Raw genomic sequence first — 55,434 nt, forward strand, 5'->3', positions numbered from 1 at the left:
TCGTACGGGATCTTCCGGGCGACCCCGACGGCGGCCGCGGGTCCCGGCAGGTACAGGGCGCGGTGTATTCCAGAGTCGATCCCGCTCCGGTGACTGCGCCACGCACCGTGGCTTGGTCACGCGAGATGGCGGAGACGCTTGGCTTCACCCCGGCGGACATTGCCAGTCCCTTTTTTGCGCAGGTCTTCGGTGGAAACGGTGTTTTGGAGGGCATGCAGCCGTGGGCATCCAACTACGGCGGCCATCAATTCGGGGTGTGGGCCGGGCAGCTGGGCGATGGACGCGCCATTTCGCTGGGCGAAGTGCTCACGCCGCAGGGCAAGCGCTGGGAGCTACAACTAAAAGGGGCCGGTACGACGCCATATTCGCGCGGTGCGGACGGTAGGGCCGTCTTGCGCTCGTCGGTCCGTGAATTCCTTTGCAGCGAAGCCATGCACCACCTGGGTGTTCCGACCACGCGCGCGCTCAGTCTCGTCGTGACGGGCGACAGCGTGGAGCGCGATATGTTTTACGACGGACATCCCCAGGACGAACCGGGCGCGATTGTCTGCCGCGTCGCACCATCCTTTATCCGGTTCGGCCACTTCGAATTACCGGCATCCCGCGGGGAGATTGCCCTACTGCAGCAGCTCGTCGATTTCACAATCAAGCGCGATTTCCCGGATCTAAGCGGATCCGATGAAACGCGTTATGCCGACTGGTTCGCCGACGTTTGCGCACGCACCGCGCGCATGGTCGCGCACTGGATGCGCGTAGGTTTTGTGCACGGTGTGATGAATACCGACAACATGTCGATTCTCGGCCTCACCATCGATTACGGCCCTTATGGCTGGATCGACGATTTCGATCTGGACTGGACGCCCAATACCACGGACGCGATGCGCCGCCGTTACCGTTTCGGCCAACAGCCGAATGTTGCGTGGTGGAATCTCAGCCGTCTTGCCGCGGCCATCTCGCCGTTGTTCGGGGACGTCGCTCCGCTGCAGGCGGGGCTGGATCGTTACGCTGCGGAATACGTGTTGCAGGACAAGCGCAACGTCGCGGCCAAGCTCGGTTTGGCTGAATGCCGCGACGATGATCTATCCCGCATGGAACGACTGCATCAATGGATGCAAGCAAGCGAAGTGGATATGACGCTGTTCTTCCGTGCGTTGAGCGATATCGATCTTCATGCGCCAAGCATTGAACCGTTGCAGCACGCGTTTTATGACGATGCAAGGCGGGCCGCTGGTGAAGTGTATCTACGCAACTGGCTGGACGATTACGCCAATCGATTGCGCGAGGACGCACTAACGCCGGAGCAGCGCAAGCAGCGCATGCACGGCGCCAATCCTCTCTACGTATTGCGCAATTACCTCGCGCAGGAAGCGATCGATCGCGCTACGGAAGGTGACTACGAAGGCATCAACACCTTGCTCGAGGTGTTGCGTCATCCCTACGACGAACAGCCCGGCCGCGAGCACTACGCGCAAAAGCGGCCTGAGTGGGCGAAGTCGCGCGCGGGTTGTTCGATGCTTTCCTGCAGCTCTTAAATCGTCGCGTAAAAACGATTGCGCCCCGGTGCCTGAGGGCATCGGGGCGCAGCGTAAGCATTTACCGGTCCGAAGTCAGTTGCCGTTGTTATTGTTGTTTCCGTTGTTGCCCTGTGGATTCGGACGAGGCGCAGGCCGTGTGTTCTGCGGGGGCCGGTTGTTATTGCCACCCTGCGGAGGCGGCCGATTGCCGCCACCACCCGGAGGCTGCGGCCGGTTGCCACCACCTGGCGGTTGCGGGCGATTGCCGTTGCCCGGGGGCTGCGGCCGGTTGCCGCCACCTGGCGGTTGAGGGCGATTGCCGCCGCCCGGAGGCTGGGGGCGATTGCCACCACCTGGCGGCTGTGGGCGGTTTCCACCCGGCGGTTGCGGCCGGTTTCCACCGCCCGGCGGTTGTGGGCGATTACCACCTGGCGGCGGCGGTCTGCCACCCGGCGGACGCACGGGCGGACGCGGTGGCCGCGGCGGCGGACGAATCGGAATCGGCCGCGAGTACCAGCGCTGCCGATCGCGATAGAACGGCCGGTTGGCGTAATAGTTTCCCCAGTAAGTGCCAATCACGAACGACACAATCGGAATGCCGATCTGCGCGCCGTAGTCGGCCACATACACAGGTTGACTGTTATACATATATTGGATGTACGTTCCCGCCACCCATCCGCGATTCGGACCGACAATCACGTCGCACCACTGCCATCCCGCCGTGCAGCCTTGGATGGAAATAGGCGCACCCACGGGGATCACCTGGATGACGGGATATTGGGAATCCGGACCGGCACGCAGATTGACGTTGCCGGTGACATAACCGTCCGCGGCAAACGCCATGGCAGGGAACAGCACTAACAGGGCGGTCACGAGCGACCATAGCGTTCGCTTCATCGAGCAATCCTCCAAGCGTTACAGCGGTGGTGGACGTACGACGTTAATGCCCGCGCATCATGGCTCAATTCCCGAAAGAATGCATCGCACTCCGTTCGGGATGGCGGTCAGTGCACTTCCATCAGCTCGATATCGAATATCAGCGCGCTGTTGGGCGGAATATCGCCGCCCGCGCCGCGGCGTCCGTAACCGAGACTGGAGGGAATGATCACCTCGCGCTTGCCGCCGACGCGCATACCCTTGACCCCTTTATCCATGCCGGGCACGACCTGATCGGCGCCAATGGTAAAAGTCAGCGGATGCCCACTGTCGTATGAACTATCGAACTTCGCACCGTGGTGATCCGGGGCCTTCGCGTCGTAGAGCCAACCGGTGTAGTTGATCTCGACTTCCGAGTCATCGCGCGCTGTATCGCCCGTGCCTACTTTCTGGTCCGTAATCGTGAGCTTGGCGACGTCGTCGGCCTGCGCAGTACGCAGTCCGAAACCGCCTAGGACCAGAGTGGCCGCAACCAGAAAGACCAACCGACGAGCCATGTACAACCCCCAGAAATCGAATGAATAACGCGACGTTAGCGCATTGTTTTATGCCGTGCAGCTGTTTGGCTTCGGCACTGTGATGTGGTATCACTTACCCCATGATCATCGCCTCCCACCGCTATTACTTCTGGTTTTATGGCTATCCGAAGCCGGCGGCGGAGCATGGTGCGCGATCGTAACTAACCAGATCACCCACTTTCCTCGAAAAAGCCGCCAGCCAACCTGGCGGCTTTTTTGTTGGTCGCCGGTTACGTCCAAAGGAGTTTCCCATGACCAGCCTCACCGACGATTTACGCATACGTGAAATAAAAGAGCTCGCCAGTCCCGCCGATGTCATGCGGGATTGCCAGCCGCATCCCCTGGCGCTGAGCACAGTCGCTGCGTCGCGCAGCGCGTTGCATCGCATTTTGAAGGGTGAAGACGATCGCCTCGCCGTCGTCATTGGTCCGTGCTCGATTCACGACACCGACGCCGCGATGGAATACGCCCGCCGTCTCGTCGCCGAGCGCGAGAGACACGCCGACGCATTGGAAATCGTCATGCGCGTGTACTTCGAAAAGCCGCGCACCACGGTGGGCTGGAAAGGTTTGATCAACGACCCGGATCTCGATGAGAGTTATCACATCGACAAAGGGCTGCATCTGGCGCGCCGGTTGCTGTGCGACATCAACGCGCTTGGTCTGCCGGCCGGTTGCGAATTTCTAGATCTCATCACGCCGCAATACATCGCCGATCTCGTAGCGTGGGGCGCGATCGGTGCACGCACGACTGAGAGTCAATCGCACCGCGAACTGGCGTCAGGTTTGTCATGCCCCGTCGGTTTCAAGAACGGAACGGATGGCAATATCAAGATTGCGGTAGATGCTGTGCTTGCTGCCGCGCAACCGCATCATTTCATGGCCGTCACCAAGAGCGGCCGCACCGCCATTGCCAGTACGCACGGCAATGAGGATTGCCACGTGATCCTGCGCGGCGGCAAATTGCCGAACTACGATGCCGCCAACGTTGCCGCTGCATGCAGCGCGTTGGCCAAGGCCGGCGTGGCGGAGCGCTTGATGATCGACGCCAGCCACGCCAACAGCGGCAAGCAACCGGACAACCAGCCGCGCGTCGTCGCCGACATTGCCGCGCAACTCGAAGCTGGCGATACGCGGATACAGGGCGTGATGGTGGAAAGCCACTTGGTCGCGGGACGGCAGGATCTCGTCCCGGGATGCGAACTCACGTACGGTCAGAGCATCACCGACGGCTGCATCGGCTGGGAAGCCTCGGTGCAGGTGCTGGATCGCTTGGCCGAGGCCGTGCGCCGCCGTCGTAAAAACCTTGCAGCGCAGGCAGCCGCCTGAGTCAACCGAGGGTGTCGAAGCGAAGGGCTCTGCGGGCGACGGCGATGCGTTCTATGCTTGTGCTTGGCGACGAGCGGAAACGCACCATGACAGTGAACATCCAGCACCTGGCTTCGGCACACCGTTTTGAAACAACGGTGGAAGGCTTCACCTGCGAGCTCGATTACACCTTGCAGGGGCAGGTGATGACTATTATCCACACCGGTGTGCCGCCTGAAGTGGGCGGCCGTGGTATTGCCGGAGAGCTGGTGCGCGCCGCCTATGAGCAGGCGCGGCGAGAGGGTTGGAAAGTGGTGCCGGCTTGCAGTTATGCACGCGTGTGGAGCGAGCGTCATCCCGAATACGCGGATCTGCGTGCATGAATGCGTCCAGCGACGGAAAGATGCCGGCGCGATCGGCGCGTCGACGGTGGGCACCTATCCGTTTTGTGCGCGCTCGTCCCTGGTTGGCGATTTCCACGGTCGTCTTTCTGACGGTATTTGTCGTGCTGATACTGTCGCGCGTGAAACCTGCCTCGGCGCTTCTGCTCAGCTTCGATGTCGGTGTGTTGCTCTATCTCACCATGTTGGCGCGCATGTTCAATCGCGTCACGGCGGAACACATGTGCCGGCAAGCGTCGGGTCAGGATACCGGGCGTCGCAGCACACTCTGGATTGCTGTTGCGCTTTCGGTGGTCGTGCTGGTGGCACTATCCACCGAACTGCATGCCGCCAAGGGCGGCGGCGCGAAGGCCATGGGCATGGCCGCGCTCAGCATCGTGCTGTCTTGGCTTTTCATGAACACGATGTATGCCTTGCACTACGCACACGGCTACTACGGCGATTTCGGCAAGCAACACGAAGGCCTGGATTTTCCGGGCACGAAGCAGCCCGATTACTGGGATTTTGTGTATTTCGCCTTCGTGATCGGCATGTGCTTTCAGGTGTCCGACGTGCAGATCACCAGTCACACGCTGCGGCGAACGGCATTGCTGCATAGCGTGGTGGCGTTCTTCTTCAATGTGTTCATTATTGCCATCAGCGTGAATATCGCTGCGGGGCTTGCGTAGTCGAAAGTCTTTCATCCCGGCGCAAGCCACGATGAAAGTATGCCGACTTAGTCGCGAAAGTTGTCGAACTGAAGCGGAAGTTCGACCTCGGCTTTACGCAATACGGCCATCGCCAGTTGCAGGTCATCGCGTTTCTTTCCGGTCACGCGCAGTTTGTCGCCATTGATCTGCGCTTCCACCTTCAACTTGGCTTCTTTCAAGGTCGCTACCAGCTTCTTGGCGACGGGCTGTTCGATGCCTTGTTTCACGGTGATCTTCTGCCGTGCGCCGGCCAGGTTCACTTCCGGATCGGCCACGTCCAGCGCGCGGCCATCAATTTTCCGCGATGCCAGGCGGCTGCGCAGAATGTCCATCATCTGCTGCAGCTGAAACTCGCTGGGGGCGATTTGCGTGATGACGAATTTGTCGAGCTCGAACTTGGCGTCGGTGCCCTTGAAATCGAAGCGGGTGGCGAGCTCGCGATTGGCCTGATCGACCGCGTTGGTCAATTCGTGCTTGTCGACCTCGGAGATGACATCGAAGGAAGGCATGGCCAGTGTCCTTTGCTGGGGTAGGCGATAAGTGTAAGGCATGCATCTGTTGGATAATGCATGGATGTGCAGTCCGGCGGCGAAGAGGCGGTGATCGCGTGAAAGTGGATGTCCTGGTCATCGGCGCCGGTGCAGCGGGCTTGATGTGCGCCATCACGGCCGGGCAGCGCGGGCGCAGCGTATTGGTGCTCGATCATGCCAACAAGCCCGGCAAAAAGATCCTGATGTCCGGCGGCGGCCGTTGCAATTTCACCAATCTCGGCGTTACGCCAGCCCAATACGTCTCGGGAAATCCGCACTTCGCCAAGTCGGCGCTGGCGCGTTACACGCCGTCCGATTTCATCGCCTTGGTGGAAAAGCATCGCATCGCCTACCACGAAAAAGAACTTGGACAACTGTTCTGCGAGGAATCATCGAAATTAATTCTGCGCATGTTGCTGGATGAATGCGCGGCGGTGCATGTGCGCGTCGAAGTCGACTGCGGCGTGCAAAAAGTACGCAAGAACGAAGAAGGTTTCAGTGTGCTGACAGCCCGGGGCGAAGTGCATGCCGATTCACTGGTCGTTGCCAGCGGTGGCTTGTCGATTCCCAGCATGGGCGCGAGCGGATTCGGTTATGAACTCGCGCGGCAGTTCGGCCACAACATACTGGCGACACGCGCGGGGTTGGTGCCGCTGACGTTGAGCGGCAAGCATCAAGAACATTATGCAGATCTCGCCGGTGTTGCATTGCCGGTTGCCGAAGCGCGCGTAGGTAAGCGAAGTTTTCGCGCAGGTTTGTTGTTTACGCATCGCGGAATAAGCGGGCCGTGCATTCTGCAGATATCGTCTTACTGGCAGCCGGGCGACGACCTGCGCGTGAATCTTTCGCCTCAGCAATCCATTGGCGATTGGCTGGTCGATCAGCGCGCCGCACGACCAGCAGCGGAATTTCGCAATGTACTGGGCGATTTGCTTCCGAAGCGTCTCGCGCAACGTCTTAGCGAGTTGCGGTTCGCCAGCCGCCCCATGCGTCAGTATCGCGATGCGGAGCTGCGTGACATCGGCGATCAGCTGCACGACTGGCCCATCGTCGCCAGCGGTACGGAAGGCTATCGCACCGCAGAGGTGACACTGGGCGGCGTGGATACCGACGGCCTTTCATCGGCCACCATGCAATCCAAGATCGTGCCTGGTCTTTATTTCATTGGCGAAGTGGTCGATGTCACCGGCTGGCTGGGCGGCTACAACTTTCAGTGGGCGTGGGCATCCGGTCATGCCGCAGGCGAGGTTGTCTAGACGTTTCGCGGCGGCTGAACATCTGTCGTGCTGAAGTGCACGCTTGCGGTGTGGAGATGTGATCATGAAAGTAGGTTTTATCGGGCTTGGCGCGATGGGCAGTGCGATGGCCAGCAATCTTGTTGCGGCTGGGCATCAGGTCACCGTCTGGAATAGATCGCAGGCCGCGTCGGAAAAGCTGGCGTCGCTGGGCGCCAAGGTGGCGAGTACGCCCGATCGCGCTGTACAGGGTGAAGTCGTTCACAGCATGCTGTCGAACGATCAGGCCGTGCGTGAACTATTTCTCGACGGCGGTTTGCTCGGCGCCATGGACCCGGGCACCGTGCATGTCAATCACGCCACGATTTCCATCGCGCTCGCACGGCAGCTTGCCGAAGAACACGCCAAGCACGGACTGAGCTACGTGGCAGCGCCAGTGTTTGGCCGGCCTGACGTGGCTGCAGCGGGGAAGCTCAATATCCTCGTTGCCGGACAGGCGAGTGCGATCGAAAAAGCCCGGCCGTTACTTGAGCTGATGGCCGGAAAAATCTGGCCGATGGGCGAATTGCCCGAGCGCGCCAACGTGGTGAAGCTTGCGGGTAACTTCATGATCGTCACCGCTATCGAAAGCATGGCCGAGGCATCGACGCTTGCCAAGGCGTACGGCGTCAGTACGCACGACTTTCTTGAGCTGATGACAAGCACCTTGTTTGCGTCGCCTGTTTATCAGGTTTACGGTAAGTCGATCGCAGAGCAGCGCTTTCAACCGCCGGGCTTCGCACTGCCTTTGGGATTGAAAGACGTGATGCTGGCGCAGGATGCCGGCCACGCTGCGAAGGTGCCCATGCCGCTGGCTGGTGTCTTGCGCGACAGCTTGCTGGAAGCTTTGGCGGATGGCGCCGAATCGATGGATTTGTCGGCGCTTGCGCGGGTGTCGGAACGTCGCGCCAATCTGGATAAACGCAAAAAGGACGGCTAGAAAAGTTTAGCCGCTAAACGCCGTTCCACTGCAGCGTGCCATCGATAACGGTGTTGGTTCGCCCGCCAATCCAGATGTTGCCATCGCTGATGCGCGCGATCAGCAGCGCATCGTGACCCATTTCGCGTCCCTGGCTTACCGAATAACCCTGCGCAAGAGAACCGTTGGGTTCGGCATGGGCGAGGTAAGCAGCGATCAATCCATTGGCTGCACCCGATGCGGGATCTTCGACGATACCCACACCCGAGGGAAATGCGCGCACGACGAGCTGATAGTCTGGATGTTTGCTGCGCGCGAACGCACATAAGCCCATGCTGCCGCTCGCTACGGCGAGCGCGCCAATCGCACTATGGTCTGGCTTCCAGGTGCGCAGGCTTGCTTCATCCACGCATTCGGCCAACCACCAGCGGCGACCGCCATCGACCAGCGCGGGCGGCAACGTACCAAGGCTGATGCCGTTGAGCGTCGGCGCCAGTAGCGGATGCGCATGCAAGCCTGTTTTCACCACGCGTGCGGCGGGCGATTGCAATAACAGCGTTCGTTGCGCACCACTGCCTTCCACACGTATCGGTAGTACGCCGGCACCGCATTCCTGCCAAAGCAGATCGTCTTTCGGCGTAGCCAGCCCGCATTCGAGCACCGCGTGCGCACTACCTACGCTGGGATGGCCTGCAAAGGCGATCTCTTTCTGCGGCGTAAAGATGCGTACGCGGTAACTGGCTTTGGGGTCGTCGGGTGGAAGAAGGAAGGTGGTTTCCACCAGATCCGTCCAGCGCGCGTAGCGCTGCATCTGCGCGTCGCTCCAACCCGCGGCATCCGTGACCACGCCAAGGTGATTGCCACCGCCGGGACTGGCGGCGAAGACATCCAGGTGCATATAGCGAACAGGGTTCATGGGGTAGAGACGTGCGGGCGAGGCGTGATCGTGCATTCTAGCCGTCGACAACTTGGCCCGTGAACGTCAAGATGGCGGAATTCCAAAACATTGTCGGAATCGTCATATGCTGTTTACGCTCCTTATCCTGGCCGTCACGAGCATTGTCTCGTTCGTGGCTTTCAGCAACCGAAGCCTGATCGATGATCTGATCCTCTGGCCGCCGGCTATCGAGCGGAAAAAACAGTATTGGCGCCTGATTACCTACGGACTGATTCACGCCGATTTCTCGCACCTGCTTTTCAACATGATCACGCTGTTTTTCTTCGGCCGAGTCATGGAGCCGCGCATCAATGAATCGCTGGGCGAGTTCGGCTTCGTGTTGTTTTACGTCGGCGGCCTGATCATTTCGATTCTGCCCACGTATCTGAAAAATCGGCACAACTCTACCTATCGCAGCCTGGGGGCTTCGGGCGCGGTGTCTGCCGTGCTGTTCGCATTCATTCTGTATGCGCCCTGGGCCAGGATCTACGTGTACTTTTTGCCTGTGCCGGCCATCATTTATGCGGTGCTTTATGTGGGCTATTCGGTCTACATGGACCATCAAGGGCGCGGCAATATCAATCACAGTGCGCATCTGTGGGGTGCAGCGTACGGCGTGGTGTTTACCGTCGTGGTGAATCCAGGTGTGCTGTCGACTTTCCTGGAGCAGCTGTCGCAGCCGGGCATGTGATTTTCGGCACTTGCTCATTGCGTATACATCTTGAAGATGAGACTGTGATCTTACTCATTACCGCCGGAGTACCCACGCATGGCAACGACCCGCAAGTTTGCCGCGAAGAAGTCCGCGGCCCGCAAGGCATCCAAACGCGCCAGCTCAACTGGAAAGAAGACGGCCCGTAAGTCAGCAGCGGCTAAAAAGACCGTAAAAAAAGTAGCGGCCAGCAAGAAGGCCGCGAAGAAAACAGCACGCAAGGCGGCAAAAAAGGTCACCTGGAAAGCCGTAAAAAAGGTCGTAAAAAAGACTCCGGCCAGCAAGGCCGTAAAGAAGACGGCGAAAAAAGCTCCCGCCCGCAAATCCGCTTCCCCCGCACCCAAGACAAAGAGTGCGGTGAAGAAATCGCCCGCAAAGAAGGCACTCGCGAAGAAAGTAGCGGCGCCCAAACCAGCCGCGGTCGAGAAGAAGGTAGTCAGCCAGCCGGCGGCTCCTGCCGTCGCGAAGCCAGCCGCTGTGGCGCCGGCAAAACCGGTCGCGCCCAAAAAGGCGAAGCCCAGCAAGCCCAAAGAATCCGTTTCAACTGCCTCCACGACGGCTGAGAGTCACAATCACATCAGTCCCGAAGAAGCGGTTGCGCACATTCAGGCATTGCTCAAAGCCAAGCAGGATCGCGTCAAGCAGGGACCAACGTGGCCGGGAGCCACGTCAGTGCCTCAGGGCGAAAATGGCGATCTGCATGGCAATGCCGGCAAGCCATCTGCGGAAGCCGTGCATAACCACGTCGCGCATGCGCGTGGCGATCAAGGCAAGAACGGCAAAAGCTGATCGAATTTTCGTTTTGCGTTTGATATTTCGACCCAGAGCCGGCCTGAAAAGCCGGCTCTGTTGCTTTTTTGCTCAGGGCTGATTCAACGGTGCAGGATTAACGTACTAATCAGCATCAGTCGGACGGAGCCCGCGCTATGAAAACCTCAATCACCAAACGCCTGCTTGCAGCCCTTGCTTTGGTTCTGCTTACGGGTGCGCTTTCCGGTTGTTACGTCGCCCCGGGCTATAGCTACGTACAAGGCAACGGTTATGGAGGCGATGTCTATTACGGCAGCGCTCCCGCGGCCGGCTATTACAGTTACTACCCCGGCTACGGCTATTACCCCTACGGATATGGATACGGTTGGGGCTGCTGTTACGGGCCGACCGTTGTAGGCGGCTGGTGGGGTGGTGGTTATTACGGGGGCAGATATTACGGGCGGGGTTACTACGGCCGCGGATATTACGGTGGCCATGGTGGATGGTCTGGCCACGCTGCATCGCACGGGTCGTACGGTGGCGGACATTCCGGCGGCGGTGGCTATCATCACTGACCGGAGTTAAGTCTTCCGCCAGAATGCGGGGATGACGTTTCGAACCCGCATTTTCATTTCCGGCACCCGACTGATTATCTACATCGTGGTGGCTGTCGTGCTCGGTGCCTGCGCCGATCTTCGTTACTACGCCCATGTGACGCACGGCGAAAGTGCGTTGCTGTTGCAGCGGCGTTCCGTCAGCAAGGTTATTGCCGACCCGGCGACTGATCCGAAACTTGCCGCGCGTTTGAAGCTTTCGCAGGAGGCGCGGCAATTCGCATCGCAGAAGCTCGATCTGCCGGATAACCGCAGCTACACCTACTACGTGCAGCTCAATCGACCCTATGTGGTGTGGAACGTCTTTGCGACGCCACGTTTCTCCGTAGATGCCGTGCCCCAATGTTTCCCCATTGCCGGTTGCGTCGCCTATCGTGGATGGTTCGATGAGCAGAAGGCGAAGGAAAGCGCCGAAAAGCTGAAAGCCGGCGGCTACGACGTCTATATTGGCGGCGTACCTGCGTATTCCACCCTGGGCTGGTTCTCGGATCCCATCATCAGCAGCATGATGCGTTGGAATAACGACGAACTCATTGGCACGATCTTTCACGAGCTGGCTCACCAGCTTATCTACGTCAAAGACGACACACCGTTCAACGAAAGCTACGCCATGTTCGTGGAAGACGAAGGTGTGCGCGAATGGCATCGTTCGCGTGGTGAAGCCGTGGCGGATGATCACGATCAAGTCATGGATGACGGCTTCACCCAGCTGGTGCTCGATCTGCGCGAACGCTTGAAAAAGCTCTACAAAAGCGGTGTGGACCAGGAAGCGATGGCCGCTGGTAAACAGCGCGAGATTGAAGACTTTCGCACGCGCTACGCCGCGTGGCGCGATAAAAACTACCCGAACGATCACCGCTATGACACCTGGGTCGCTCGACCGATCAACAATGCGACCCTTCTGCCTTTCGGCTTGTACGATCAATGGACGCAGTCGTTCGCGGCGCTGTTCAAGCAAGCTGATGGTCGATGGCCGGATTTCTATGCACGGGTGCGCGAGCTGGCGAAGCAGCCAAAAGCCGAGCGCGAGGACAGCTTGCGTGCAATGATGAAATCGCAGGAACCGTCGACGACTACGGCAGCGGATTAATGAGCAACCTTGTGCTGCGCCATGTCATGTAGGTACGCGATCACGGCATCCAGATCGTCATCCGAAAGGGATTCCTGCGTCGGGAAACCCAACATTTTCCCTTCAGGCCAACGCCGCAGTGACTGCGGATTGCGGATGAATTCGCGCAATAGGGCATCGCTCAGATAATCCGTCGGATTGTGCGGAATGTTGAGATCGGGTCCCATCCGCGCATCGCCTTGGCCATTGAGCGTGTGGCAAGCAAAGCACGTGCGCTGAAACACGGCATAACCACGTCGAATCTCACTGTCTGCCGGTACGGACGCCGCTGGTGCGGTGGCCGGGAAGCGCGCCGCAGCATCCTGAGTGCGTTGAATGCGTACGAGTTGATAGGGCCATTGCTCCGTCCCGATGCCCGCGGCTGCAGGGCGTGTCCACACGACGTAGAAGGGGCCCGCATAGCCCTTGTTGTCGGGCAACGCCGGCCACGGTTGTTTGGGATCTTCAATGGCAAGCCATGCCTCGGCACCTTGCTGGTTGAGCAGGGTGGTCGCGGGAATGGTGGCGGAGAAACCGTCGCTCGCGACGAATTGCAGCTGATCGCCCGGCTGCAATCCATCAAGCAGCGCGCGCAATGGCACCGCGCGATAATGCATGGTGCGGCGAAACGCCACGTCGATCGGAATGGTTACGTTTTGTAAATCCGGACGCGCCAGCAACTGCGCCGTTGTCACGGTGCGCGTGCCGTGTCCGGTGTCGATCATCAAATCGGCAGCATGCAAAGGTAATGCAAGCATTAAGACGACAAGACAAAGACTACGCAGATGCATGGCGATTCCCTGTAGTAGCAAGCACTTGGATATGCGGAAATACAAACCGTATGGTTGCCGCGTAGTGTAGCTATCGATTAGCTGAACGAAACCGAATGCGGTCTTGAACTTCATTCGCGGCGGCCACACTAAGTAGACGAATCGCCGTGAGGCGACAACCTAGATGGTTCAGAGCATCGAGCCATCAAGGGGCCGGTTCCTATTTACCCTCCCCCCGGAACGCGACCTAACAAACCCCGACAGTTATTCCCCTGGCTGTCGGGGTTTTCATTTGTCTGCTGTTCACGGCAGCAATTTACGCATGATAATGCGCAGGCATCGCACCATAGTGGGGTGCACCTCTCCCCCGACATGGAAGTGATCCATGATCGTCAGCTCGCTGCTCGACACCGATCTCTACAAGTTCTCGATGATGCAGGTGGTATTGCATCAATACCCTGGCGCACACGCCGAGTACCGGTTCAAATGCCGCAACCCCGGCGTGAATCTGGTCCCCTACATCGACGAAATCCGCGAGGAGTTGCACGCGCTATGCAGCCTGCGATTCACCGAGGATGAACTCAGCTACCTGCGCCAATGGCGTTTCATCAAAAGCGACTTTGTCGACTTCCTCGGGTTGTTTCAACTCAACGCCAAATACATCGACATTGCACCATCGCCGGAGGACAACGGCGAGATCGAGATACGCATTGTCGGCCCGTGGTTGCACACCATCTTGTACGAAGTGCCGCTGCTGGCCATCGTCAACGAAGTGTATTTCCGCAATACCGCACCGGATATGGATTTCACCGAAGGGCGCCGCCGTTTGCAGGCGAAAATAGCGCTGCTTAGGGATACCCCTGGTTATGCAGACTGCCGCATTGCCGACTACGGTACGCGTCGCCGCTTCTCACGCGATTGGCAGAAAGAAGTAGTGACTACCTTGCATCAGGGTCTGGGCGCTCAGCTGACTGGCACGAGCAATGTGTGGCTGGCGCGCGAAGTAGGTTTGCGTCCGCTGGGCACGCTTGCCCATGAATACCTGCAGGCTCATCAGGCACTCGGGCCGCGTTTGCGCGATTCGCAGGTTGCCGCGCTTGAAGCGTGGGCAAAGGAATATCGCGGCGACCTCGGCATCGCGCTATCGGACGTCTATGGACTCACCGCGTTCCTGCGCGACTTCGACATGTACTTCTGCAAACTCTTCGACGGAACGCGGCACGATTCCGGCGATCCGTTCGCCTGGGGCGAGCGCGTGCTCGCACACTACGAAGCCAATCGTGTCGATCCCCGCAGCAAAGTGCTTGTCTTCAGCGATGGGTTGGACATCCCCAAAGTGATGGAGCTCTACAAGCATTTTCATGGGCGGTGCCAGCTCGCCTTTGGCGTGGGCACCAACCTGACGAACGACGTTGGGCCTACGCCGTTGAATATCGTGATCAAGATGGTCCGCTGCAACGGGCAACCCGTGGCCAAGCTCAGCGACTCGCCCGGCAAGAACATGTGCGACGACAAGGCGTATATCGCGTATCTGCGGCAGGTATTCGATATTCCTGAAACGGCGGAAATTTAAGCGATTGCAGATTGAAAAGCCCGCGCGAACGCGGGCTTTTTTACTTGGTTCGACTAGAACGCTGGCAGCACCGCGCCTTTGTACTTGTCTTCGATAAATGCTTTTATCTCAGGACTCGTCAGCGCCTGTGCCAATTTCTGCACACGCGGATCGTTCTGATTGTCCGGGCGTCCCACCAGATAATTCACATACGGCGAATTCTTGTCTTCGATCAGCAACGCATCTTTGGTCGGGTTGAGTCCGGCGGAGAGTGCGTAGTTGGTGTTGATCAAAGCCAGGTCCACTTCGTCCAGCGTACGCGGAAGCATGGCGGCTTCCAACGGTTTGAAGACCAGGTTCTTTGGGTTGCCAACCACGTCTTTGGGGGTGGACAGTTCGTTGCTCGGGTCCTTTAAGGTGATCAAGCCGTTCTTGGCGAGTAGTAGCAGGGCGCGGCCTTGATTGGCCGGATCATTGGGCAACGTTACGGTCGCGCCATTGGGCAATTGATCGATGGACTTGTATTTGTGCGAGTACGCGCCGAACGGTTCGATGTGCACGCCGGTGACGATCACCAGGTCCGTCTTGTGCTCGCGATTGAAGCTGTCCAGATACGGCTTGGTCTGGAAGTAGTTCAGATCGATGTTCTTTTCTGCAACCTGGGTGTTGGGTTGCACATAGTCGGCAAATACCTTGATATCCAGGTTGATGCCTTCCTTCGCGAGGATAGGCTTCACCTGCTTCAGGATTTCCGCGTGCGGCACGGCGGTGGCGGCCACGGTGAGCGTCTGGCTGTCGGAGCCACTTGAGCCGTGCGATGAGCAGCCTGCCAGCAGCAGCGTGGCGGCCAGGAAAGCCAATAGCTTTTTCATGGGGAAGTGGATCCTTGTGCGATGCACAAGAATAGCCGTCCAGACGGCCGTATGCAAAGAAGCTGTCTGGAGCCGTTCAGATCGCCGTGTCAGCGGCGGCTGTAATGCGTCACGATCCGGTCGCCGAGCATCTGCAGGAGCTGTACCAGCACGATGAGAAGCAGAACGGTGACGACCATGTAGTCGGACTTGTAGCTCAGGTACCCATAGCGATAGGCCAGGTCGCCCAAACCGCCCGCGCCGATGGCGCCACCCATGGCGGTGTAGCCCACCAGTGCAATCGCGGTGACCGTGACACCTGCCCACAAACTCGCACGTGCTTCGGGCAACAGAACGTGGCGTACGATCTGCCACGTTGTAGCGCCCATGGCCTGCGAGGCTTCAATCACGCCGTGCTCCACTTCGCGCAACGCTGTTTCCACCAAGCGTGCAAAGAAAGGCGCCGCGCCAATCACCAGCGGTGGAATCGCACCGCGAATGCCCAGCTTCGTGCCAACCAGGAAATAAGTGACGGGCATCAGCACGATCATCAGGATGATGAACGGAATCGAGCGAAGCACGTTCACGACCAGTGAGAGTGCGCCATACAACTTCGGCATCGCATGCAGCTGATTTTTCCCGGTGAGAAAAAGCAGCACGCCCAACGGTAAGCCGATTGCGACGGTAAGCAGCAGCGAGCCGCCGAGCATCAGCAAGGTGTCGATGCACGCCTGACCCAGCTCGCCCCAATCGTCGATATTCGGGAAGAGAGTTTGCAGCAAGGGAAGATGTGTGGCGATCATCGTGCGAGCTCCTCCACTTCGATGCCTGCAGCGCGCAGCGCTTGCAAGGCTGCGTCCACATTGGCGCCCTGCATGGCCAGTGTCAGCTGACCGTAGGGCATGTCCTTGATGCGATCGATGCGTCCGGCAAGGATGTTGAAGTCGATACCGGTTTCGCGTGTCACGCGGCCAAGCGTTGGCGACCAGGTGGCCTCGCCACGAAACGACAAACGCATGATGCGGCCTGATACATTTTGATAGGGAACATTCTCCCCGGCCGCTTCTTCCGGCAGAGCTTCGCGCACGAAACGCTGCGTGGTTGCATGTGTCGGATGCAGGAAGACATCGGCGACTGTGCCTTGCTCAACGATGCGCCCTGCATCGAGCACCGCAACGCGATCGCAAACGCGCCGCACGACATCCATTTCGTGGGTGATCAGCACGATGGTCAGTTTCAGCTCGCGATTGATTTCGGCGAGAAGATCCAGAACGGATGCCGTGGTTTGCGGATCGAGTGCACTGGTGGCTTCATCGCAAAGCAGAAGGGAAGGGCGGTTGGCAAGCGCGCGTGCGATGCCTACACGCTGTTTTTGTCCGCCGGAGAGTTGGGAAGGATATTTGTTGGCATGCGCCGTAAGCCCAACGCGCTGCAATAGCTCATCGACACGCGCACGGATTGCTTGGGCATCCTTTTCGCCTGCGATGCGCATCGGAAAAGCAATGTTTTCCGAGACCGTCTGCGACGACAGCAAATTGAAGTGCTGGAAGATCATGCCGATCCGCTGGCGCGCGGCGCGCAGCGCCGGATCGGGCAGGGCTGCCATATCCGTATCACCGATGAAGATCCGTCCGCCGCTGGGTCGCTCAAGCAGATTGATCAGCCGTATAAGCGTCGATTTTCCCGCGCCGGAATGCCCGATGATGCCGAACACCTCGCCGTCGGCGATCTCGAGGTTGAACGGTTCGAGCGCCGGGACATCCTTGCCGTCGACGCGGTAGGACTTGTGGACATCAACAAAGCGAATCACGGCAAATCCCGCGCGGTGGCCAGAACGCGCATTCTATGCCAGCGGGGCGGGATTGGTTTGAAGTAGACTGACCTATGCATAGTATCGGGAGCGATTAGCATGACCACGGCCTACGACTTCAGCGCACGCGATATTGATGGCAACGAGCAATCTCTGGGTGCCTGGCGCGGTAAAACCATGCTGGTGGTGAATGTCGCGTCCAAATGCGGATTCACGCCGCAATACAAGGGGCTGGAGGAGCTGTGGCGCAACCATCGCGACAAAGGCCTGGTGGTGCTGGGCTTCCCCTGCGATCAGTTCGGCCACCAGGAGCCCGGCGACGAGGCGGAAATCAGGAATTTCTGCTCTACCAGCTACGACGTCACATTCCCCTTGTTCGCCAAGGTCGAGGTGAACGGCGATAACGCGCATCCGCTCTACAAATGGATGAAGAAAGAGCAGAAAGGGTTGCTTGGCACCGAAGCGATCAAGTGGAATTTCACCAAGTTCCTGATCGACGCCGAGGGCAACGTCGTCAAGCGTTACGCGCCCAACGACACACCGGAAAAGATCGGCAAGGATCTGCAAAAGCGTTGATCGGCTGCGGCTGCGTTCAGCCGTGTCCGTGATACGCCGCCAGCAATTCGACAATCGCATCCAGATTGCGGCTGGGGCTGGGCTCGTCCGCATCCTGCACGTAATTGTTGAGCATGATGGCGAAGGCGAGGTGTTCGCCAGAGGCTGTCGTCACGTATCCAACCATGCAGCGCACGTACGTCATGCTGCCGGTCTTCGCGTGCACATTGCCCATGGCTGGCGTATCGCGCATGCGGAACTCGAGCGTGCCGTCGACGCCGGCGTTTGGTAGTGCATCGCGTAAATCATTGCCGTAGGGCTGGCTTGCGAGATAGGTGAGCAGCCGCACCATCGCGTTGGGCGTGGCCAGATCCTGTCGCGATAAACCGGCACCTTCTTCCATCTGCGCGGTGTCGGGTGAAATGCCGATGTGATTGAGCAGCTCATGCATCGCACGCGTTCCCCATGCTTCGGAGCTTAGGAATCCCGCATCGGGATCGCCCGCTTGCTCGGCGGCAACTTTTTGCTTCACGCCAGCGATTTGCAACAAGTTTTGCAGATAGAGATTTTGCGAGCGCTTCAAACCGCGCGACAGTACTTCCATCACTGGCGGTGATAGCACTTGTGCCACTACGGTGCCTTTGTCGGGATCGGCTGCACTTTGCTGCGGCCAGTGTTGTACGCGTACGGAGCCATCGACATGTATGCCGTGCCGGCTCAACGCCTCCCGCAAAAGCGTTCCTGCAAACCATGCCGGATCGACGATGGCGAGCTTGAAATTCTGTGGCTCCGAACGCTGCGCGATAGTGCCGAAGGCGTAGAGCGTGCTATCGCCGGGCGCGCGGTACAGATTGATGTCGTTGCGCGTGCCGGTAACGATGCGATTGATGACATGCGGCATCGATCCTGGTGGATCGAACATCAGCGATGCGGTGCCACCGATACCAGTGGGTGAGATGGTCAGGTCGGCGACGTTCTCCTGCACGCTCAATGCCGAGGCAGGCACCGCAAACCAGCTTTGCAGATCGCGCGCTTCCCAGCCCGAACCAATCGGTGGGCCTTCAAAGTAGCTATCGTCTGCGATGAGATCGCCGTGCACTTCATGCACGCCGTTTGCGGCCAACTGCGTGGCAAGTTGATCGGCCCAATCGCTGTTGGTGCCCGGTGTCCCCAGGGTCGGATCGCCCATGCCATGCAGCATCAGCGAACCGTTCAGTCGTCCGTGTTCGACGGAGCCGATGGCGATAAGTTGCGTGGGAACGCGGTAATCGGGACCAAGCGTGTCGAGCACGAATGCCGCGGTGTAGAGCTTGGCGGTCGATGCCGGTTGCAGCAGGCGGTCTGCATTGCGCGTGTAGAGGGTATGGCCGTTATCGAGCGAGACCACGGAAATGCCCCAGCTTGCTGAAGCAAAACGCGGCTGATCGATTTGTGTATCGATCTGGGTCGCCAGTTGCTGTTGGCTGGTCGTGCTGACGACGGTGGAAGGGGGAGCGGCGATGCCTGTCGGCATCGTTATCACGGCTCCGATCAGCGTGCAGGTGGCACCCCATCGAAACAGGTATCGCATGGCACGGGCCTCCATGTGCTCAGTATCGCTGAAGCGCGGACGCTTCACGATAGCGTTATACGGTCAAATCCCTGCACGATGCGGGGCAGATGAAGGCGTAATTTTGCACGTTTCCGGCGCGCACGGGGTGGGTGGTACCCTAGGCAACCCGTCGGCGAAGGTCGGCGCTTTTTACCTTTACGAGATCATCATGCAGATTGCCGACCAGACCGTTGCCTCTTTCCATTACACGCTGACCGACGATAACGGTCAGGTGATCGATAGCTCCCAGGGCCGCGAGCCGCTGACTTACCTGCATGGCACCGGCCAGATCGTGCCGGGTCTGGAGAAGGCGATGGTCGGCCGCGTGGCGGGCGATCAGTTCAAGGTCCAGGTTGCGCCGGGAGAAGGCTACGGCGAGCACCATCCGGAGCTGATGCAGGAACTCCCGCGCGAAGCCTTCCAGGGCGTGGAAGACATCCAGCCGGGCATGCAGTTTCAGGGTCATGGCCCGCAGGGCGTGATTAATGTAACGGTGACCAAGGTCGACGGCGAGAAAGTGCATATCGACGGCAACCATCCGCTCGCCGGTCAGACGCTGCACTTCGACATCGAAGTGACGGACGTGCGCGAGGCGAGCGCAGAAGAACTTGCCCATGGCCACGTGCATGGCGAGGGCGGTCATCACCACTAAGCATTCGATGTCTGACGCAACCCGTTGGAGGCTCCATCGGGTTGCGTCATCTCAGTACCAATCGAGCAACGAGATACCCACACCCAGATACGTGGCATTGTGGTTGTAGTCGATGATGCTCTCGCCGTATCCCTTGAAGAACTCCACGTAACCGCGCAGGTTGCCTACGAGCGGGAAGCTCCAGGTGAATCGTCCTGCACCGTGTTGCTCGCTGCCGCCGCGTAGCGAATCGCGCAGCATCAGTCCGAATTCCTGGCCATTCCATTCGTGGATGATCTGCATATCCGCGCGGCCCATGTAATTGCTGATATCCGGATTGTTGTCATCTGCAGCCTGCTCGGGGATGCGCCACCACGGGCGGAACACGATCGTCCAGTCGCTGCGCTCGAAACCGATCTGTCCCATCACGCGGTTCCAACTGCGCGATAGCGGATCGGATTGGCCGTTGGATTGATGATTCACGCCAATGCTCAGCAAGCGTCCGTCCCAGCCCATCACCTGGTAATCGGTGTTGAACACCAGCATGGCCTCAGGCTCGTAATCCGTTTCGCGAAACGGACGCGAATCTTTCGAGTTGTAGACCTGCCAGTACGAATCCTGCGTATAGCCGACCCATAGGTCGCCGACATCGCCGAACACGCCCTGCCAGACCTTGGTCTTCAGGCTGATCTGAAACTTGCTTTCCGTATTCTGCATACCCAGCGGGGTTTGCACGGTATTCACCGGATTGGGGCTGGAGGGCAGGTTGTTCTGATTGCTTGTTGCGAAAACCGGCATCACATAGATGGGTTTGTAGCCACGCAGGTTGAATGTGCCGAGCTTGCTATCAGGCGACAGTTCCCAGCGGCTGTCGAGCAGCGAAAGTGGCGCAGCGTTGCCACTCGGTGCTAGCGTCGCGGCAACGGCGTTTTCTCTGGAAAACACGTTCGATGACGAAGACGTCGTCGGCTCCGCGCGTTTCTGCGCGGCAGGCATCTGCGTGCGCCCTGTTGCGCGGTCGTAGCACACCAGTCGTTGTGCGTCGCTTTCGATGCCTGTGCAAGCGCGAATATCCGCCGGGTTGACGTTCTGCGCGTAGACCGGCGAGAAGGCTATTCCGACGCATATTCCAGCGATCAGACGGTTGAACCACTGTGTCATGGACGACTCCCCAGCACGCCGCTCCCGCGTGTGTAGTCGCCAGTTTAATCATGTTGCATGTGGATAAATCAAAAAGAAGCCGGCCATTGTGCAAGCAATGGCCGGCACGCGCGTTTCACCGCACGTCATTGCTGCGTATCAATTTAAATTCTGCAGCCAGTGCTCGTATTGGCTCTTGGTGATGTGATCGCTGTGACCCGCAACGTGGATAAAATCATTGGCCAGTGGAGGATAGGCCTGAGCCTGTTCCTGCGTGATCATCTTCGAACCGCCTGAAAGCTGCTCGAAGGATGGCGGCGAGGCGGTCGAGGGCACGTTGCCCGTTTTCGAATTGACCGTCAGTTGGCCTTGCGATGAGCTGTAGGTGGCGCTGCTGGTCGGCGTCGTAGCGGCGGGCGCCCCTGCTGGGGGTTGCATGGTGGAGTTCTGGGCCGCCGCCGATGGCTGCTGCGCCGCCGAGTTTTGCTGTGCCGTTGTAGGCTGCTGCATCGTGTTCTGCGGCGTTGCAGTGGGTTGCATGGTCTGGTCTTGCGCGATGACCGCGCCCGACACAAGCAGACTTGTGCTGACCATAGAAGCGAGAAGTAAGGTGCGAGGTTTCATCGTTGTGGCTCCGTGCAAAAATGCCTGGCCTGCCGGGGAGCTGCTTCCTGTCAATGCATGACCGTTGATAGCCCCGGCCATTTCAAGCTTGTTTTGACGTTAGCAAGGACGTTGTAAATGCCAGCACAATATATGAGTCACGATGGCGTGAAGGCGTACATCCGTTGAGCGAATCTTCATCTGACCTCCGTCCGCTTTCGCTTGTGCAGGCGCGCGCACTGCACCTTGCAGCACAAGGCCTATTGCAGCCGCCCAAGCGACGCGCGCGTCGCAACGATCTGTTGGCAACCATTCAGCGCATGCGCTTGCTGCAGATCGATAGCATTCATGTCGTGGCACGCAGCCCTTATTTGGTACTGCACGCGCGGCTGGGCGACTATCCATCGATATGGTTGGAAGAGGCGCTGGAAGAAGGCCGGATCGCCGAATCCTGGGCGCATGAAGCGTGTTTCGTTACCGCATCCGATCTCGGTTTTCATCGAGCCTGGCGGTCGCAATCGGAAAGTAATCATTGGGCCGACCGTCATGCTGCGCGTACCAGAGACAGTCATGCAAAGGAGATGCAAAACCTGCTTGCGCGCATTCGTGCATCGGGCCCGGTTCGAGCCTCCGATTTCGAGCGCGCGGATCGTGGCGTTTCCGGTTGGTGGGAATGGAAACCTGAAAAGAAATGGCTGGAAGCGTGGTTTGCTTCCGGTGAATTGATGGTGATGCGGCGCGAACGCTTTCAGCGTGTTTACGATCTGGCCGAACGTGTGCTTGCGAAACTTGATCCGCCCTACGATGAAGCGGCTTACACGTTTTCGGCACCGGAGTTGCGCAAGCGCTTTATCCTCGACAGCGTCCGTGCACTTGGCATCACCCAGGCACGATGGGTGGCGGATTACTTTCGCCTCAAACCTTCGGTGGACGATCGCGAACTCGCTGCGCTGGTTGCATCGGGCGACTTGTTGAGTGTGCAGGTCGCCGGTTGGGACAATCTCGCCTACGTACATCCTGATCACGCGGAAGTACTGGACAAGGCGCGCCTCGGACGTTTGCGTGCGACGCATACCACGGTGCTTTCACCGTTCGATCCCATCGTGTGGGATCGCGCGCGTTTGCGTGACATGTTCGACTTCGACTACACCATCGAATGCTATGTGCCCGAAGCAAAACGCCAGTACGGCTATTACGTTTTGCCCTTGCTTCATCGTGGACGCTTGGTGGGACGTGTGGATGCCAAGGCACATCGCAGTGAGGGTGTGTTCGAAATCAAGGCACTTTTTCTTGAGCGGGACGTCGAGCCGTCAGAACGGATGCTCGATGACATCGCACAAGCGATCGCCGCGACGGCAGCGTGGCATGGCACACCGAAGGTTCGGCTTGGGCGGTGCCGCCCGGCACACATCACGAGCGCGCTACGTGCGCGGTGGCGTAGCTGAGGGCGTTAGGTTGGCGGGTTGCGTGGAGGGTGCGTGCGCTGAGCAGGAGCGTCCGTTTAACGCAGCCGTCATCTGTTGTGTCAGGCCCATGCAGCGATCGTTGAGATAAGGCCGCACGAGCGGATCGTTTGCGTCGTGCTGCAGGCTTTGCGTCATCGCCTGATAGTGCGTTTGCAGCGTTGCGTCGCTGTACGTGCTGGCAGCGCGATGGCAGGTCAGGTAGTTGTTCAAATAGGCGTCACAGGCGGGAATTCCCGTGATAACGGCCTGATGAGGTGGTTGCGGAGGCGGTGGCGCACTCTTGCGGGTGGCATGGCTGCAGCCACCCGTCAGCAGCCCCATGGCGACGCACGCCCACCGGCCCGCGTAAGAAAGACGAAAGATACCTGTCGAATTAGCCGCTTCCATGGATGCTTTTTTTTGAGCCCGAATTAAGCGTCGTTAGCATAGCGCGAGCGTTAAAGGGCGTCTTTCTCAAGAGGTATTCGCGTTATGTAGGCATTTGCAGGTATGATTAGGGGACTGTGTTTGCCGGGGTCACCAGAGTTTCGTGACCCGATGCAGCCGATTACGATCTGCCTCATCGCTCACCCCTAGGGTTTTCCTTAGCACACCAGTAAGCCGGCCCTCGTACGCGGGAGGTCGAGTCTCTTTTTGAAAATCCTAGTTTTGGAGTGTGTTTCATGTCTGATCGTCAGATCGGTACCGTCAAGTGGTTCAACGACGCCAAGGGTTTCGGCTTCATCAGCCGCGACAATGGCCCGGATGTTTTCGTGCATTTCCGCGCGATCCAGGGCAATGGCTTCAAGAGCCTGCAGGAAGGCCAGAAGGTCAGCTTCAAGGTTGTGCAGGGCCAGAAGGGCCTGCAGGCTGATGAAGTCGTTCCGGCCTAATTGCCGTTTAGATCGATATAGATCGATTTAAATAAAAAAGCCGGGCTCAATGCCCGGCTTTTTTTATTGGGAAATGCGCTGAGTTTTGCTTATTCCCATTGTGAGATCTGATGTGAAATTTTCATCACATATCGATTCACGAAAATCATTATTCTCACGCCACTGTGTTTGCTTGGTAACCCGCGTGTCCCGATGCGGACTTAATCCGTATCGCTTCATTCGATTTTCAGCATTCCCAGTAAGCCGTCGGCCCGGGCGGGTCGACTGGTCTCAGAGTCAAACGCTCGAACGAATGGAGTGAATCATGTCGGATCGTGAGGTAGGCACAGTCAAGTGGTTTAACGACGCCAAAGGCTTCGGTTTTATCAGCCGCGAGAATGGCCCCGACGTCTTCGTGCATTTCCGTGCAATCACAGGGACGGGTTTCAAAAGCCTGAAAGAAGGGCAAAAGGTCAGTTTCAAGGTCGTGCAGGGACAGAAGGGCTTGCAGGCCGACGAAGTCGCGCCAGCTTGAGCCATTGGTAATTCTATTGATCGAAAGGCCGGCAATTGCCGGCCTTTTTGTATCTGTTATGCGCATTGATTAACCTGCATCGATGTCTGCATTCATCATGTCAACACCAACGTACGCTGCGTCCAGCACGATTGTTCCCATTGCGTCCAAAGACGGCGCGCATAGCGAACTTATCGTGACGCAGCCGCGCGATTATCCGCGCCATGTCATTTACTGGTTGCCCGCGTTGGGAGTGCCGGCCAAACACTATGTGCCACTGGCCGAAGCGTTTGCTGCCCACGGTATTGCCATGGCGTTGCACGAATGGCGTGGGATTGGATCCAGCGATCGTCGCGCAGGAAGACATTCCGACTGGGGTTATCGCGAGTTGCTCGAAGCGGACATTCCGGTTGGCGTAGCCGCAACAAGAGCGCGTTGGCCGAACGCAAGATTGTGGATGGGCGGCCATAGTTTGGGGGGCCAATTCGCCTGTCTCTACGCCAGTCTTCACCCGCACGATGTCGCCGGCATCACCCTGATTGCCAGCGGCGCACCGTTTTGGCGGTGTTTTCCCCGCCGCGCGCTGATCCGCTGCGCGTATTCGCTCGCGTCGCCGCTGGCGCGTCTGGTCGGACACTTGCCAGGACGACGCATCGGTTTCGGCGGCAACGAAGCACGCGGCCTTATCGCCGACTGGTCGTTTAGCGGCCTAACCGGGCGTTATAGGGCGAACGGTATGGACGTGGATCTCGAGCGTCGGCTTGCGGACGTCGACGTGCCGGTGCTGGCGCTGCGTCTGCGCGATGATTGGTTGGTACCGCAGGCATCGCTCGACTGGTTGCTCGACAAGATGCCCAAGGCGTCGCGCCGCGTAAACGTCGTGTCGCCCGAACGTTTGGCGGGCCAACGTGCCGATCACTTCACCTGGATGAAAGGGCCTGGTCCGCTCGCCGTACAGCTGGCCCAGTGGATCGACGATATGAGTGTTCGGCCTGTCGGCGCAACGCAGCCTTGATCGCGCTCCGGTCTGGCGCCATGTCTCCGGTTTCGCCCCTTCAGCGGTGTGCCCATGAAGCTGTTTGAACCCTATACCCAAGGCAGTGTGACGTTTCGCAATCGCATCGTTATCTCGCCCATGTGCCAGTACTCGGCGACGGATGGTGTGCCCAATCAGTGGCATCTCGTGCATCTGGGCAGCCGCGCGGTGGGCGGTGCTGGGGCGGTGATTACCGAAGCGACGGCGGTTTCACCGGAAGGGCGCATTTCGGCGCATGACACGGGTATCTGGAACGATGCACAACGCGAAGCGTGGCGTTCCATCGCTGCCTTCATCGAAGCGCACGGCGCTGTGCCCGGTACGCAGCTGGCGCACGCGGGCCGCAAGGCGAGTGTGTTTCGTCCGTGGGAAGGCGGTGGTTCCTTGCCCGCTGACAAGGGCGCATGGCAAACCGTTGCACCGTCGGCGATTCCTTTCGACAAGGATTGGCACACGCCACAGGCGCTGGACGTGGCGGGCATTCGTAAAGTCATCGCGGACTTTCGCGCGGCAGCCGTGCGTGCAAAGGATGCGGGATTCAAACTGATTGAACTGCATGGCGCGCATGGTTATCTCTTGCATCAGTTCATGTCGCCGTTGAGCAATCATCGAACGGACGACTATGGCGGCAGCTTCGAAAACCGCACGCGCCTCGTGCGCGAAGTGATTGCCGCGGTTCGTGAGGTCTGGCCTGCGCATCTGCCGCTGTGGCTACGTGTTTCATCCACCGATTGGGCCGAAGGTGGTTGGACGATCGACGATAGCGTGCGGCTTTCGGGTGACGTCAAGGCCTTGGGCGTGGATCTCATCGACGCGTCCAGCGGCGGACTTGTCCCACACGTAAAGATTCCGCTGGCGCCGGGTTATCAGGTGCCTTTTGCGGCGCGTATTCGCAAGGAAACGGGGATGCCAACGGGCGCTGTCGGCCTGATTACCGAGCCCGCGCAAGCCGAAGGCATCATTGCCGGTGGCGCGGCCGATGTTGTGCTGATTGCGCGCGCCAGCCTGCGCGATCCGTATTTTCCGCGCCGCGCCGCGCAGGAATTGGGTGCAACCCTCACGCCGCCAGAGCAATATCAGCGAGCCTGGTAAGGAGCATTGGACATGCAGCAGCATCCGACGTTGATCGAAAACACGCGCCTGCACGATCTCGGCGATAGTTTTACCGTGCGCAGGATGTTGCCAGTGTTGCAGGCGCGGCATGTCGGCCCCTTTGTGTTCTACGACCACATGGGGCCGGTCGAATTTACCGCGGGCAACGGCATGGATGTCAGGCCGCATCCGCATATTGGGCTTGCCACTGTGACGTGGTTGTTCGAAGGCACCATTCGCCATCGCGATACGTTGGGCAGTCTCGCCGACATCACGCCAGGCGCGGTGAACTGGATGACCGCAGGACGCGGCATTGCTCATTCCGAACGCACACCGCCTGAAGTGCGTCGAAGCGGACAACGCATGCATGGCATCCAGGTATGGGTGGCGTTGCCGCGGGCCGATGAGGAAGTCGCGCCGGAGTTTCATCACCACGATGCGGAAAGTTTGCCGCGCATCGTTCAGAGCGGCGCGCAACTTGTCCTGATTGCGGGAACGGCTTACGGCAAAATATCGCCGGTGAAAGTATTCGCGCCGATGTTTTTCATCGAAGCGCAGCTGGAAACGGGCGCATCGTTAACCTTGCCCGAGGAACATGCCGAACGCGGCGTGCACGTGATCGATGGCGAAGTGACATGGGGCGATCTCACGATAGCCGCTTCGCAGATGGGTACGCAGACGGGCGAATCCGCTCCTGCAGTTCGCGCGAACAAACCGACACGTCTGATGCTATTTGGCGGCGCGCCGCTGGATGGCGATCGCCACCTGTGGTGGAACTTCGTTTCCAGCTCGAAAGAGCGTATCGAACAGGCCAAAGCCGATTGGGCTGCCCAGCGGTTTGGCAAGATACCGGGCGACGATCAGGAATTCATTCCGCTGCCGGGCTGAACAGAGATGCGGAGCAGGCGGGTTGGCGCTAGGCTGAACGCACTGGATTCCACCGGGTCAGGTGCCATGTCAGCTTTCCCCAGTTTTCGCGATTTCTATCCGTTTTACCTCAACGAGCATCGCGATCGCCGTTGCCGTCTGATGCACTTCATCGGCAGCTCGCTGGTGCTGCTGATCGTCGCGTACGCGCTGTTTTCGGGACGACTGGTTTGGCTTTGGCTTGCGCCTGTCGCCGGTTATGGTTTTGCGTGGATTGGGCACTTTGTTTTTGAAAAGAATCGCCCAGCCACCTTCCATCATCCGCTTTACAGCCTGATGGGCGATTGGGTGATGTACTGGCACGTGCTGCGCGGCAAGGTAAAGATTTGAAAAGCGCCTTGTTCATGTAGGTTTGGAGCAAGTTATCGCTCAGCTGCCATGCGCCGGTTTGAGGGCAGTCCTCCGGCACCTCGAAAAATGAGGCAAAATAGGCGTTCCCCACGCACCGCTTCCGTCGGGCGTCTCGATTTTTCACACGTAGGTCGCAAGTCATGGGAACGATGCCGACTGAACGCGCACCAACCTGTCACATGGATCTGACAACCGATCCATGCTGCTCGCGTTAGATTCCCCATCCGTCATGGATCGCTTCAGTTGTTATCCAAGGATGAACCCATGCAAACGACACGCGGTATCGACACGATTCGTTCGGCTCTGAATGTCTATGGCGATCGATAACAAACAGAAGTTCGTCTCTGCCGAAAAGTGGCCGCGGGCAGATATCGCCTGGATGTTGGTCGTGCTGCTGATTGGCCTGGCCGTTCGTTTGTTCCGCATCGATCACCAGCCGCTCTGGCTGGATGAAGCGCTGACCTCGCAACGCGTGCATCTTGGGCTGGGCGATCTGGTTGTCGATAGCTTCAGCAATCGGCACATGCCGACGTACTTCATGCTGCTGCAGTTGCTGACGCCGTTTACGTCGACGGATGCATGGTTGCGCATTCCTTCAGCTTTGTTCGGTGCCTTGTCGGCCATCATGGTGTTTGTGATTGCACGTCGCCTCGGTGGACGCGGTGCCGCATTGTTTGCCGGTTTATTGATGGCGTTATCGCCGCTGCAAGTGCAATACGGACAAGAGGCGCGCTCCTACACGCTTGTTACGTTGCTTATTACGGTCGCGCTGTGGGGCTTGGTGCGTCTGGCACAGTATCCGTTGCGCGCATCGCTCGATGTGCGCAGGCACGAGTCCGATCGTTTGGGTTGGGCGGCTTATGTGTTTGGTTCCATCGCCGCACTCGATGTGCTCGGCGACGCGGCACCCTGGTTGATCGCCTCGAATCTGTCGCTGTTCCTGATCTGGCGTGGGCTTTGCCGTGAGGCCTCTCCGGTATGGCGTATCGGCTTCCAGCGCAACTGGATACACAGCGGTATCGCGATTGTCGCCTGCACGTTGCCGTTCTACGGGGCCATCATGGCCGCAGGCGATCACCACATCATCGATAAATTCGACTGGATTCCCGAGCTCAGCCTGAAGCATTTATGGGTAACGGCGAGCAGCGTGTATCTGATGCGCATGTCGGCCGTCGTGCGATTTGCGCTCATGCCTACCGCCGTTCCCGTGCTTGGCACCTGCGTCGCGTTGCTCGGGTGCGTTGGCTTGTATCGCATGCGCAATCGTCTGGAAGGGCGCGTGATGATCTTGGCCTTCCTGGTGCTGCCGTTGTTGATCCTTGCCATCTCGCTGTTCAAGTCGGTGTTGTTGCCGCGTTACATCCTATGGAGCGCAGCGCCGTTCTTTGTGTTGGTGGGTCTGGGGGCCGCAGCGATTCCGCACCGCATACTGCCGGCGGCGATCGCGCTGTTGTTCCTGACCGGTGCGGTCAACCTCGGTCCGGTCTACCGTACGGAAACCAAGCCGCGCTGGGACATGGCCGCGGCGACTTTGGCGGCGAATGTGCGTCCGGGAGATACGGTGTTTACCTCCGACCCGAATGCGCCAACCATGCTTTCGGTGCTCAATCCCAAGGGCACCTTGCCGATCGAATCCACGGCGGTGGTGACCTCGCAGCTGGATGAGGCGCTGGCGCGCTGGAAGCAGGGAAGCCGCGTGTGGGCCGTGAATGGCCGCTCAGCGCTGGGCAAACGCGAGGAACTGGATGCGTTCAAGAACCGCATCGCTGCCTTGGGCACCCCGACGATGGAGATTCCTCAGGGCAAGGAAATCACCATCCTGATGTTCCCAGCGCCCCCGGCGGACGTTATCGCGGTTCAGTCTGAACCCGGGTCTTGAGCGCGCTTAGCGGTACTGCTTGTGGCAGTCGCCGCACACCTTGTCGACAGGTTTCAGCGCGGCAACCAGCGCCGGGCAGTCGGCGGGAGCGGATTGAGCAGCGGTTTGCACTGCCGAATGCAGCTGATGGGCCAGGTCCAGGAAGGGCTGCGGCGCGTCCGGGAAAGCGGCCGGAATATCCTTTGAAAGCATCTGCATGCTCTGCAGCTGCTCGACAGTGGCCGACGCATCGCAGTGCTGTCCCTTGATCTCCTGCTGCAGCTGATGGCGGTGGAAGCTCATGGTCACCATCATCGCGTGCGGTAGCGGATTTCGATCCTCCAGGGCATTCATGACGAAGACGGTGCCGATGATGCCAATGGCCAGTCCGAGCACGATCAAGAGAGCTGCACGCATGGTTCTATCCATACCAGGGATGATGGCCGCCGAGGATACCGCAGTGATATGTCCCTATGTCCAGCGCGTGGGCCGGTTAAAATGGCCCATCCATGTCTTGAAGGTTCTTGCGTGAATCCTTGCGTACCTGATGCTGCGACGGGTGACTGTCGATGACCGGCGCGGCTTTTCCGACCGAACGTTTCGACGGCGTCGAACGACTTTATGGCGTAGGCAGCGTCGCGCGTTTCGCCAGGGCGCATGTGTGCGTGATCGGCATTGGCGGCGTCGGCTCGTGGGCCGCCGAAGCACTCGCACGTACGGGCATCGGCCAGCTCACATTGATCGACGCCGATGAAGTGTGCGTCTCCAACACGAACCGTCAGTTGCATGCGCTGGACGGTGAATATGGCAAGCCGAAAGTAGGCGTCATTGCGACGCGTGCGCATGCGATCAATCCGGCAATACATCTGGAAGCCGTGGAGCGTTTTCTCACGCCCAGCACGCTCGATGAGCTGCTGGATCGCGGCTACGACGTTGTGCTGGACGCGTGCGATGCATTTCGCGTGAAGCTCGAAACGATCGCGTGGTGCCGGCGCCGCAAGCTACCGATCGTGACGGTGGGCTCCGCCGGTGGCCGTACCGATCCCACGCAGGTTCGCGTGCGCGACCTCTCGCGCACCGAACACGACGCGATGTTCAGCCTCATCCGCAAGAAACTCCGGCAGGACTTTGGGTTTCCCCGCAATCCGGATCGCTACTTCGGTGTGTCTGCCGTGTATTCGCTGCAGAACGTGCAATACCCGCAGCCGGATGGGACGGTGTGCGGCACGCGTCCGCCCGGCGGCGATGCGTTGAATCTGGCATGCGGTGGCGGCTTAGGTGCCGCCACGCATGTGACCGGTGCGTTCGCGTTTGCTGCGGTCGGTAAGGTGATCGAAAAGCTGCTGGAACGCTGAGCGTTACCAACCCCGGCTTTACCAACCCATGTAATGCCCGCCATTGATGGCGAGATTGGCACCCGTGATCCAGCTGGCTTCATCGGTGGTGAAGAACGCTACGGCGTGCGCGATTTCTTCGGGCTTGCCCAGGCGTCCCACCGGAATCTGCGCCACGATCTTCTCGCGAACTTCTTCCGGCACGGCCATCACCATGTCGGTGCCCACGTAACCGGGTGACACGGTGTTTACCGTGATACCGAAGCGTGCATTTTCCTGTGCCAGCGAAATGGTGAAGCCGTGCATGCCGGCTTTTGCCGCCGCATAGTTGGCCTGACCGTACTGACCCTTCTGGCCGTTGATCGAGCTGATCTGCACGATGCGGCCCCACTTGCGCGTGCGCATGTCCTCGATCACCGGACGGGTGACGTTGAAGCACGCGTTGAGGTTGGTATTCACCACGTCCATCCACTGCTGATACGTCATCTTGTGGAACGTCGTATCGCGAGTGATGCCTGCGTTGTTGACGAGAATGTCGACGGGGCCGCACTTGTGATGTACCGCGCTGATCATCGCCTCGCACGACGCCGGGTCGGCGACATCGCCATGCACCATGCATACCTGAATGCCTTCGGCCGTCATGGTCTTGTGCCAGGCATCGGCCTTCGCTTCGTCGCGGTAATTGGTGGCCACGCGATGTCCCTGTTTGGCCAGATAGCGCACGATGGCAGTACCAATACCGCCGGTGCCGCCTGTAACGAGTGCCGTACGCTGTGTCATGACCTGATCTCCTTGAATGTCTACGTGGGAAGTCGTCGTGCCGACGTGGCACGAAAACATGGGGTTATACGCAGACACCATGAAAGAATATCGGTTCCGGTATCTCAAACATGTTACGACTGCGCAGCGTTCTTTATACCGGGTTATGCCAGGTGATGATCGCTGCAATGCGGCAAATTTTTCGGGTCGAAATGCGCCAGTGCCGAATCGAGCAAATCCCCTGCATTCACGGCGTTTTGATCTGACTTGATCTCGAGAAAAGCGAGTGCCCGGCGCAGCGCTGGTAGCGGGTCGGATGCATCGACTTCCAGCGAGCGTTCCGATTTGGACAGCTTTCGGCCTTCAGCATCCAGCACCAACGGCAAATGTAGATAACGCGGTGTGGGTAGACCGAGACAACGCTGCAGCCAGATCTGCCGCGGTGTGGAATCGAGCAGGTCGCTGCCGCGCACCACATCGGTGATTCCCTGCCAGGCATCATCCACGACGCAAGCCAGCTGGTAGGAATAAAACCCTTCGACCCGGCGGATGACGAAGTCTCCGACCGCATCGCGCAGGTTTTGCCGCTGTTCGCCCTGCAGTGCATCGTCAAAGATGATGTCTTCGTCCGGCACGCGAATGCGCCATGCGGGTTCGCGATGCGGATCGGGCTCGGCGACGCAGCGGCCATCGCGATGGATGCCATCGGCCGCGGCCAAATCGCTGCGGCTGCACCAGCACGGGAAAACCAGCCGAGCTTGCTTCAGTTGTTCGAATGCTGCGTCATACGCGGCTGCACGCGATGACTGATAGATGACGGGCGCGTCAGCCATCAAACCGAAAGCCGGTAGCGCCGCAAGGATGGCCACCGCAGAGCCGGCCACTTCGCGTGGCGGGTCGATATTCTCCATGCGCAATAGCCATTGCCCGCGCGCATGCTTCGCGCACAGCCAGCTGCCTACGGCAGCTGCCAGGGAGCCTGCGTGCAAAAGCCCGGTCGGGGAGGGGGCAAAGCGTCCGCGATAAGTCATCGGCTTATTTTACGGAAGCTGACTCGAATTCCGACATCGATGCGATAACGCGCTCTTAAGGCTTGAAACAAAACGCTTCTGCCCGAATCTCTGTCAGCTGGACTACCATATCCAGCCGTGTGACCGACCAGAGAACAACCTATGCGCCGCATCGCACTCTTCCTTCTTACCAACATCGCCGTCCTGTTCCTGCTGAGCATCGTCTGCCATATTTTTGGCTTCGATCAGTGGGCTGCCGGGCACGGTCACGGCATCAATACGACCGGATTGCTGATCTTCGCCGCGATTTTCGGCATGGGCGGTTCGTTCATTTCATTGGCCATGTCCAAGACCATGGCCAAGATGTCGACCGGCGCGCGGGTGATCGATCAGCCGCAGAACGACGCTGAGCGCTGGCTCGTGGATACCGTTCGCCAGCACGCCCAGAACGCCGGTATCGGCATGCCCGACGTGGCCGTCTATGACGCGCCGGAAATGAATGCGTTTGCGACAGGCATGTCGAAAAACCACGCACTCGTCGCGGTTAGTACGGGTCTGTTGCAGCAGATGGACCGCGAGCAGATTAAAGCGGTACTTGGTCATGAGATCGGGCACGTCGCCAATGGTGACATGGTGACGCTGGCCCTGATTCAAGGCGTGCTAAACACGCTGGTGATTCTTGCCGCGCGTGTCGTGGGAAGTCTTGTCGACAGTTGGCTGTCGGGTGGTCGTGACAACCGCGGCGGTGGTGGCATCGGCTATTTCGTCACCGTGATGGTGTTGCAGTTGGTCTTCGGCCTGTTCGCCTCGATGATCGTGATGGCGTTCTCGCGCTGGCGCGAATTCCGCGCGGACGCTGCGGGTGCCCATCTGGCCGGTCGTGGTGCCATGGTCTCCGCGCTGCAGCGTTTGCAGCTCAATCATGGCGAAAGCACCTTGCCCAAAACGATGGCTGCCTTCGGTATTTCCGGCCCATTGGCGAGCGGCCTGCAACGCCTGTTCATGAGCCATCCGCCGCTGGACGAACGCATCGCCGCGTTGCAGAACGCTGCGCAGTAAAGATGCATGAACGTGCGACTTGGCTTCCGTCCTCCTCACACGAGCGAGTGACGGAAGCGAAGTCATTCCTTTCGCTCTCACATCCAGACAATCCGATATGACCGCACCCGTTGAAACCCGCAAATTCGAAGCCGAAGTGTCGCAGGTTCTGCACCTCGTTACGCACTCGTTGTATTCGCACAAGGAAATCTTCCTGCGCGAGCTGATCTCCAATGCGTCCGACGCCTGCGACAAACTTCGTTTTGAATCTATCGCCAAGCCCGAGTTGCTATCGGGCGATGCCGAGTTGCATATCGACGTGAGCTGGGATCCCCAAGCGCGTACCGTCACCGTGCGCGACAACGGCATCGGCATGACGCGCGACGAAGTGGTTGCCAATATCGGTACGATTGCCAGCTCTGGTACGCGTCGCTTTCTGGAAGCGATGAGCCACGAGCAGAAGAACGATGCCCGTTTGATCGGCCAGTTCGGCGTGGGTTTCTATTCGGCCTTCGTGGTTGCCGACAAGGTGACGGTGCTAAGCCGCCGTGCCGGTGCGCCCGCAAGCGACGGCGTGAAGTGGGAAAGCGATGGCAGAGGCGAGTATTCGCTGGAGCAGATCGATCTGCCGGAACGCGGCACCGCCGTGGTTCTGCACCTGAAACCCGACGAAGACGAGTTCCTCAAGCGCTGGCAATTGCGCTCGCTTATCACGCGCTATTCCGATCACGTTGCCTTCCCGATTCGCATGCCGGTCGAGAAAGACGACAAGCCGACGGACGAGTGGGAGACCGTCAACGACGCCTCGGCGTTGTGGACCAAGCCCAAAAGCGAGATCAGCGACGAAGACTATCAAAGCTTCTACAAAACACTCGGTCACGATTTCAACGACGCGCTGGCCTGGACGCACAACCGCGTCGAAGGCAGCCAGAGCTTCACCACGCTGCTCTACATTCCGTCGCAACCGCCGTTTGAATTGATGATGGGCGGCCGCGACGAGCGCAAGGGACTGAAGCTCTATATCAAGCGTGTTTTCATCATGGATGCGGCGGAAGAGTTGCTGCCCAATTACCTTCGTTTCGTGCGCGGCGTTGTGGATGCGGACGATCTTCCGCTCAATGTCAGCCGCGAGATCCTTCAGCACAACCGTCAGCTGGAGCGCATCAAGTCGGCCTGCGTCAAGCGCGTGCTGGATCTGATCGAAAAGCTCGCCAAAGACGAACCCGAAAAGTTCGAGACGTTCTACAAGGCGTTCGGCAATACGCTCAAGGAAGGCATTGGCGAAGATCAGGTTAATCGCGAACGCATCGCGAAGCTGTTGCGTTTTGCTTCCACCAAGGGCGACGGCAGCGCGCAGAACGTATCGCTGGATGATTACATCAGCCGTATGCCTGTGGGCCAGGACACCATCTGGTACATCACGGCCGACAGCTACGCTGCGGCATTGGGTAGTCCGCAACTGGAAGCGTTCAAGGCCAAAGGCATTGAAGTGCTGTTGATGTCCGACCGCATCGACGAATGGATGCTGGGCAGCCTGCACGAATACGCAGGCAAGAAGCTGCGCAACGTCGCGAAGGGCGACTTGCCGCTGGATGAAGAGGGCAAGAAGCAGCAGGAAGAGGCGAGCAAAGCTGCCGAACCATTGTTGACGAAACTCAAGGAACTGCTGGGCGATCGCGTTGCGGATGTGAAGGTCTCGGCACGTCTTACCGATTCACCGTCGTGCCTTGCGTTGTCCGACTATGAAATGGCACCGCATCTCGCGCGTTTGTTGCGCGAAGCCGGGCACGACATGCCTGATAGCAAGCCGACGCTGGAGATCAATCCGCAGCATGCTTTGTTGAAGCGTGTGGAGGTGGAGAGTAATCAGGCCAAGGCGAAGGATCTGGCCAATCTTCTGCTTGAGCAGGCGGAGATTGCTGCGGGCGCGCAGCTGCCCGATCCGGCTGCGTTCGTGCAGCGCATGAATCGCGTGTTGCTGGGTTAAGAGTCACTATAAAGCCGAGCGCGATGAGCACCCCTTTGCTCGTCATTCCGGCGAAGGCCGGAATCCAGTGTCAGCACGTCTCATACGTGCGCATGCACTTCAAACGATGTCGTTACTGGATTCCGGCCTTCGCCGGAATGACGAGCTTAAAGTGAGGGGGGGCTGGTTTTTTTTGCGATTCGAAATCAAACCTGCTGACGTGTTCGACCAAGAGGCGGCCGCTATACTGCGGCCGCCTTTTTGTTGAAGGGTATCCATGAGCGCACTGATTCTCCTGTTCGCCTGCCTGGTACTGGGCATCGCAGTGAAGCGGTGGGCGACGCTGCCCGCGGGTATCGTGCAGGGCATCAACTGGTGGGTAATCAACGTCGCATTGCCGGCACTCGTGCTCGATCTTATTCCGCACGTCAAATTCAATACGCAGCTGTGGTTCCCTGTGGTGTCCATGTTCGTCGTTTTCTTCGGTGCATGGTTGCTGTTTGCGTTGATCGGCCCGCGTTTCGCCTGGTCGCGCCAACGTATTGGAGCGATGACGCTCGTATGCGGGCTGGGCAATACGTCATTCATGGGTTACCCGATGATGTCGGCCATGCGCGGACAAGCGGGGCTTTCGATTGCCGTCGTCGCCGATCAACTCGGAACGTTTCCGTTGCTCGCGTCGGCCGGCGTGATGGTTGCTTCGATTTATGCTGGCCGCAGCGCAAGCACCGGAATGATCGTGCGGCGGATTCTGACCTTTCCTGCCTTCATGGCACTTATCATCGGCATCGTCGCTGGATGGATGGGCGGCTGGCCGGACGTTGTGCATGGCGTTCTGGCGCCACTGGGTGCAACGCTCACGCCATTGGCCCTGTTCTCCGTGGGTATGCAATTTCGCTTTGGCCTGGAGAAAGGGCAGGCGGGTGGACTTGCGGCAGGGCTTGGCTGGAAACTTTTTGTTGCGCCGTGTCTTTGCTGGATGCTCGGACACTCACTCGGCGTCGGCGGTTTGGTGTTGACCGTCGGCGTGTTGCAAGCCGCGATGGCGCCGATGATTTCTGCCGCGATTCTCGCCGACGAATATGACCTCGATCCTCAACTTGCCAACGCCATATTGGGTGCTGGCATCGTCTTGTCGTTGATCACGATCCCGTTGGGAAATCTGTGGCTTCCTGCGGGTTAATGCATCGCATGCACCCGCGGCAGATGCCATCCAAATACGACCGCGGCAACACGCAATGCCAGAATCACCAGCACGCCAGCGCTTACCGCGACCGTGCGTGGCAGACCGGCCTTCTGCAATATCAAATACACGGCGATGCCTCCGATAGCCGCCGTTGCGTACAAATCCTGCTGGAAGATCATCGGCACGCGCGCGCTCATCACATCGCGCAACATGCCGCCCGCGGTGCCTGTCATTGCTCCCATCAAGATGACGATCAGCGGCGAATGTTTGTCGGCTTCGGCAATTTGTGCGCCGCTGATGGCGAACAACGAAAGCCCCAGGCCGTCAGCGATCAGCAAGCTATTCACGGGAGGCGGAAAGAAGGCGATGTACCCCATCGTGAGCAAGGCGGCGATGAGAATCACCCAGAGATATCGCGCATCGCGGATCCAGAAAATGGGATGGCGGTTGAGCAGCACATCGCGCAACGTGCCGCCGCCGATCGCCGTGAGTGCCGCCAAGGCTAAACCACCCAGCAGGTCCATGCCCGAGCGTGCCGCGACCAATACGCCACTCACCGCAAATACCGCTACACCAATCAGGTCGAGCAGATACAGAAGCATGCTGTTCCCCCGTGCACTGGATTCCGTCAGGCCTGCGCAAGCATAGTGGCGTTTGACGCCGCCATGCACACGATCATCGCTAGATTCGATAATGCCACCGATGAAACACGTAACGAACGAAGAACAGAAGGAAGTCCGGGCCGATGTGTGGCTTTGGGCCGCCCGCATGTACAAGACCCGCAGCTTGGCCAAGCAGGCAATCGAAGGTGGCAAGGTCGATGTCAACGATGCAGGTTGCAAGCCTTCCAAGGCATTGCACGTGGGCGATCGCGTCCGCCTGACCCGTGGCGAAGAGCGTTTGGAGCTGGAAATCCTGGCACTTTCGGAGGTCCGTGGGCCGGCTCCTGTCGCCCTGACGCTGTACCGCGAAACCGACGCAAGCAGGGTTGCGCGCGAGCAAATGAAAGAGCAGCGACGCTTGAGTGGTGCGGGCTTGAATCGTCCTTCTACGCGTCCAAACAAGCAGCAACGTCGAGAATTGCGACGGCTTAAAGATTCCTCATGAGCAGCACATCTCAGAAATCCGCATGAAACTGCGTGAATATGATCCAAAAGAGGGTTCCCAAAAATCGATGGGAGCCGCGCAAGTTGCAGTGGATTTAGGGGTACATCATGACCGGAATGAATTTCTTCAAGCGTCTGCTTGGCAACCATGCCGCCGAGGCTGCCCCCAACGGGCGACAACTTCAGGCCGCCTTGGGAACGCGGATGCTGGTCGTGGACGACTCGCCGACCATCCGCGCTGTACTGGGGAAAATGCTCGGTCAGGATGGTTACGTCGTGCAGAAAGCTGTCGATGGCGAGAGCGCCATCGACATCGCCAAAGCCGAGCAACCGGAGCTGATCTTTCTCGATATCGTGCTGCCAGGCATCAACGGTTTCGCCGTGTTACGTGCGCTGAAGCACGATCCGCTCACGCGGCACATTCCGATTGTGATGATCAGTGGCAACCAGCAGGCCACCGAACAGTTCTATGTGCAGCGCTTCGGTGCCGACGACTTCATCAAGAAACCGTTCGGCCTGAAGGAAGTGCAGCAGAGCATTCATCAGTTGGTTCGCGCCGGCCGTCTTGTTGCACGCGCACCCATGCCGTTGCCAACGCCGGTGCCGACCGCATCCGTCACGCCTTATGAAGAAATTCGCAGCACCGTCTCTGGCATGGCCGCATAAGGCCGTGCAGCGGATAGCGATCGAATAAGCCCGAGGTACCGCCTGACTTCAGACGGAAACGCCGCAGTGAGGGGACGCTGCGGCGATTTTTTTGGCGGCTATTTGCGTGAGACTCGACGATATCTGCTCCCTCCCCTACGTGCAGTAGGGGAGGGTTGGGGTGGGGTGAAGCCGTCATGCTGCGGCAACGCGGTGTGACCCCTCCCCAGCCCTCCCCTGCAAGCAGGGGAGGGAGTACCTCCATGTACAACCGAGTTTGTCGTTCATCGGCAATAACGTTGAACAGCCTCTTACGAAAGCGATTTGAGGCGATACAGCGCCTCTAGTGCTTCACGCGGCGACATTGCATCGAGATCCATGCTTTCGAGTTCGCGTTCGACGACGGAAGGCGCCGCAGCGAACAGCCCCAGTTGCGGAGACGAAGGTGCTGAAGCAGGCGCGGCGACGTGGGCATGCATGCCGCGTTCTAGTTCCGCCAGAGTGCGTCGCGCATCGGCAATCACCGATTTGGGCAAGCCCGCCAAGGCAGCCACCTGCAAGCCAAAACTGCGGTTCGCGGGACCTTCCTTGACGGCATGCATGAAGACGAGCTGATCGCCGTATTCGACGGCATCCAGATGCACGTTGGCAATGGTGGCGTACTCTGAAGCAAGCCCCGTCAGTTCGAAGTAATGCGTCGCAAAGAGCGTGTAGGCACGGCTCGCCGCAGCCAGATGCACTGCGGCGGCGCGAGCGAGAGCAAGACCATCGTAAGTGCTGGTGCCTCGTCCTACTTCGTCCATCAACACCAGGCTTTGCGGGCTGGCGTTGTGAAGAATGTTCGCCGTCTCGCTCATCTCCACCATGAAGGTGGACTGGCCGCGCGACAAGTCATCACCTGCGCCAATGCGCGTAAAGATGCGGTCGATCGGACCAAGCGCCGCCTTCGCAGCAGGAACGTAACTGCCGATATGCGCCAACAGGACGATCAACGCATTCTGTCGCATATAGGTCGATTTACCGCCCATGTTCGGGCCGGTAATCACGAGCATGCGGCGATCTTCGCCGAGCGCGAGATCGTTCGGTTCGAACGGTTCCTCGCGAACCTTCTCCACCACAGGGTGACGGCCGCGCTCGATGGCGATGCCGGCAACGTCGGTAAGTTCCGGTGCATTCCAGTCCAACGCTTCGGCGCGTTCGGCGAGCGTGCATAGCACGTCGAGTTCGGCAATGGCGTTAGCGGCATGCTTGAGCGGTTCGAGGCGTTCGGTCAACGTATCGAGCAATGCTTCATACAAAGCACGTTCACGCATCAGCGAACGTTCCTTGGCGGATAGCACTTTGTCTTCGAACGTTTTCAGCTCTTCGGTAATGTAGCGCTCGGCATTCTTCGTTGTCTGACGACGCGTGTAATGCGTGGGCGCCTTGTCCGACTGCCCCTTGCTGATCTCGATGTAATAGCCGTGTACGCGGTTGTAACCCACTTTGAGCGTAGGAATGCCGCTGGCGGCTTTTTCGCGTTCTTCGAGCTCGACAAGGTATTGATCGGCGTGCGTGGACAGACGACGGAACTCGTCCAGCTCCGCGTCGTAGCCGTCGGCGACGATGCCACCATCGCGCAGCAGCACGGGTGGTTGCGCCACGATGGCTTTCGTTAACAGTTCTGCCGTTGCAGCGTGATCACCGATACCGTCGACCAGCGAATGCAGCAACGGACTATCGACCGACGCAATCGACTCACGCAGCGCTGGTGCCGCGGCAAGACCGTCGCGCAACGTGGAGAGGTCGCGCGGGCGCGCCGAGCGCAAGGCGACGCGGGCGAGAATGCGTTCCAGATCGCCGATGCCGCGCAGCTGATCGCGAAGATCTTCATAGCGGCGCGTTTCGATCAATGCACCAATTGCCTGATGGCGTCGGCGCAGCGTTTCGCGCGAACGGAGTGGGCGATTCAGCCAGCGCCGCATCAGGCGCGCGCCCATCGGTGTGACGGTTTCATCGAGCACGCCGAGTAACGTGTGCTCGGTGCGGCCGCTCGGATGTGTATCCAATTCCAGGTTGCGTCGTGTCGCCGCGTCCAGCGCTATCGTTTCGCTTGCGCTTTCGACCGCCATGCCGGAAAGATGCGGAAGCGCGCTCTTCTGTGTTTCTTCCACGTAGCCGAGCAGGCAGCCGGCAGCAGCAATCGCCAACGGCATATTGTCGACGCCGAAACCGCCGAGATCGCGCGTGCCGAAGAAGCGATTCAATTCGCGCCGGGCAGCATCGCTGTCGAAGTGCCACGGCGGGCGTTTGCGCAAGCCGGGCAGGGCGCTGACCAACTTTGGCCACGCGACATCTTCGCCAACCAGCGTTTCGGCTGGCTGCAATCGCGCAAGTTCAGCGGCCAGTGCTTCGGCGTTCGACACTTCGCTCAGCAAAAAACGTCCGCTGGAAAGATCGACCCACGCAAGGCCATAACCGCCATGCGATCCCGCCGCGATGGCGAGCAGAAGATTGTCGCGGCGCTCTTCCAGCAGCGCCGCATCCGTCACCGTACCCGGCGTGACGATGCGTACCACCTTGCGTTCCACCGGCCCCTTGGCCAACGCCGGATCGCCGATCTGCTCGCAAATCGCCACCGACTCGCCCAACCGCACCAGCTTGGCCAGATAGTTCTCGGCCGCGTGATACGGCACACCTGCCATCGGGATGGGCTGCCCCGCCGATTGACCGCGCTGTGTGAGCGTAATGTCCAGCAATCGCGCGGCCTTGCGCGCGTCATCGTAGAAAAGTTCGTAGAAGTCGCCCATGCGGAAGAACAGCAACACGTCCGGATGTGCTGCCTTCGCCGCGAGGTACTGACGCATAAATGGGGTATGTAACGAAGGTTCGTCTTGGCTCATTTAGTCAGGTCTTGGCGTCGTGGCGCTGAAGGGGTAAAACGGCCGCTTCACGCCGTGAATTGGGGCGTCGAGAAGAGTGGAGTCTCGCATGGAGTTGTCATCGGTTCCTACTGATGCCGAATTGGCAGCGTGGGCAATGCAGATCGCTGCGGATATGCAGCACCACAAACTCATGCTCGCGACGGCTGAGTCGTGCACCGGTGGCTGGATCGCCAAAACGTTGACCGATCTTCCCGGCAGTTCCGCATGGTTCGATGCGGGTGTGGTGACCTACAGCTATGACGCGAAGGCCGCATTATTGGGTGTGAGCCGAACGACACTGGAGCGTTACGGCGCGGTGAGCGAACAGACGGCGCTGGAAATGGTGTCGGGCGCCATCGACCGTTTGGGCGCGGGTGTCGCGGTGGCCGTGACCGGTATCGCCGGGCCGACTGGCGGAACGCCTGACAAGCCGGTCGGCACCGTCTGGATCGGCTGGCAGCGTCGCGGAGCCGCGCCTCGCGCAACGCGCTTTCTCTTCGGTGGTGACCGCGAAGCCGTGCGCCGGCAGACGGTGGCGGCGGCGCTGATCGGCATCCGCGAAACGCTGGCCGATTGATCAAAAAATAGCCAGCGAGTGCGCTTGACTGATGTGGGATACTCGATCTGGCATCGATCCTAAGCCGTGAGACGGCGACGGATCATGATGCACGCCATACCCACCACGACCGGAAAGAAGACGATGGATGACAACAAGCGCAAGGCGCTCGCTTCGGCCCTAGGCCAGATCGAGAAGCAGTTCGGCAAGGGCGCGGTGATGCGCCTGGGCGATCGCATTGACGATGTCATCGAGACCGTCTCCACCGGTTCGCTGGGCCTGGATATCGCGCTGGGCGTTGGTGGTTTGCCGCGCGGCCGTGTGGTCGAAATCTATGGTCCGGAATCCTCCGGCAAAACCACCTTGACCCTGCAGGCGATTGCCAGCTGCCAGAAGAACGGCGGCACGGCGGCCTTCGTCGACGCCGAGCACGCGCTGGACCCTTCCTATGCGCAGAAACTGGGCGTCAACGTCGACGATTTGCTCGTTTCGCAGCCCGATACCGGCGAACAGGCGCTGGAAATCGCCGACATGTTGGTGCGCTCCGGCGCCGTCGACATGGTCGTCGTCGACTCGGTCGCCGCGCTTACGCCGAAGGCTGAAATCGAAGGCGAAATGGGCGATTCCCACGTCGGCCTGCACGCACGTCTGATGAGCCAGGCGCTGCGCAAGCTCACCGCCAACATCAAGAAATCCAACTGCCTGGTGATCTTCATCAACCAGATCCGTATGAAGATCGGCGTGATGTTCGGCAGCCCGGAAACCACGACGGGCGGCAATGCGTTGAAGTTCTACGCTTCGGTGCGCCTGGATATCCGCCGCATCGGCGCCGTGAAGAAGGGCGAGGAAGTGATCGGTTCGGAAACGCGCGTCAAAGTTGTGAAGAACAAGGTGGCACCGCCGTTCCGTCAAGCCGAGTTCGAAATCCTTTACGGCGAAGGCACATCGCGCGAAGGCGAGATCATCGAGCTGGGCGTGGCGCAGAACCTGATCGACAAATCCGGCGCCTGGTACAGCTACAAGGGCGAACGCATTGGCCAGGGCAAGGAAAACGTGCGTCAGTTCCTCCGGGACAACCCGAAGATCGCCGATGAGCTCGATCAGGAATTGCGCTCACGCCTGCTGGTAACCGGCGGTGGTGCGAAGGCGACGTCCGAAGAAGCGCTCGAAGAAGCCTGAGCATGAGTGAAAAGCGGCTACGGATTCTGCTTGTGGGCGCGTCGGGTACGTTGGGACGCGCGGTAGCCGCTGAGCTTTCGCAACGCCATGAAGTGATTGCTGCCGGACGCAGTTCCGGCAGCATCAGGATCGATCTCACCGACGTGCAAAGCATCCTGCGTGGATTGAAAGAAGCAGGCGAGCTGGATGCGGTGATCAGCGCCGCGGGCAGGGTGACGTTCGCGCCGTTGGCCGATTTCAAGCCGGCGGCATTGGGTGAGTCGCTGCATACGCTGGGCATCACCGACAAACTGCTCGGGCAGGTAAATCTTGCGCTTGCTGCGCGTGACCATCTGCGTGATGGTGGTTCGATTACCCTGACGACAGGGATTCTTTCCGAACAACCTATCGTGGCAGGTAGTTCGGCGAGCATGGTTAATGGTGCGGTGGAAGCGTTTGTCCGCGCTGCGGCCGTCGAATTGCCGCGCGGTTTGCGGATCAATGTGATTAGCCCGACCGTGCTGACTGAAGCCATGCCGTCGTATGGGCCGTTCTTTCGCGGGTTTGAGCCGGTGACCGCGGCGCGTGCTGCGCTGGCTTTCAGCCGTAGCGTGGAAGGTGCACAAACCGGACAGGTCTACAAGGTCTTTTAGCTCGTCGTCTTTTAGCTCGTCATTCCGGCGCAGGCCGGAATCCAGTAACGGGACCGTCTAGAAGTCGCGGTACTTACACAACTTGTCGACACTGGATTCCGGCCTGCGCCGGAATGACGAGCTGAAAAGCCGGGTGCCTTCGCTCTTGAGGCCATGAAACGCAAATCAGGCGACAACTCCACTGAGAAACCCAAACCTAGCGCGTACAGCAAGGCGCTGGGCTTGCTTGCGCGCCGCGAGCACTCGCGTCGCGAACTGAAGCAGAAACTCGACCGTAGCGGCTACGAACGGGACGAAGCAGCCGACGCACTCGATCGTCTCGGCGAGCAGCAGTACCAGGACGACGATCGCTTCGCCGAAGTGCTGATCCGCACGCGTTCCGCACAAGGTTACGGACCCATGCGCCTACGCGTGGAGCTGAGAAGTCACGGCCTTTCAGATGCGCAGATTCGCCACCTGATCGACGAAGCCGGCATCGACTGGACCGAATCCGCCGGTGCCCAGCTTCGCCGCCGCTACGGCTCCAAAGGCACGACGGACCTCGCGGAACGGGCCAAACGAGCGCAATTCCTCTTGCGTCGAGGCTTTCCCGCCGCCACAGTACGGGATGTCACCCACGCCGACGTGGACGACGCTACCGACGACAGCCCCTGATTCCCTGTTTTGCGCGGGGCCGGGCGGACCGATCGCGGAGCGCCGCGATGACGCGTCCTCCTTGCTCTTTGCCCCCGACACGCATGAAAACTGCTGATATCCGCTCTGCTTTTCTCGATTATTTCCGCGCCAAGGATCACACCATCGTGCCGTCCAGCTCGCTGGTGCCGGCCAGCGATCCGACCCTGCTGTTTACCAACTCGGGCATGGTGCAGTTCAAGAACGTGTTCCTGGGCAGCGAAAAATTGCCTTACGTGCGTGCCGCCGACGTGCAGCGCTGCCTGCGTGCGGGCGGTAAGCACAACGACCTGGATTCGGTCGGTTACACCGCGCGTCATCACACCTTCTTCGAGATGCTGGGCAACTGGTCGTTCGGCGATTACTTCAAGCGCGACGCCATTCGTTACGCGTGGGAATTGCTGACCTCTGTCCTCAAGCTGGCGCCGGAAAAGTTGTGGGTCACCGTCTATCACACCGATGACGAGGCCTACGACATCTGGAACAAGGAAATGGGTGTGCCCGCCGAGCGCATTGTGCGCATCGGCGACAACAAGGGTGAACCGTTTGCGTCGGACAACTTCTGGCAGATGGCCGATACCGGTCCGTGCGGTCCGTGCACGGAAATCTTCTACGACCACGGCCCGGAGATCACCGGTGGTCCGCCCGGTTCGCCCGATGAAGATGGCGACCGCTACATCGAAATCTGGAACCTGGTGTTCATGCAGTTCGACCGCGCGCCGGATGGCACGCTGTCGCCGCTGCCTGCACCGTGCGTCGATACCGGCATGGGTCTGGAGCGCCTGGCCGCCGTGTTGCAGCATGTGCATTCCAACTATGAAATCGACTTGTTCCAGCACCTCATCAAGGTGGCGGCGGAACTGACGAACACGAAAGATATCGCCAACAAATCATTGCGCGTGATTGCCGATCACATTCGTGCGTGCTCATTCCTGATTGTTGATGGCGTGCTTCCATCGAACGAAGGCCGCGGTTACGTGCTGCGCCGAATCATTCGCCGTGCATTGCGTCACGGCTGGATGCTCGGTGTGCGCGGCGATTTCTTCTGGAAGATGGTGAAGCCGCTCGTCGAAGAAATGGGCGTGGCCTATCCCGAACTCGCTGCGAAGCAAGCGTTCGTGGAGGAAGCACTGCGCACCGAAGAGCAACGTTTCGGCGAAACGCTGGAACATGGCATGCGCGTGTTTGACGAAGTGGCGTCGAAATCGGGCAGAACCATCCCGGGCGAGGACGCGTTCCGTCTTTACGACACCTATGGTTTCCCGGTGGACCTCACCGCCGACATCGCGCGCGAGCGTGGCCTGACCGTAGACATGGCGGGTTTCGAGCAATCGATGGCGCAGCAGCGCGAACGTGCGCGCGCCGCGAGCCGTTTCGAAGCCAAGGGCCAGATGCCGGCGGAACTGGCGAGCCAGCTCAAGCCAACGGAATTTCTCGGCTACCACACACTGTCGGCGCAAGGCAGCAAGGTCGTCGGTATCGTGCGCGCAGGAAAACAGATCGATCAACTTGCCAATGGCGAGGAAGGATTTGTCATCCTCGATCGCACGCCGTTCTACGCCGAATCCGGTGGACAGGTCGGTGATACGGGTACGCTGTCGAACGGTTCTGGGGAATTTGACGTAGGCGATACGCTGAAGATGGGCGGCGTGTTTTTCGGACACGCTGGCCGCTGGCACGGCTCGCAGCCGCTGCGCACTGGCGATTCTGTCGATACGAGCGTCGATGCATCGCGTCGTCAGGCGACAGTACTCAACCACTCCGCGACGCACTTGCTGCATGCGGCGCTGCGCCAGGTGCTGGGTACGCACGTCACCCAGAAGGGCTCGCTCGTCGCTCCCGATCGCCTGCGTTTCGACTTTTCCCATTTCAAACCCGTCAGTCGCGAAGAACTCGCGACGATCGAGGCGTTGGTCAACGACGAAGTACGTCGCAATGCCGAAGCAGAAGTGCGCCAAATGGCCTACGACGACGCGATCGACTTCGGTGCGATGGCACTGTTCGGCGAAAAGTACGGCGACGAAGTGCGCGTGCTGAAGATGGGCGATTTCTCCACCGAGCTGTGCGGCGGTACGCACGTCAGTCGTACCGGCGACATCGGGCTTTTCAAGATCGTCAGCGAGGCCGGCGTGGCCTCAGGCGTGCGCCGTATTGAAGCGGTGACGGGTGCCGGTGCGCTTGCCTACGTGGCCGATGAAGAGCGTCGCCTGGGCGAACTCTCTGCCATGCTTTCCAGCAGCGGCGACGATGTCACCGAAAAGCTGCGCCAGCTGCTCGATCGTCAAAAGAAACTCGAGCGCGAACTTGAATCGATGCGTGCGAAAGCCGCCGGATCGATGACGGGCGATCTCGCCAATACCGCACGCGACGTGGGTGGTATCAAAGTGGTCGCTGCACGCGTGGAGGGATTGGACGCCAAGGCGTTGCGCGATGGTGTCGACCAACTCAAACAGCAACTTACGAATTGTGTTGTCTTGCTGGCAGGTGCTTCCGACGGGCGCGTTTCGCTCGTGGCCGGCGTCAACGGTAGCGCTACCGGAAAGATCAAGGCCGGCGATGTTGTCGCGTATGTAGCGAATCAGATCGATGGAAAAGGCGGCGGTCGCCCCGACATGGCGCAAGGTGGCGGCGTAGATAAACCACAGTTGCCAGACATTTTGAACGGTGCAGTGGAGTGGATCGGTAAGCAGCTAGCCGGTTGACGCGCTGCATATGGACCGCTTGTCAAAATTATGTGTAGATTGCACGCGTCGCTGGGGCTCGGCTAGTATCGGTCAGACAACGGCGCTGCTAGTTGCGATGGCACCGTCAAGGCAAGCTGTCTTTCGAGGCAACTTGGTAGTTTGGAGCCGGGGAAGGCGGTAGGGCCTTTTGACGGATACAACGTCAGATCTGCGTGGTGATGTGCTCAGGGGTGAGGCAGCAGCACGCAGGAGGCCCGTAACCACAAGCATTAAAATGGAGTAGCAGCTATGTTGATTCTGACCCGCAGGGTCGGTGAAACCCTGATGATCGGCGACGAGGTGACCGTTACCGTTCTCGGTGTAAAAGGAAACCAGGTTCGCATTGGCATCAATGCGCCCAAGAACGTGGCCGTGCATCGCGAAGAAATTTACCAACGCATCAAGGGCGAGAACGAAGGCGAGGGTGGCAGTTCGGGTGAAACCGGCGGAAGTTAACCGCCTCTTTACCTGAAAGGCTCTGGCCAGTATCCTTTTCGGCTCCGCGACGCCGCGGAAACAGTTTTGGAGAGATGCCCGAGAGGCCGAAGGGGCTCCCCTGCTAAGGGAGTATAGGGTCAAAAGCCTTATCGAGGGTTCGAATCCCTCTCTCTCCGCCAGACAAAAAAAGCGCCCCTTTGGGGCGCTTTTTTTATGTCAGAAAAACGATGCAGCGGAAATTTTCGGCCGACGACCTAGCGCGATTTTTCGTTCTGTTACAGCCAGATATCGCAACGCTACGTCACCCGAACCAGACATCACTTACAATGGATGGTTTCGGAGAACCACGATGACCCAACTCGACTCTGCCGGCAGCCGCTTCCGCGCCGCACTTGCTGCCGAAAAACCGCTTCAGATAATGGGCGCGATTACTGCCTACGCAGGCATGATGGCCAAGCGCGTCGGTTACAAGGCGCTCTATCTTTCGGGCGGCGGCGTCGCAGCCAATTCGTTGGGCGTGCCGGATCTGGGCATCAGCACGATGGAAGATGTGCTCACCGATGCACGACGCATCGTGGACGCCACGCAGTTGCCGCTCATGGTCGATATCGACACGGGCTGGGGCGGTGCTTTCAACATTGCGCGCACGATCCGTTCTTTCATCAACGTGGGCGTGGCTGCTGTACACATCGAAGATCAGGTCGGTCAGAAGCGTTGCGGTCATCGCCCCGGCAAGGAAGTAGTGCCGAAGGAAGAAATGGTCGATCGCGTCAAGGCAGCTGTCGATGCACGCACTAACGCGGGCTTCGTGATCATGGCGCGTACCGACGCGGCTGCCGTCGAGGGCATCGATGCGGCAATCGATCGTGCATGTGCCTATGTGGAAGCGGGTGCCGACATGATTTTTCCTGAGGCGATGAAGACACTCGATGATTACCGTCGCTTCCGCGCTGCCGTAAAAGTACCGATTCTGGCGAATCTGACCGAATTCGGAACCACGCCGTTCTTCACCACGGACGAGTTGCAAAGTGCGAACGTCGACATCGCGCTGTATTGCTGTGGCGCTTATCGCGCCATGAACAAGGCCGCGCTGAATTTCTACGAAACAGTGCGCCGCGAAGGCACGCAGAAGAACACCATTCCTACGATGCAAACGCGCGAAGAGCTGTACGACTTCCTTGGCTACCACGCCTACGAAGACAAGCTCGACGCATTGTTTGCGAGCGAAAAATAATTCGTCATTTCGTGTTTGGCGACGCTACCCGGCGTCGCCGAAGTTCAAGTACCGCACCAGGAGCATGATCCGATGAGCGAGCAATCCACCGCCCCCAAGCCGAAAAAATCCGTTGCCCTTTCCGGCGTGGCGGCAGGCAATACCGCACTGTGCACGGTCGGCCGCAGTGGCAACGACCTGCATTACCGCGGCTACGACATTCATGACCTGGCTGCCAAAGGCTGCTTCGAAGAAGTGGCGTATCTGCTGGTCCACGGCGTGCTGCCGAATTGGGCGGAATTGAATGCCTACCGCACCAAGCTCAAGCGCCTGCGCGGCTTGCCTGCGCCGGTGAAGAGCGCACTGGAATTGCTGCCGGCCGCCACGCATCCGATGGACGTGATGCGCACCGGCTGCTCCGTACTTGGCACCGTGCTGCCGGAGAAGGAAGACCACAACGTCACCGGCGCGCGCGACATCGCCGATCGCCTGATGGCCAGCTTCGGTTCCATGCTGCTGTACTGGTATCACTTCAGCCACAACGGCAAGCGCATCGAAACGGAAACCGACGACGAATCGATCGCTGCGCACTTCCTGCATCTATTGCACGGCAAGAAAGCGAGCGAGCTTTGCGCACAATCGCTGGACCGTTCGCTGGTGCTGTATGCCGAGCATGAATTCAACGCATCGACCTTCACCGCACGTGTGATTGCCGGTACCGGTTCGGACATGTATTCGGCCATCACCGGCGCCATCGGCGCATTGCGTGGTCCCAAGCACGGTGGTGCGAACGAGGTGGCGATGGAAATCATCGCGCGCTATCACAGCGCTGCTGAAGCCGAAGCGGACATCCGCGCACGCGTCGAGCGCAAGGAAATCATCATCGGCTTCGGTCATCCGGTTTACACCGTGTCCGATCCGCGCAACGAGATCATCAAGGAAATCTCGCGCAAGCTGTGCACCGAAGGCGGCAATCCGACCTTGTTCGAAGTGTCAGAGCGCATCGAGAAACTGATGTGGGAACTGAAGAAGATGTTTCCGAATCTCGATTGGTATTCGGCCAGTGCCTATCACATGATGGGCGTGCCGACGGCCATGTTCACGCCGCTGTTCGTCATTGCGCGCACGTCGGGTTGGAGCGCACACGTGATCGAACAGCGCGAAGATGGCAAGATCATTCGCCCCAGCGCAAATTACACCGGTCCGGAAGATCGCACGTACGTGCCGATCGAAAAGCGCTGATCGCGACGCTGTCAGGTTGAAGAAAGAGGGAGCGCAAGCTCCCTCTTTTTTTACATTGTGTTGACTAAACGTTCGTTTGGCGACGTGCCATGAGTGGATACCTGATGTTGCACGATTGATACATCCATCCATGCATGACAGTTACTGCACACATTGCTGTTGCCGCAACATCTGCGCACCAATACGCGATTGAAAACGATTTCGCCGCCGTCGGCGGTGTTGCATTCGTGCATCACCGCCTGAAGATCCTGACGATTTTCAGGTACGTGAATGGGCCGCAATCAACTGATTTCACTACATGTTGTTCTGGGCATGCCGTATGCGCGTCAGTGGCACGTACCTTGCGACATATCGGAGCTTCACCAGTAAAAACAGGGGGTCAAACCGCATCCATTCCCGGGAGGAATCAACATGCGCAAGACTCTAATCTTTATGGCAGTGACGCTTGGCTTGGGACTTGCCCTCCCTGCTATGGCAGACGACAACTCGAATCAGAACAACAAGAACCACGGCTCGATCACGAGCTCCAACACGAACTCGAGCACGCACTCCAACACAAACTCGAGCACACACTCCAACTCACTCGCTGTCGCTGTCACTGACAGTGGCGATAGCTCAACCAGTAACGGCATGGGCAGTGCCGCTGCGAACGCAGGCAATGCAACATCGACAGTCAGCGATGCATTCAATAACAGCACAGCAACCGCCAGCAGTGACCTGAGCGGCGAAGTTACCAATGTCTCGGTCTCCGGCATCGGCAACTGGGCACAGGACAACGGCAATGCCAATGGCGGAAAAGGCGGCAGCGGCGGTAAAGGCGTCGGAGGCAGGGCGCACGAGGGTGGCGGCGGATCGGGCGGCGACGGCGGCGACGCCTACGCACACAGCGGCAAGGCTGGCGGCTCGTTCTCCAATAGCGGCGGTGCTTTTTCAGGAAGCGGTGCCGAGGGTGCTGGCTCAACGGGTGCTAACGGTGGCGAAGCCAAGGCTGGTGGCGGTGGCGGTATGGCAACGGCAGGTGCCGGCGGCGATGGCACAGGCGGTAGCGCAACGGCCGGTGCAGCATCGTCGACGACAGGCAGCAGCACATCGACCGGCGGCACCAGCGGAACAGTCGCCAGTGCTGGCGGCGATGGTGGCGCAGGCGGGGCTGGTGGCACAGCGACCGGTGGTGAAGGCATGGCTGGTGCAGGCGGCAACGGCGGGGCAGGTGGTAGCACTTCGGCCGACGCTGGCACCTTCGATATGTCCAACACCATGGACAGCACCGCAGCAGCGGCGGCAGGCATTACGACGATTGCTCAGAACAGTGGCGCAGCTGCGTTGATCCAGCAGGGCGTGACCGTTCAAGCCAATCTGAACGTAGGCGGCCATTGAGTAGCGACTGATCAGCACGGTGAAGCGCGCATCGCTTCACCGTTGCTGTGCGGGCCGACCGGCTGCGAATGCAACCGGTCGGCAGACGGTCGTATTCGATGCGCTCATGCGTTCGGAGTCGTGCCATGTCCCGGTCAACAATCGTTGTAAGTGTGGCAGTGGTATGTGCAATGGGATTGCCAGGATGGGTGTTTGCGGGTGATCCACCTGCAAATGCCAGTCATCCACAGCATGCAAACACTCCTGCCGCGGCCACTGTGCAGCAAGGCAGTGTTGATGCTTTTGGCGCGCCAGTAAGCGCCGATACGCTCAAGCGCTACAGCGGTGGCGCAATCACCGTGAACAGTACGCAAGCGATCACTGGCACCGTATCCAATGACAGTGCCTCGCAAGTTGTCACCGGAAACAACGCCATCACGGGCGATGCTTTTTCAAGTGCTTCAGGCCTTCCATCGGTGATTCAGAACTCGGGAAACAATGTTCTGATTCAGAACGGTGTCATCGTCAACGTCGAGATGAAGCCATGAAGCGATGGATGCCATCGTTGGCAGCGTTTGCCTTCGCCGCGACGGCGACGAGCGGCGCATGGGCCGCGACGGTATCCATCAACGACAATGTAGGGCACACCTACACGATGCATCTGGCAACGCTGAAGGAAGTCAAATTCCGCAACACGATCCATCAGAAATATGACTTCAGCTGCGGCTCTGCTGCAGTAGCGACGTTGCTGACTTATCAATACGACTTTCCGGTGAACGAGCAGATTGTCTTTGCGCAGATGTATATGCATGGCGATCGCAAGAAGATCAATAAGGAAGGATTTTCGCTGCTCGACATCAAGCTTTACCTGGAAAGTATCGGTTTCGATGCGGATGGGTTTCACGCATCGCTTGATCAATTGGAAAAAGCCAAGCTTCCTGCGATTGTGCTGATACAGGATCGCGGGTATCACCATTTCGTGGTGATCAAGGGCATTCGCTATGGACGCGTGCTGGTGGGCGACCCTGCGCTGGGTACGCGTGTCATTCCTATTGATCGCTTCAACACGTTGTGGAAAAGCGGATTGCTGTTCGTCATCCACAACCGGCGCGAATTCGCGCGCTTCAATGCCGATAGCGACTGGCGTTCCGCGCCCATCGCCCCACTGGGCATAGGTATCGACCGGCGTGGGCTGGACACGATCACCATGTCCAAATACGGACCGGGTGACATATGAAGCGGCCGATATCTGCGCTACATGTCGCGTTGCGCATAGGCGTTGTGCTCGGCGCAATGAGTTGCGCGGCGTTTGCGCATGCGCAGTCTGCACCTTTAGCGCCAGTCGCGGTGCATCAAATTGCCGGCTTTGGATTTCCCGTTCCCAACGCGCGCTTGGATGCCGTGCGCGGCGGGTTCGATCTCGGTAATGGACTGGAAGCTTCCTTTGGTATCGTGCGCGCCGTTTATGTCGATGGCGCGCTTGTTTCGTACACCAGCGTCAATGTTCCCGACATCGCGCACATCACCACGCAACAGGCTACAGCGCTCGCATCGGCGCTTGGCACGGTGAATGTACAGATCGGTCCTGGCAACTCCTTCACGCCGTCATCGATGGGGCAAACCGCAGGCGCGACAGTGATTCAGAACACGCTGAACAATCAAAACATCAGCAATCTCACCACCCTGAATGTGGGGGTGAATACGCTCAACGCATTCCGCGGCGAAGGTCTGCAGCAAGCATTGCAGAACGCGTCCGTACAAGCCCTTGGACATTGATAGCGATGACATAGCCCAGTTGGGGAACGACATGTGCACAAAGGAAGGGGGAAGGAAGATGGAACCTAAACGCAATCAGTGGGCCTGCGCAGCCGGCTGTGCAGGGCTCGTGCTGTTTTGCGGCGTGGCGGTTGGCCAGGATGCGCCAGCCTCGTCACCAGCGTCGCCAGCCGATTCCGCGTCATCGCCGGTAATTCGGCAGCGGCTAGAAGATCAGGACAAGCGCATCGAAGCGATGCGCGACCAGATCGACGCACTTCAACATCAGCTCGCCGAGCAAGAGGCCGATTACAAGGCATTGCGGCATGCTGTTGGCATGGATGAGCTGGACAAGCAACGCGGCGGAAACATTGCGGCTGCCGGCGGTATGGCAACGGCATTGCCGATGCCATCGCCGGATGCGGTGCCAGATCAACAAGCATCGCAGCAGACACCCGCGGCGCCTGGTACGCCTTCCACTCCTGTCGGACAGGCGCCGGCGCAGAATGCGCGGCCACCGGAAGTCGCGCCGATCTTCCAGCAGCCTGGTGTCTTGACGCCGAAAAACAAGATCGTCATCGAGCCCGCGTATCAGTTCGGTTATTCAACTGCCGATCGAGTCGCGTTGGTCGGCTACACCATCATTCCTGCCATCTTGATCGGTTTGATCGACGTACGACAGGTGCGTGACACCACGCAGACTGCCGTGCTCACCGCGCGTTACGGCATCACCAATCGGCTTGAAGTGGAAGTGCGCGTGCCTTACGTGGATACGCACGATGACACCGTCAGTCGTGCCGTGCTCACGGGTTCTGCTGTAAACAGCGTATTCAGTTCCAGCGGCAGAGGACTTGGCGATATCGAAGCGACAGCACGCTATCAGATCAACAACGGTGGCGCCGACAGCGCGTATTACATCGGTTGGTTCCGCTTCAAATCGCGCACGGGTACCGATCCGTTCCAGGTGGTCACCGATTGTGTGACGCGTTGTGTCGAGAATCTCACCGGTACGGGGCTGCCATTGCAGCAACCTACAGGCACGGGTTTCTACACGCTTCAACCGGGGGTAACGTGGCTGCTTCCTTCCGACCCGGTCGTGTTCTTCGGCAATCTGAGTTATCTCTATAACGTCGAACGCCACAACGTATACGAAAACATTTTGCTGGCCGGGAGGCAGTATCTGGGCAACGTGAAAGTGGGTAACGAGGCCGATATCAGCATCGGCATGGGCATGGCACTCAACGACAAGGCATCGCTCAGTATTGGTTACGACCAGACGTTCCTTGGCACAACGTATGAGGGTGGCCAGAAGTTGCCCGGTTCAACCAAGATTTGGCTGGGCTCGTTGTTGATCGGCGGCTCTTATCGATTCAACGAAAAGCGCACGCTGAATTTCACGCTAGGCGTCGGTGTAACTCGTGATACGCCTGACGCCACCGTTACCGTTCGCGTGCCGATGATGTATTGATTTGCGCGCATGTGAAGCCGTCATCATATCCATGATGGCTTCATGCAAATTTTGTTGCATGGTCGCCGCGCAGCTTCGACATCACTGAACATACACGTAGCGCTGGGTCGATAAATCCTCCGCTGGCAGTTTGTGCGCAAAAAAATCCCGTGCTTTGCACGGTATGTGCACGCTTGCCGTTCCTAATATTCAAGCCGCGGAATCACCCGTCACTTCTTTACTTCTTTGGAACGCAATGAATCGTTCCGGGCATGTGTTTGCCAAAAAAATTAAACAAGGAGATGCACCATGCGCCGTACCGCCCATTTAACCGCTTGCAGCGGAGTCATATTTGTAGGGCTCGCACTCACAAGTGGTTCTGTATTTGCGCAAAGTACCGACAGTTCAAGTTCCGATACCTTTTCCCCTGCACTCGACCGGTTCAGCTTATCGCTAGGTGGGTATTA

General features: G+C 59.1%; 58 protein-coding genes and 1 tRNA gene (2 of these 59 only partly in view). 42 read left to right on the forward strand and 17 right to left on the reverse strand.

Going from position 1 to position 55,434, the window contains the following annotated elements; all coding sequences use genetic code 11:
* Positions 1–1,532, forward strand: the 3' portion of a protein-coding gene (locus EKH79_RS00820; RefSeq protein ID WP_126671955.1) for a protein adenylyltransferase SelO. It extends 28 nt beyond the left edge of the window; the window shows 1,532 of its 1,560 coding nt (coding positions 29–1,560); the start codon falls outside the window, past its left edge; it ends in the stop codon at positions 1,530–1,532.
* Between the two features lie 75 nt (positions 1,533–1,607).
* On the opposite strand, the gene EKH79_RS00825 is transcribed toward EKH79_RS00820, so the two are convergent.
* On the reverse strand, positions 1,608–2,411 hold the full coding sequence (locus tag EKH79_RS00825; protein WP_126671888.1) for an SH3 domain-containing protein: 804 nt from the start codon (positions 2,409–2,411) through the stop codon (positions 1,608–1,610).
* Positions 2,412–2,518: 107 nt separating this feature from the next.
* Positions 2,519–2,947 (reverse strand): FKBP-type peptidyl-prolyl cis-trans isomerase, encoded by a 429-nt coding sequence (locus EKH79_RS00830; RefSeq protein ID WP_126671889.1) that lies wholly within the window; start codon positions 2,945–2,947, stop codon positions 2,519–2,521.
* 272 nt (positions 2,948–3,219) lie between these two features.
* Between EKH79_RS00830 and EKH79_RS00835 the strand changes: the two genes are divergently transcribed.
* The 3 genes from EKH79_RS00835 (at position 3,220) to EKH79_RS00845 (ending at position 5,344) form a co-directional block, all read left to right on the forward strand.
* On the forward strand, positions 3,220–4,296 hold the full coding sequence (locus tag EKH79_RS00835; RefSeq protein WP_126671890.1) for a 3-deoxy-7-phosphoheptulonate synthase: 1,077 nt from the start codon (positions 3,220–3,222) through the stop codon (positions 4,294–4,296).
* Between the two features lie 86 nt (positions 4,297–4,382).
* The gene (locus tag EKH79_RS00840; RefSeq protein WP_126671891.1) at positions 4,383–4,658 is read left to right on the forward strand and encodes a GNAT family N-acetyltransferase; all 276 of its coding nucleotides are present in this window, start codon (positions 4,383–4,385) and stop codon (positions 4,656–4,658) included.
* Entirely contained in the window at positions 4,655–5,344 is a 690-nt protein-coding gene (locus tag EKH79_RS00845) for a DUF1345 domain-containing protein (protein ID WP_126671892.1), read from the forward strand. Before EKH79_RS00840 ends, EKH79_RS00845 begins: the two co-directional genes overlap by 4 nt.
* Positions 5,345–5,391: 47 nt before the next feature.
* On the opposite strand, the gene EKH79_RS00850 is transcribed toward EKH79_RS00845, so the two are convergent.
* Complete coding sequence (locus EKH79_RS00850) at positions 5,392–5,874, reverse strand: YajQ family cyclic di-GMP-binding protein (RefSeq protein ID WP_126671893.1); 483 nt, start codon at positions 5,872–5,874, stop codon at positions 5,392–5,394.
* 98 nt (positions 5,875–5,972) lie between these two features.
* Between EKH79_RS00850 and EKH79_RS00855 the strand changes: the two genes are divergently transcribed.
* Together EKH79_RS00855 and EKH79_RS00860 are read left to right on the forward strand one after the other, a co-directional pair.
* Positions 5,973–7,151 (forward strand): BaiN/RdsA family NAD(P)/FAD-dependent oxidoreductase, encoded by a 1,179-nt coding sequence (locus EKH79_RS00855; protein WP_233590111.1) that lies wholly within the window; start codon positions 5,973–5,975, stop codon positions 7,149–7,151.
* A gap of 64 nt (positions 7,152–7,215) precedes the next feature.
* Entirely contained in the window at positions 7,216–8,109 is an 894-nt protein-coding gene (locus EKH79_RS00860; RefSeq protein WP_126671895.1) for an NAD(P)-dependent oxidoreductase, read from the forward strand.
* A 13-nt stretch (positions 8,110–8,122) separates the two neighbouring features.
* Here the strand turns inward: EKH79_RS00860 and EKH79_RS00865 are convergent, their stop codons facing one another.
* Entirely contained in the window at positions 8,123–9,004 is an 882-nt protein-coding gene (locus EKH79_RS00865; RefSeq protein WP_126671896.1) for a PhzF family phenazine biosynthesis protein, read from the reverse strand.
* A 106-nt stretch (positions 9,005–9,110) separates the two neighbouring features.
* Between EKH79_RS00865 and EKH79_RS00870 the strand changes: the two genes are divergently transcribed.
* The 4 genes from EKH79_RS00870 to EKH79_RS00885 all read left to right on the forward strand — a co-directional run bounded on the left by EKH79_RS00870 (position 9,111) and on the right by EKH79_RS00885 (position 12,191).
* Complete coding sequence (locus tag EKH79_RS00870) at positions 9,111–9,716, forward strand: rhomboid family intramembrane serine protease (RefSeq protein WP_126671897.1); 606 nt, start codon at positions 9,111–9,113, stop codon at positions 9,714–9,716.
* 78 nt (positions 9,717–9,794) lie between these two features.
* Positions 9,795–10,526, forward strand: coding sequence for a hypothetical protein (locus EKH79_RS18925; protein WP_199754070.1), 732 nt, complete (start codon positions 9,795–9,797; stop codon positions 10,524–10,526).
* A 137-nt stretch (positions 10,527–10,663) separates the two neighbouring features.
* Positions 10,664–11,062, forward strand: a complete 399-nt coding sequence (locus EKH79_RS00880) for a hypothetical protein (RefSeq protein ID WP_126671898.1) — start codon at positions 10,664–10,666, stop codon at positions 11,060–11,062.
* Between the two features lie 31 nt (positions 11,063–11,093).
* Positions 11,094–12,191: an aminopeptidase gene (locus EKH79_RS00885; protein ID WP_126671899.1), complete on the forward strand. Its 1,098-nt coding sequence runs from the start codon at positions 11,094–11,096 to the stop codon at positions 12,189–12,191.
* Here EKH79_RS00885 and EKH79_RS00890 read toward each other — a convergent pair.
* On the reverse strand, positions 12,188–13,000 hold the full coding sequence (locus tag EKH79_RS00890) for a cytochrome c (protein ID WP_126671900.1): 813 nt from the start codon (positions 12,998–13,000) through the stop codon (positions 12,188–12,190). The genes EKH79_RS00885 and EKH79_RS00890 overlap by 4 nt on opposite strands.
* 364 nt (positions 13,001–13,364) lie before the next feature.
* Between EKH79_RS00890 and pncB the strand changes: the two genes are divergently transcribed.
* Positions 13,365–14,552 carry a nicotinate phosphoribosyltransferase gene (pncB, locus tag EKH79_RS00895; RefSeq protein WP_126671901.1) on the forward strand — a complete coding sequence of 396 codons (1,188 nt, stop codon included), beginning with the start codon at positions 13,365–13,367 and terminating at the stop codon, positions 14,550–14,552.
* Between the two features lie 53 nt (positions 14,553–14,605).
* Here pncB and EKH79_RS00900 read toward each other — a convergent pair whose 3' ends face one another.
* From EKH79_RS00900 to EKH79_RS00910, 3 genes are all read right to left on the reverse strand, one after another.
* On the reverse strand, positions 14,606–15,403 hold the full coding sequence (locus tag EKH79_RS00900) for a MetQ/NlpA family ABC transporter substrate-binding protein (RefSeq protein ID WP_126671902.1): 798 nt from the start codon (positions 15,401–15,403) through the stop codon (positions 14,606–14,608).
* Between the two features lie 89 nt (positions 15,404–15,492).
* On the reverse strand, positions 15,493–16,185 hold the full coding sequence (locus EKH79_RS00905; RefSeq protein WP_126671903.1) for a methionine ABC transporter permease: 693 nt from the start codon (positions 16,183–16,185) through the stop codon (positions 15,493–15,495).
* Positions 16,182–17,192, reverse strand: a complete 1,011-nt coding sequence (locus EKH79_RS00910) for a methionine ABC transporter ATP-binding protein (protein ID WP_126671904.1) — start codon at positions 17,190–17,192, stop codon at positions 16,182–16,184. The genes EKH79_RS00905 and EKH79_RS00910 overlap by 4 nt, the downstream gene beginning before the upstream one ends.
* 99 nt (positions 17,193–17,291) lie before the next feature.
* On the opposite strand from EKH79_RS00910, the gene EKH79_RS00915 reads away from it, so the two are divergent.
* Positions 17,292–17,768: a glutathione peroxidase gene (locus EKH79_RS00915; protein WP_126671905.1), complete on the forward strand. Its 477-nt coding sequence runs from the start codon at positions 17,292–17,294 to the stop codon at positions 17,766–17,768.
* A gap of 16 nt (positions 17,769–17,784) precedes the next feature.
* Here the strand turns inward: EKH79_RS00915 and dacB are convergent, their stop codons facing one another.
* On the reverse strand, positions 17,785–19,317 hold the full coding sequence (gene dacB / locus EKH79_RS00920; protein WP_233590112.1) for a D-alanyl-D-alanine carboxypeptidase/D-alanyl-D-alanine endopeptidase: 1,533 nt from the start codon (positions 19,315–19,317) through the stop codon (positions 17,785–17,787).
* 190 nt (positions 19,318–19,507) lie between these two features.
* Between dacB and EKH79_RS00925 the strand changes: the two genes are divergently transcribed.
* Positions 19,508–19,990, forward strand: coding sequence for an FKBP-type peptidyl-prolyl cis-trans isomerase (locus tag EKH79_RS00925; protein ID WP_126671907.1), 483 nt, complete (start codon positions 19,508–19,510; stop codon positions 19,988–19,990).
* Between the two features lie 51 nt (positions 19,991–20,041).
* On the opposite strand, the gene EKH79_RS00930 is transcribed toward EKH79_RS00925, so the two are convergent.
* Both EKH79_RS00930 and EKH79_RS00935 read right to left on the reverse strand, forming a co-directional pair.
* A complete protein-coding gene (locus EKH79_RS00930) occupies positions 20,042–21,130 on the reverse strand; it encodes a phospholipase A (protein ID WP_126671908.1) in 1,089 nt (362 codons plus the stop codon).
* Between the two features lie 138 nt (positions 21,131–21,268).
* A complete protein-coding gene (locus tag EKH79_RS00935; protein WP_126671909.1) occupies positions 21,269–21,733 on the reverse strand; it encodes a hypothetical protein in 465 nt (154 codons plus the stop codon).
* A gap of 164 nt (positions 21,734–21,897) precedes the next feature.
* On the opposite strand from EKH79_RS00935, the gene EKH79_RS00940 reads away from it, so the two are divergent.
* A complete protein-coding gene (locus EKH79_RS00940; RefSeq protein WP_233590113.1) occupies positions 21,898–23,157 on the forward strand; it encodes a winged helix-turn-helix domain-containing protein in 1,260 nt (419 codons plus the stop codon).
* Here the strand turns inward: EKH79_RS00940 and EKH79_RS00945 are convergent.
* A complete protein-coding gene (locus EKH79_RS00945) occupies positions 23,134–23,565 on the reverse strand; it encodes a hypothetical protein (RefSeq protein WP_126671910.1) in 432 nt (143 codons plus the stop codon). The genes EKH79_RS00940 and EKH79_RS00945 overlap by 24 nt on opposite strands.
* Positions 23,566–23,840: 275 nt before the next feature.
* On the opposite strand from EKH79_RS00945, the gene EKH79_RS00950 reads away from it, so the two are divergent.
* The 7 genes from EKH79_RS00950 to EKH79_RS00980 all read left to right on the forward strand — a co-directional run bounded on the left by EKH79_RS00950 (position 23,841) and on the right by EKH79_RS00980 (position 29,828).
* Positions 23,841–24,050, forward strand: coding sequence for a cold-shock protein (locus EKH79_RS00950; RefSeq protein WP_126671911.1), 210 nt, complete (start codon positions 23,841–23,843; stop codon positions 24,048–24,050).
* 304 nt (positions 24,051–24,354) lie between these two features.
* Positions 24,355–24,564, forward strand: a complete 210-nt coding sequence (locus EKH79_RS00955; RefSeq protein ID WP_126671912.1) for a cold-shock protein — start codon at positions 24,355–24,357, stop codon at positions 24,562–24,564.
* Positions 24,565–24,661: 97 nt separating this feature from the next.
* Complete coding sequence (locus EKH79_RS00960) at positions 24,662–25,558, forward strand: alpha/beta hydrolase family protein (RefSeq protein WP_126671913.1); 897 nt, start codon at positions 24,662–24,664, stop codon at positions 25,556–25,558.
* A 54-nt stretch (positions 25,559–25,612) separates the two neighbouring features.
* Positions 25,613–26,671 carry an NADH:flavin oxidoreductase/NADH oxidase gene (locus EKH79_RS00965; RefSeq protein ID WP_126671914.1) on the forward strand — a complete coding sequence of 353 codons (1,059 nt, stop codon included), beginning with the start codon at positions 25,613–25,615 and terminating at the stop codon, positions 26,669–26,671.
* A 12-nt stretch (positions 26,672–26,683) separates the two neighbouring features.
* Positions 26,684–27,559, forward strand: coding sequence for a pirin family protein (locus EKH79_RS00970; RefSeq protein ID WP_126671915.1), 876 nt, complete (start codon positions 26,684–26,686; stop codon positions 27,557–27,559).
* Positions 27,560–27,625: 66 nt separating this feature from the next.
* Positions 27,626–27,928, forward strand: coding sequence for an Mpo1-like protein (locus EKH79_RS00975; protein WP_126671916.1), 303 nt, complete (start codon positions 27,626–27,628; stop codon positions 27,926–27,928).
* 334 nt (positions 27,929–28,262) lie between these two features.
* A complete protein-coding gene (locus EKH79_RS00980) occupies positions 28,263–29,828 on the forward strand; it encodes a glycosyltransferase family 39 protein (RefSeq protein WP_158621164.1) in 1,566 nt (521 codons plus the stop codon).
* A 6-nt stretch (positions 29,829–29,834) separates the two neighbouring features.
* On the opposite strand, the gene EKH79_RS00985 is transcribed toward EKH79_RS00980, so the two are convergent.
* Positions 29,835–30,224, reverse strand: a complete 390-nt coding sequence (locus EKH79_RS00985; protein ID WP_126671918.1) for a cytochrome c — start codon at positions 30,222–30,224, stop codon at positions 29,835–29,837.
* Positions 30,225–30,376: 152 nt separating this feature from the next.
* Here EKH79_RS00985 and EKH79_RS00990 point away from each other — a divergent pair, with 152 nt between their 5' ends.
* Positions 30,377–31,162, forward strand: coding sequence for a tRNA threonylcarbamoyladenosine dehydratase (locus EKH79_RS00990; RefSeq protein WP_126671919.1), 786 nt, complete (start codon positions 30,377–30,379; stop codon positions 31,160–31,162).
* Between the two features lie 18 nt (positions 31,163–31,180).
* Here EKH79_RS00990 and phbB read toward each other — a convergent pair whose 3' ends face one another.
* Positions 31,181–31,921, reverse strand: coding sequence for an acetoacetyl-CoA reductase (gene phbB, locus EKH79_RS00995; RefSeq protein ID WP_126671920.1), 741 nt, complete (start codon positions 31,919–31,921; stop codon positions 31,181–31,183).
* 143 nt (positions 31,922–32,064) lie between these two features.
* The gene (gluQRS, locus tag EKH79_RS01000; protein ID WP_126671921.1) at positions 32,065–32,931 is read right to left on the reverse strand and encodes a tRNA glutamyl-Q(34) synthetase GluQRS; all 867 of its coding nucleotides are present in this window, start codon (positions 32,929–32,931) and stop codon (positions 32,065–32,067) included.
* Between the two features lie 141 nt (positions 32,932–33,072).
* On the opposite strand from gluQRS, the gene htpX reads away from it, so the two are divergent.
* The 3 genes from htpX to EKH79_RS01015 all read left to right on the forward strand — a co-directional run bounded on the left by htpX (position 33,073) and on the right by EKH79_RS01015 (position 37,097).
* On the forward strand, positions 33,073–33,969 hold the full coding sequence (gene htpX / locus EKH79_RS01005) for a protease HtpX (protein ID WP_126671922.1): 897 nt from the start codon (positions 33,073–33,075) through the stop codon (positions 33,967–33,969).
* A gap of 97 nt (positions 33,970–34,066) precedes the next feature.
* Positions 34,067–35,935 (forward strand): molecular chaperone HtpG, encoded by a 1,869-nt coding sequence (gene htpG / locus EKH79_RS01010; RefSeq protein WP_126671923.1) that lies wholly within the window; start codon positions 34,067–34,069, stop codon positions 35,933–35,935.
* Between the two features lie 256 nt (positions 35,936–36,191).
* On the forward strand, positions 36,192–37,097 hold the full coding sequence (locus tag EKH79_RS01015; protein WP_199754071.1) for an AEC family transporter: 906 nt from the start codon (positions 36,192–36,194) through the stop codon (positions 37,095–37,097).
* Here EKH79_RS01015 and EKH79_RS01020 read toward each other — a convergent pair.
* Positions 37,094–37,702 carry a trimeric intracellular cation channel family protein gene (locus EKH79_RS01020; protein WP_126671924.1) on the reverse strand — a complete coding sequence of 203 codons (609 nt, stop codon included), beginning with the start codon at positions 37,700–37,702 and terminating at the stop codon, positions 37,094–37,096. The two genes, EKH79_RS01015 and EKH79_RS01020, sit on opposite strands and share 4 nt — an antisense overlap.
* A gap of 100 nt (positions 37,703–37,802) precedes the next feature.
* Here EKH79_RS01020 and EKH79_RS01025 point away from each other — a divergent pair, with 100 nt between their 5' ends.
* Both EKH79_RS01025 and EKH79_RS01030 read left to right on the forward strand, forming a co-directional pair.
* On the forward strand, positions 37,803–38,207 hold the full coding sequence (locus EKH79_RS01025; protein ID WP_126671925.1) for an RNA-binding S4 domain-containing protein: 405 nt from the start codon (positions 37,803–37,805) through the stop codon (positions 38,205–38,207).
* Between the two features lie 107 nt (positions 38,208–38,314).
* The gene (locus EKH79_RS01030; protein ID WP_126671926.1) at positions 38,315–38,872 is read left to right on the forward strand and encodes a response regulator; all 558 of its coding nucleotides are present in this window, start codon (positions 38,315–38,317) and stop codon (positions 38,870–38,872) included.
* 290 nt (positions 38,873–39,162) lie between these two features.
* Here the strand turns inward: EKH79_RS01030 and mutS are convergent, their stop codons facing one another.
* Positions 39,163–41,733: a DNA mismatch repair protein MutS gene (gene mutS, locus EKH79_RS01035; RefSeq protein WP_126671927.1), complete on the reverse strand. Its 2,571-nt coding sequence runs from the start codon at positions 41,731–41,733 to the stop codon at positions 39,163–39,165.
* An 88-nt stretch (positions 41,734–41,821) separates the two neighbouring features.
* Here mutS and EKH79_RS01040 point away from each other — a divergent pair, with 88 nt between their 5' ends.
* The 15 genes from EKH79_RS01040 to EKH79_RS01110 all read left to right on the forward strand — a co-directional run.
* Positions 41,822–42,331 carry a CinA family protein gene (locus tag EKH79_RS01040; protein ID WP_126671928.1) on the forward strand — a complete coding sequence of 170 codons (510 nt, stop codon included), beginning with the start codon at positions 41,822–41,824 and terminating at the stop codon, positions 42,329–42,331.
* 123 nt (positions 42,332–42,454) lie between these two features.
* Positions 42,455–43,489, forward strand: coding sequence for a recombinase RecA (gene recA / locus EKH79_RS01045; protein ID WP_126671958.1), 1,035 nt, complete (start codon positions 42,455–42,457; stop codon positions 43,487–43,489).
* A gap of 2 nt (positions 43,490–43,491) precedes the next feature.
* On the forward strand, positions 43,492–44,121 hold the full coding sequence (locus EKH79_RS01050; RefSeq protein ID WP_126671929.1) for a short chain dehydrogenase: 630 nt from the start codon (positions 43,492–43,494) through the stop codon (positions 44,119–44,121).
* Between the two features lie 153 nt (positions 44,122–44,274).
* On the forward strand, positions 44,275–44,775 hold the full coding sequence (locus tag EKH79_RS01055; protein ID WP_126671930.1) for a regulatory protein RecX: 501 nt from the start codon (positions 44,275–44,277) through the stop codon (positions 44,773–44,775).
* A gap of 83 nt (positions 44,776–44,858) precedes the next feature.
* Positions 44,859–47,495: an alanine--tRNA ligase gene (alaS, locus tag EKH79_RS01060; protein ID WP_126671931.1), complete on the forward strand. Its 2,637-nt coding sequence runs from the start codon at positions 44,859–44,861 to the stop codon at positions 47,493–47,495.
* A gap of 270 nt (positions 47,496–47,765) precedes the next feature.
* On the forward strand, positions 47,766–47,972 hold the full coding sequence (gene csrA / locus EKH79_RS01065; protein ID WP_126671932.1) for a carbon storage regulator CsrA: 207 nt from the start codon (positions 47,766–47,768) through the stop codon (positions 47,970–47,972).
* A gap of 68 nt (positions 47,973–48,040) precedes the next feature.
* A tRNA-Ser gene (locus EKH79_RS01070) sits at positions 48,041–48,133 on the forward strand.
* 170 nt (positions 48,134–48,303) lie between these two features.
* Entirely contained in the window at positions 48,304–49,188 is an 885-nt protein-coding gene (prpB, locus tag EKH79_RS01075) for a methylisocitrate lyase (protein ID WP_126671933.1), read from the forward strand.
* A 72-nt stretch (positions 49,189–49,260) separates the two neighbouring features.
* Positions 49,261–50,409: a bifunctional 2-methylcitrate synthase/citrate synthase gene (gene prpC / locus EKH79_RS01080; protein WP_126671934.1), complete on the forward strand. Its 1,149-nt coding sequence runs from the start codon at positions 49,261–49,263 to the stop codon at positions 50,407–50,409.
* 411 nt (positions 50,410–50,820) lie between these two features.
* A complete protein-coding gene (locus tag EKH79_RS01085; RefSeq protein WP_126671935.1) occupies positions 50,821–51,786 on the forward strand; it encodes a hypothetical protein in 966 nt (321 codons plus the stop codon).
* Between the two features lie 125 nt (positions 51,787–51,911).
* Positions 51,912–52,313 (forward strand): hypothetical protein, encoded by a 402-nt coding sequence (locus tag EKH79_RS01090; protein ID WP_233590114.1) that lies wholly within the window; start codon positions 51,912–51,914, stop codon positions 52,311–52,313.
* On the forward strand, positions 52,310–53,002 hold the full coding sequence (locus EKH79_RS01095; protein ID WP_233590116.1) for a C39 family peptidase: 693 nt from the start codon (positions 52,310–52,312) through the stop codon (positions 53,000–53,002). The genes EKH79_RS01090 and EKH79_RS01095 overlap by 4 nt, the downstream gene beginning before the upstream one ends.
* Positions 52,999–53,541, forward strand: a complete 543-nt coding sequence (locus EKH79_RS01100) for a hypothetical protein (RefSeq protein WP_126671936.1) — start codon at positions 52,999–53,001, stop codon at positions 53,539–53,541. The genes EKH79_RS01095 and EKH79_RS01100 overlap by 4 nt, the downstream gene beginning before the upstream one ends.
* A 58-nt stretch (positions 53,542–53,599) precedes the next feature.
* Complete coding sequence (locus EKH79_RS01105) at positions 53,600–54,988, forward strand: acetate kinase (protein WP_199754072.1); 1,389 nt, start codon at positions 53,600–53,602, stop codon at positions 54,986–54,988.
* 288 nt (positions 54,989–55,276) lie between these two features.
* Positions 55,277–55,434, forward strand: the beginning of a protein-coding gene (locus EKH79_RS01110) for an autotransporter outer membrane beta-barrel domain-containing protein (protein ID WP_126671937.1). 700 nt of this gene lie beyond the right edge of the window; the window shows 158 of its 858 coding nt (coding positions 1–158); the start codon lies at positions 55,277–55,279; its stop codon lies beyond the right edge, outside the window.

Source organism: Dyella dinghuensis (assembly GCF_003977615.1).
Lineage (GTDB): Bacteria > Pseudomonadota > Gammaproteobacteria > Xanthomonadales > Rhodanobacteraceae > Dyella_B > Dyella_B dinghuensis.

Bases quoted from the DNA above. Each gene is read 5' to 3' on its own strand.
- EKH79_RS00825 (WP_126671888.1), bottom strand. From the start codon at position 2,411: ATGAAGCGAACGCTATGGTCGCTCGTGACCGCCCTGTTAGTGCTGTTC.
- EKH79_RS00830 (WP_126671889.1), bottom strand. From the start codon at position 2,947: ATGGCTCGTCGGTTGGTCTTTCTGGTTGCGGCCACTCTGGTCCTAGGC.
- EKH79_RS00835 (WP_126671890.1), top strand. From the start codon at position 3,220: ATGACCAGCCTCACCGACGATTTACGCATACGTGAAATAAAAGAGCTC.
- EKH79_RS00840 (WP_126671891.1), top strand. From the start codon at position 4,383: ATGACAGTGAACATCCAGCACCTGGCTTCGGCACACCGTTTTGAAACA.
- EKH79_RS00845 (WP_126671892.1), top strand. From the start codon at position 4,655: ATGAATGCGTCCAGCGACGGAAAGATGCCGGCGCGATCGGCGCGTCGA.
- EKH79_RS00850 (WP_126671893.1), bottom strand. From the start codon at position 5,874: ATGCCTTCCTTCGATGTCATCTCCGAGGTCGACAAGCACGAATTGACC.
- EKH79_RS00860 (WP_126671895.1), top strand. From the start codon at position 7,216: ATGAAAGTAGGTTTTATCGGGCTTGGCGCGATGGGCAGTGCGATGGCC.
- EKH79_RS00865 (WP_126671896.1), bottom strand. From the start codon at position 9,004: ATGAACCCTGTTCGCTATATGCACCTGGATGTCTTCGCCGCCAGTCCC.
- EKH79_RS00870 (WP_126671897.1), top strand. From the start codon at position 9,111: ATGCTGTTTACGCTCCTTATCCTGGCCGTCACGAGCATTGTCTCGTTC.
- EKH79_RS18925 (WP_199754070.1), top strand. From the start codon at position 9,795: ATGGCAACGACCCGCAAGTTTGCCGCGAAGAAGTCCGCGGCCCGCAAG.
- EKH79_RS00880 (WP_126671898.1), top strand. From the start codon at position 10,664: ATGAAAACCTCAATCACCAAACGCCTGCTTGCAGCCCTTGCTTTGGTT.
- EKH79_RS00885 (WP_126671899.1), top strand. From the start codon at position 11,094: ATGACGTTTCGAACCCGCATTTTCATTTCCGGCACCCGACTGATTATC.
- EKH79_RS00890 (WP_126671900.1), bottom strand. From the start codon at position 13,000: ATGCATCTGCGTAGTCTTTGTCTTGTCGTCTTAATGCTTGCATTACCT.
- pncB (WP_126671901.1), top strand. From the start codon at position 13,365: ATGATCGTCAGCTCGCTGCTCGACACCGATCTCTACAAGTTCTCGATG.
- EKH79_RS00900 (WP_126671902.1), bottom strand. From the start codon at position 15,403: ATGAAAAAGCTATTGGCTTTCCTGGCCGCCACGCTGCTGCTGGCAGGC.
- EKH79_RS00905 (WP_126671903.1), bottom strand. From the start codon at position 16,185: ATGATCGCCACACATCTTCCCTTGCTGCAAACTCTCTTCCCGAATATC.
- EKH79_RS00915 (WP_126671905.1), top strand. From the start codon at position 17,292: ATGACCACGGCCTACGACTTCAGCGCACGCGATATTGATGGCAACGAG.
- dacB (WP_233590112.1), bottom strand. From the start codon at position 19,317: ATGCGATACCTGTTTCGATGGGGTGCCACCTGCACGCTGATCGGAGCC.
- EKH79_RS00925 (WP_126671907.1), top strand. From the start codon at position 19,508: ATGCAGATTGCCGACCAGACCGTTGCCTCTTTCCATTACACGCTGACC.
- EKH79_RS00930 (WP_126671908.1), bottom strand. From the start codon at position 21,130: ATGACACAGTGGTTCAACCGTCTGATCGCTGGAATATGCGTCGGAATA.
- EKH79_RS00935 (WP_126671909.1), bottom strand. From the start codon at position 21,733: ATGAAACCTCGCACCTTACTTCTCGCTTCTATGGTCAGCACAAGTCTG.
- EKH79_RS00945 (WP_126671910.1), bottom strand. From the start codon at position 23,565: ATGGAAGCGGCTAATTCGACAGGTATCTTTCGTCTTTCTTACGCGGGC.
- EKH79_RS00950 (WP_126671911.1), top strand. From the start codon at position 23,841: ATGTCTGATCGTCAGATCGGTACCGTCAAGTGGTTCAACGACGCCAAG.
- EKH79_RS00955 (WP_126671912.1), top strand. From the start codon at position 24,355: ATGTCGGATCGTGAGGTAGGCACAGTCAAGTGGTTTAACGACGCCAAA.
- EKH79_RS00960 (WP_126671913.1), top strand. From the start codon at position 24,662: ATGTCAACACCAACGTACGCTGCGTCCAGCACGATTGTTCCCATTGCG.
- EKH79_RS00965 (WP_126671914.1), top strand. From the start codon at position 25,613: ATGAAGCTGTTTGAACCCTATACCCAAGGCAGTGTGACGTTTCGCAAT.
- EKH79_RS00970 (WP_126671915.1), top strand. From the start codon at position 26,684: ATGCAGCAGCATCCGACGTTGATCGAAAACACGCGCCTGCACGATCTC.
- EKH79_RS00975 (WP_126671916.1), top strand. From the start codon at position 27,626: ATGTCAGCTTTCCCCAGTTTTCGCGATTTCTATCCGTTTTACCTCAAC.
- EKH79_RS00980 (WP_158621164.1), top strand. From the start codon at position 28,263: ATGGCGATCGATAACAAACAGAAGTTCGTCTCTGCCGAAAAGTGGCCG.
- EKH79_RS00985 (WP_126671918.1), bottom strand. From the start codon at position 30,224: ATGCGTGCAGCTCTCTTGATCGTGCTCGGACTGGCCATTGGCATCATC.
- EKH79_RS00990 (WP_126671919.1), top strand. From the start codon at position 30,377: ATGACCGGCGCGGCTTTTCCGACCGAACGTTTCGACGGCGTCGAACGA.
- phbB (WP_126671920.1), bottom strand. From the start codon at position 31,921: ATGACACAGCGTACGGCACTCGTTACAGGCGGCACCGGCGGTATTGGT.
- gluQRS (WP_126671921.1), bottom strand. From the start codon at position 32,931: ATGACTTATCGCGGACGCTTTGCCCCCTCCCCGACCGGGCTTTTGCAC.
- htpX (WP_126671922.1), top strand. From the start codon at position 33,073: ATGCGCCGCATCGCACTCTTCCTTCTTACCAACATCGCCGTCCTGTTC.
- htpG (WP_126671923.1), top strand. From the start codon at position 34,067: ATGACCGCACCCGTTGAAACCCGCAAATTCGAAGCCGAAGTGTCGCAG.
- EKH79_RS01015 (WP_199754071.1), top strand. From the start codon at position 36,192: ATGAGCGCACTGATTCTCCTGTTCGCCTGCCTGGTACTGGGCATCGCA.
- EKH79_RS01020 (WP_126671924.1), bottom strand. From the start codon at position 37,702: ATGCTTCTGTATCTGCTCGACCTGATTGGTGTAGCGGTATTTGCGGTG.
- EKH79_RS01025 (WP_126671925.1), top strand. From the start codon at position 37,803: ATGAAACACGTAACGAACGAAGAACAGAAGGAAGTCCGGGCCGATGTG.
- EKH79_RS01030 (WP_126671926.1), top strand. From the start codon at position 38,315: ATGACCGGAATGAATTTCTTCAAGCGTCTGCTTGGCAACCATGCCGCC.
- mutS (WP_126671927.1), bottom strand. From the start codon at position 41,733: ATGAGCCAAGACGAACCTTCGTTACATACCCCATTTATGCGTCAGTAC.
- EKH79_RS01040 (WP_126671928.1), top strand. From the start codon at position 41,822: ATGGAGTTGTCATCGGTTCCTACTGATGCCGAATTGGCAGCGTGGGCA.
- recA (WP_126671958.1), top strand. From the start codon at position 42,455: ATGGATGACAACAAGCGCAAGGCGCTCGCTTCGGCCCTAGGCCAGATC.
- EKH79_RS01050 (WP_126671929.1), top strand. From the start codon at position 43,492: ATGAGTGAAAAGCGGCTACGGATTCTGCTTGTGGGCGCGTCGGGTACG.
- EKH79_RS01055 (WP_126671930.1), top strand. From the start codon at position 44,275: ATGAAACGCAAATCAGGCGACAACTCCACTGAGAAACCCAAACCTAGC.
- alaS (WP_126671931.1), top strand. From the start codon at position 44,859: ATGAAAACTGCTGATATCCGCTCTGCTTTTCTCGATTATTTCCGCGCC.
- csrA (WP_126671932.1), top strand. From the start codon at position 47,766: ATGTTGATTCTGACCCGCAGGGTCGGTGAAACCCTGATGATCGGCGAC.
- prpB (WP_126671933.1), top strand. From the start codon at position 48,304: ATGACCCAACTCGACTCTGCCGGCAGCCGCTTCCGCGCCGCACTTGCT.
- prpC (WP_126671934.1), top strand. From the start codon at position 49,261: ATGAGCGAGCAATCCACCGCCCCCAAGCCGAAAAAATCCGTTGCCCTT.
- EKH79_RS01085 (WP_126671935.1), top strand. From the start codon at position 50,821: ATGCGCAAGACTCTAATCTTTATGGCAGTGACGCTTGGCTTGGGACTT.
- EKH79_RS01090 (WP_233590114.1), top strand. From the start codon at position 51,912: ATGTCCCGGTCAACAATCGTTGTAAGTGTGGCAGTGGTATGTGCAATG.
- EKH79_RS01095 (WP_233590116.1), top strand. From the start codon at position 52,310: ATGAAGCGATGGATGCCATCGTTGGCAGCGTTTGCCTTCGCCGCGACG.
- EKH79_RS01100 (WP_126671936.1), top strand. From the start codon at position 52,999: ATGAAGCGGCCGATATCTGCGCTACATGTCGCGTTGCGCATAGGCGTT.
- EKH79_RS01105 (WP_199754072.1), top strand. From the start codon at position 53,600: ATGGAACCTAAACGCAATCAGTGGGCCTGCGCAGCCGGCTGTGCAGGG.